Source organism: Embleya sp. NPDC050154 (assembly GCF_044460165.1).
In the GTDB taxonomy this organism is placed as follows: Bacteria; Actinomycetota; Actinomycetes; order Streptomycetales; family Streptomycetaceae; genus Embleya.
In genome coordinates this window covers 115343-173013 of the sequence record NZ_JBITJP010000007.1, presented here as the reverse complement: position 1 = coordinate 173013, position 57671 = coordinate 115343, and the positions used below count along the sequence as shown (strand labels likewise).

Annotated in this window: 50 protein-coding genes (2 of these 50 running past the window's edge); 28 read left to right on the top strand and 22 right to left on the bottom strand. The window is 70.9% G+C overall.

Annotation, left to right across the window (positions count from 1 at the left end; genetic code table 11):
• From ACIBSV_RS17280 to ligD (ACIBSV_RS17270), 3 genes are all read left to right on the top strand, one after another.
• Positions 1-2729 carry the 3' portion of a hypothetical protein gene (locus ACIBSV_RS17280; RefSeq protein WP_395863742.1) on the top strand. It extends 1900 nt beyond the left edge of the window, so only the last 2729 of its 4629 coding nucleotides appear in the window; its start codon lies off the left edge, out of view; its stop codon occupies positions 2727-2729.
• A gap of 331 nt (positions 2730-3060) precedes the next feature.
• Positions 3061-4251, top strand: a complete 1191-nt coding sequence (locus ACIBSV_RS17275) for a saccharopine dehydrogenase family protein (RefSeq protein ID WP_395863740.1) — start codon at positions 3061-3063, stop codon at positions 4249-4251.
• A 118-nt stretch (positions 4252-4369) separates the two neighbouring features.
• Positions 4370-5320 carry a non-homologous end-joining DNA ligase gene (gene ligD, locus ACIBSV_RS17270; RefSeq protein ID WP_395863738.1) on the top strand — a complete coding sequence of 317 codons (951 nt, stop codon included), beginning with the start codon at positions 4370-4372 and terminating at the stop codon, positions 5318-5320.
• A gap of 31 nt (positions 5321-5351) precedes the next feature.
• On the opposite strand, the gene ligD (ACIBSV_RS17265) is transcribed toward ligD (ACIBSV_RS17270), so the two are convergent.
• Positions 5352-6233, bottom strand: a complete 882-nt coding sequence (gene ligD, locus ACIBSV_RS17265; RefSeq protein ID WP_395863736.1) for a non-homologous end-joining DNA ligase — start codon at positions 6231-6233, stop codon at positions 5352-5354.
• Between the two features lie 59 nt (positions 6234-6292).
• Between ligD (ACIBSV_RS17265) and ACIBSV_RS17260 the strand changes: the two genes are divergently transcribed.
• Positions 6293-7249: a Ku protein gene (locus ACIBSV_RS17260; protein WP_395863734.1), complete on the top strand. Its 957-nt coding sequence runs from the start codon at positions 6293-6295 to the stop codon at positions 7247-7249.
• A 50-nt stretch (positions 7250-7299) separates the two neighbouring features.
• On the opposite strand, the gene ACIBSV_RS17255 is transcribed toward ACIBSV_RS17260, so the two are convergent.
• The 3 genes from ACIBSV_RS17255 to ACIBSV_RS17245 all read right to left on the bottom strand — a co-directional run bounded on the left by ACIBSV_RS17255 (position 7300) and on the right by ACIBSV_RS17245 (position 9535).
• The gene (locus tag ACIBSV_RS17255; RefSeq protein ID WP_395863732.1) at positions 7300-7578 is read right to left on the bottom strand and encodes a hypothetical protein; all 279 of its coding nucleotides are present in this window, start codon (positions 7576-7578) and stop codon (positions 7300-7302) included.
• 256 nt (positions 7579-7834) lie between these two features.
• A complete protein-coding gene (locus ACIBSV_RS17250; protein WP_355537031.1) occupies positions 7835-8005 on the bottom strand; it encodes a DUF5670 family protein in 171 nt (56 codons plus the stop codon).
• Positions 8006-8080: 75 nt separating this feature from the next.
• On the bottom strand, positions 8081-9535 hold the full coding sequence (locus ACIBSV_RS17245) for a pyridoxal phosphate-dependent decarboxylase family protein (protein WP_395863730.1): 1455 nt from the start codon (positions 9533-9535) through the stop codon (positions 8081-8083).
• A 152-nt stretch (positions 9536-9687) separates the two neighbouring features.
• Between ACIBSV_RS17245 and ACIBSV_RS17240 the strand changes: the two genes are divergently transcribed.
• Positions 9688-10233 (top strand): GNAT family N-acetyltransferase, encoded by a 546-nt coding sequence (locus tag ACIBSV_RS17240; protein ID WP_395863728.1) that lies wholly within the window; start codon positions 9688-9690, stop codon positions 10231-10233.
• A 124-nt stretch (positions 10234-10357) separates the two neighbouring features.
• Entirely contained in the window at positions 10358-10789 is a 432-nt protein-coding gene (locus ACIBSV_RS17235; RefSeq protein WP_395863726.1) for a nuclear transport factor 2 family protein, read from the top strand.
• A gap of 130 nt (positions 10790-10919) precedes the next feature.
• On the opposite strand, the gene ACIBSV_RS17230 is transcribed toward ACIBSV_RS17235, so the two are convergent.
• Positions 10920-11390, bottom strand: coding sequence for a MarR family winged helix-turn-helix transcriptional regulator (locus ACIBSV_RS17230; protein ID WP_395863724.1), 471 nt, complete (start codon positions 11388-11390; stop codon positions 10920-10922).
• A 122-nt stretch (positions 11391-11512) separates the two neighbouring features.
• Here ACIBSV_RS17230 and ACIBSV_RS17225 point away from each other — a divergent pair, with 122 nt between their 5' ends.
• The 5 genes from ACIBSV_RS17225 to ACIBSV_RS17205 all read left to right on the top strand — a co-directional run bounded on the left by ACIBSV_RS17225 (position 11513) and on the right by ACIBSV_RS17205 (position 16812).
• Complete coding sequence (locus ACIBSV_RS17225; RefSeq protein WP_395863722.1) at positions 11513-12238, top strand: YitT family protein; 726 nt, start codon at positions 11513-11515, stop codon at positions 12236-12238.
• On the top strand, positions 12124-12537 hold the full coding sequence (locus tag ACIBSV_RS17220; protein WP_395863720.1) for a PPOX class F420-dependent oxidoreductase: 414 nt from the start codon (positions 12124-12126) through the stop codon (positions 12535-12537). The genes ACIBSV_RS17225 and ACIBSV_RS17220 overlap by 115 nt, the downstream gene beginning before the upstream one ends.
• A gap of 249 nt (positions 12538-12786) precedes the next feature.
• A complete protein-coding gene (locus ACIBSV_RS17215) occupies positions 12787-14256 on the top strand; it encodes an SDR family NAD(P)-dependent oxidoreductase (protein WP_395863718.1) in 1470 nt (489 codons plus the stop codon).
• Positions 14257-14486: 230 nt separating this feature from the next.
• Complete coding sequence (locus ACIBSV_RS17210; RefSeq protein ID WP_395863716.1) at positions 14487-15104, top strand: hypothetical protein; 618 nt, start codon at positions 14487-14489, stop codon at positions 15102-15104.
• 235 nt (positions 15105-15339) lie between these two features.
• Complete coding sequence (locus ACIBSV_RS17205) at positions 15340-16812, top strand: CHRD domain-containing protein (protein WP_395863715.1); 1473 nt, start codon at positions 15340-15342, stop codon at positions 16810-16812.
• A 114-nt stretch (positions 16813-16926) separates the two neighbouring features.
• On the opposite strand, the gene ACIBSV_RS17200 is transcribed toward ACIBSV_RS17205, so the two are convergent.
• A complete protein-coding gene (locus ACIBSV_RS17200; RefSeq protein ID WP_395863713.1) occupies positions 16927-17946 on the bottom strand; it encodes an NADP-dependent oxidoreductase in 1020 nt (339 codons plus the stop codon).
• A 96-nt stretch (positions 17947-18042) separates the two neighbouring features.
• Positions 18043-19551 carry an MFS transporter gene (locus tag ACIBSV_RS17195; RefSeq protein ID WP_395863711.1) on the bottom strand — a complete coding sequence of 503 codons (1509 nt, stop codon included), beginning with the start codon at positions 19549-19551 and terminating at the stop codon, positions 18043-18045.
• Positions 19552-19729: 178 nt separating this feature from the next.
• On the opposite strand from ACIBSV_RS17195, the gene ACIBSV_RS17190 reads away from it, so the two are divergent.
• The 3 genes from ACIBSV_RS17190 to ACIBSV_RS17180 all read left to right on the top strand — a co-directional run bounded on the left by ACIBSV_RS17190 (position 19730) and on the right by ACIBSV_RS17180 (position 21249).
• Positions 19730-20188, top strand: a complete 459-nt coding sequence (locus ACIBSV_RS17190) for a MarR family winged helix-turn-helix transcriptional regulator (RefSeq protein WP_395863709.1) — start codon at positions 19730-19732, stop codon at positions 20186-20188.
• Positions 20189-20251: 63 nt separating this feature from the next.
• Positions 20252-20668 carry a hypothetical protein gene (locus ACIBSV_RS17185; RefSeq protein WP_395863707.1) on the top strand — a complete coding sequence of 139 codons (417 nt, stop codon included), beginning with the start codon at positions 20252-20254 and terminating at the stop codon, positions 20666-20668.
• Positions 20665-21249: a hypothetical protein gene (locus tag ACIBSV_RS17180; protein WP_395863705.1), complete on the top strand. Its 585-nt coding sequence runs from the start codon at positions 20665-20667 to the stop codon at positions 21247-21249. The genes ACIBSV_RS17185 and ACIBSV_RS17180 overlap by 4 nt, the downstream gene beginning before the upstream one ends.
• Positions 21250-21749: 500 nt before the next feature.
• On the opposite strand, the gene ACIBSV_RS17175 is transcribed toward ACIBSV_RS17180, so the two are convergent.
• The gene (locus ACIBSV_RS17175; protein ID WP_395863703.1) at positions 21750-22400 is read right to left on the bottom strand and encodes a TetR/AcrR family transcriptional regulator; all 651 of its coding nucleotides are present in this window, start codon (positions 22398-22400) and stop codon (positions 21750-21752) included.
• Positions 22401-22517: 117 nt separating this feature from the next.
• Between ACIBSV_RS17175 and ACIBSV_RS17170 the strand changes: the two genes are divergently transcribed.
• Complete coding sequence (locus tag ACIBSV_RS17170; RefSeq protein WP_395863701.1) at positions 22518-24314, top strand: CDGSH iron-sulfur domain-containing protein; 1797 nt, start codon at positions 22518-22520, stop codon at positions 24312-24314.
• A gap of 200 nt (positions 24315-24514) precedes the next feature.
• Positions 24515-25402, top strand: coding sequence for an SAM-dependent methyltransferase (locus ACIBSV_RS17165; RefSeq protein ID WP_395863699.1), 888 nt, complete (start codon positions 24515-24517; stop codon positions 25400-25402).
• 86 nt (positions 25403-25488) lie between these two features.
• Here ACIBSV_RS17165 and ACIBSV_RS17160 read toward each other — a convergent pair whose 3' ends face one another.
• A complete protein-coding gene (locus ACIBSV_RS17160) occupies positions 25489-26838 on the bottom strand; it encodes a lysine N(6)-hydroxylase/L-ornithine N(5)-oxygenase family protein (RefSeq protein ID WP_395863697.1) in 1350 nt (449 codons plus the stop codon).
• A 376-nt stretch (positions 26839-27214) separates the two neighbouring features.
• Between ACIBSV_RS17160 and ACIBSV_RS17155 the strand changes: the two genes are divergently transcribed.
• Entirely contained in the window at positions 27215-27859 is a 645-nt protein-coding gene (locus ACIBSV_RS17155; RefSeq protein ID WP_395863695.1) for an FMN-binding negative transcriptional regulator, read from the top strand.
• A gap of 182 nt (positions 27860-28041) precedes the next feature.
• Here ACIBSV_RS17155 and ACIBSV_RS17150 read toward each other — a convergent pair whose 3' ends face one another.
• The gene (locus ACIBSV_RS17150) at positions 28042-28599 is read right to left on the bottom strand and encodes an LmbU family transcriptional regulator (protein ID WP_395863693.1); all 558 of its coding nucleotides are present in this window, start codon (positions 28597-28599) and stop codon (positions 28042-28044) included.
• Positions 28600-30302: 1703 nt separating this feature from the next.
• On the opposite strand from ACIBSV_RS17150, the gene ddaH reads away from it, so the two are divergent.
• From ddaH to ACIBSV_RS17135, 3 genes are all read left to right on the top strand, one after another.
• Complete coding sequence (gene ddaH, locus ACIBSV_RS17145) at positions 30303-31148, top strand: dimethylargininase (RefSeq protein WP_395863691.1); 846 nt, start codon at positions 30303-30305, stop codon at positions 31146-31148.
• Positions 31149-32146: 998 nt separating this feature from the next.
• Entirely contained in the window at positions 32147-32707 is a 561-nt protein-coding gene (locus ACIBSV_RS17140; RefSeq protein ID WP_395863689.1) for a sigma-70 family RNA polymerase sigma factor, read from the top strand.
• On the top strand, positions 32704-33579 hold the full coding sequence (locus tag ACIBSV_RS17135) for an anti-sigma factor family protein (protein ID WP_395863687.1): 876 nt from the start codon (positions 32704-32706) through the stop codon (positions 33577-33579). Before ACIBSV_RS17140 ends, ACIBSV_RS17135 begins: the two co-directional genes overlap by 4 nt.
• A 136-nt stretch (positions 33580-33715) precedes the next feature.
• On the opposite strand, the gene ACIBSV_RS17130 is transcribed toward ACIBSV_RS17135, so the two are convergent.
• Positions 33716-34324, bottom strand: a complete 609-nt coding sequence (locus ACIBSV_RS17130; protein WP_395863685.1) for a hypothetical protein — start codon at positions 34322-34324, stop codon at positions 33716-33718.
• A 270-nt stretch (positions 34325-34594) separates the two neighbouring features.
• A complete protein-coding gene (locus tag ACIBSV_RS17125) occupies positions 34595-35329 on the bottom strand; it encodes a helix-turn-helix domain-containing protein (RefSeq protein WP_395863683.1) in 735 nt (244 codons plus the stop codon).
• Positions 35330-35505: 176 nt separating this feature from the next.
• On the opposite strand from ACIBSV_RS17125, the gene ACIBSV_RS17120 reads away from it, so the two are divergent.
• The 4 genes from ACIBSV_RS17120 (at position 35506) to ACIBSV_RS17105 (ending at position 41448) form a co-directional block, all read left to right on the top strand.
• Positions 35506-36816 carry a zinc-binding dehydrogenase gene (locus ACIBSV_RS17120; protein WP_395863681.1) on the top strand — a complete coding sequence of 437 codons (1311 nt, stop codon included), beginning with the start codon at positions 35506-35508 and terminating at the stop codon, positions 36814-36816.
• A 57-nt stretch (positions 36817-36873) separates the two neighbouring features.
• Positions 36874-38331 (top strand): APC family permease, encoded by a 1458-nt coding sequence (locus ACIBSV_RS17115; protein WP_395863679.1) that lies wholly within the window; start codon positions 36874-36876, stop codon positions 38329-38331.
• 338 nt (positions 38332-38669) lie between these two features.
• Entirely contained in the window at positions 38670-40394 is a 1725-nt protein-coding gene (locus tag ACIBSV_RS17110; protein ID WP_395863677.1) for a Cys-Gln thioester bond-forming surface protein, read from the top strand.
• A gap of 658 nt (positions 40395-41052) precedes the next feature.
• Positions 41053-41448: a RidA family protein gene (locus tag ACIBSV_RS17105; protein WP_395863675.1), complete on the top strand. Its 396-nt coding sequence runs from the start codon at positions 41053-41055 to the stop codon at positions 41446-41448.
• A gap of 135 nt (positions 41449-41583) precedes the next feature.
• Here the strand turns inward: ACIBSV_RS17105 and ACIBSV_RS17100 are convergent, their stop codons facing one another.
• The 10 genes from ACIBSV_RS17100 to ACIBSV_RS17055 all read right to left on the bottom strand — a co-directional run bounded on the left by ACIBSV_RS17100 (position 41584) and on the right by ACIBSV_RS17055 (position 53934).
• Positions 41584-42435: a fumarylacetoacetate hydrolase family protein gene (locus tag ACIBSV_RS17100; protein ID WP_395863673.1), complete on the bottom strand. Its 852-nt coding sequence runs from the start codon at positions 42433-42435 to the stop codon at positions 41584-41586.
• Positions 42436-42487: 52 nt separating this feature from the next.
• Positions 42488-43549: a hydroxyacid dehydrogenase gene (locus ACIBSV_RS17095; protein WP_395863671.1), complete on the bottom strand. Its 1062-nt coding sequence runs from the start codon at positions 43547-43549 to the stop codon at positions 42488-42490.
• Positions 43533-44552, bottom strand: a complete 1020-nt coding sequence (locus ACIBSV_RS17090; RefSeq protein WP_395864067.1) for a dihydrodipicolinate synthase family protein — start codon at positions 44550-44552, stop codon at positions 43533-43535. The genes ACIBSV_RS17095 and ACIBSV_RS17090 overlap by 17 nt, the downstream gene beginning before the upstream one ends.
• A gap of 123 nt (positions 44553-44675) precedes the next feature.
• The gene (locus tag ACIBSV_RS17085; protein ID WP_395863669.1) at positions 44676-45749 is read right to left on the bottom strand and encodes an NAD-dependent epimerase/dehydratase family protein; all 1074 of its coding nucleotides are present in this window, start codon (positions 45747-45749) and stop codon (positions 44676-44678) included.
• Positions 45750-45758: 9 nt separating this feature from the next.
• Positions 45759-46721 (bottom strand): carbohydrate ABC transporter permease, encoded by a 963-nt coding sequence (locus ACIBSV_RS17080; protein ID WP_395863667.1) that lies wholly within the window; start codon positions 46719-46721, stop codon positions 45759-45761.
• Between the two features lie 2 nt (positions 46722-46723).
• On the bottom strand, positions 46724-47629 hold the full coding sequence (locus tag ACIBSV_RS17075; protein ID WP_395863665.1) for a carbohydrate ABC transporter permease: 906 nt from the start codon (positions 47627-47629) through the stop codon (positions 46724-46726).
• 130 nt (positions 47630-47759) lie between these two features.
• Positions 47760-49019, bottom strand: coding sequence for an ABC transporter substrate-binding protein (locus ACIBSV_RS17070; RefSeq protein WP_395863663.1), 1260 nt, complete (start codon positions 49017-49019; stop codon positions 47760-47762).
• A gap of 156 nt (positions 49020-49175) precedes the next feature.
• Positions 49176-50468: a Gfo/Idh/MocA family protein gene (locus ACIBSV_RS17065; RefSeq protein WP_395863662.1), complete on the bottom strand. Its 1293-nt coding sequence runs from the start codon at positions 50466-50468 to the stop codon at positions 49176-49178.
• Positions 50469-50551: 83 nt separating this feature from the next.
• Positions 50552-52768: a peptidase C14 gene (locus ACIBSV_RS17060; RefSeq protein WP_395863660.1), complete on the bottom strand. Its 2217-nt coding sequence runs from the start codon at positions 52766-52768 to the stop codon at positions 50552-50554.
• A 332-nt stretch (positions 52769-53100) separates the two neighbouring features.
• Positions 53101-53934 (bottom strand): IclR family transcriptional regulator, encoded by an 834-nt coding sequence (locus ACIBSV_RS17055; RefSeq protein ID WP_395863658.1) that lies wholly within the window; start codon positions 53932-53934, stop codon positions 53101-53103.
• Positions 53935-54148: 214 nt separating this feature from the next.
• Here ACIBSV_RS17055 and ACIBSV_RS17050 point away from each other — a divergent pair, with 214 nt between their 5' ends.
• The 4 genes in view from ACIBSV_RS17050 to ACIBSV_RS17035 are tightly spaced (at most 38 nt apart) and all read left to right on the top strand, a layout consistent with a single transcriptional unit that may run on beyond the window.
• Positions 54149-55522: an aspartate aminotransferase family protein gene (locus tag ACIBSV_RS17050; protein WP_395863656.1), complete on the top strand. Its 1374-nt coding sequence runs from the start codon at positions 54149-54151 to the stop codon at positions 55520-55522.
• Entirely contained in the window at positions 55522-56712 is a 1191-nt protein-coding gene (locus tag ACIBSV_RS17045; RefSeq protein WP_395863654.1) for a mandelate racemase/muconate lactonizing enzyme family protein, read from the top strand. The genes ACIBSV_RS17050 and ACIBSV_RS17045 overlap by 1 nt, the downstream gene beginning before the upstream one ends.
• A complete protein-coding gene (locus ACIBSV_RS17040; RefSeq protein WP_395863652.1) occupies positions 56709-57569 on the top strand; it encodes an amidohydrolase family protein in 861 nt (286 codons plus the stop codon). The genes ACIBSV_RS17045 and ACIBSV_RS17040 overlap by 4 nt, the downstream gene beginning before the upstream one ends.
• 38 nt (positions 57570-57607) lie before the next feature.
• Positions 57608-57671, top strand: partial view of an SDR family NAD(P)-dependent oxidoreductase gene (locus tag ACIBSV_RS17035; protein ID WP_395864065.1) — the 5' portion only. It continues 758 nt past the right edge of the window; the window shows 64 of its 822 coding nt (coding positions 1-64); its start codon is at positions 57608-57610; its stop codon lies beyond the right edge, outside the window.

Genomic DNA, 57671 nt, shown 5'->3' with positions numbered 1-57671 from the left:
CGCACGACTTCGCGCTGTTGATGGCGGCCGAGCGGGAGGAGCCGTTCGCCTACGAGGCCGTCGACGATCTGATCCGCCACGAGGACGCCACCGACGAGGACCGCGCGCGGCTGCGCCTGGTGCTGATCAACGCGCAACGCAACTACGCGCGCCGGACGAACGACACCCTGCCGGAGGAATGGCTGCGCACCGAGCCGTTCGACGGGAACGAGAACTGGGTGAACGAGGCGGTGGAGTACGACCTGCTCGATCCCGCCCGCCTGATCGACGTGGCCCATCCGGCGCAGGCGGTGGTGACGGCCGCGCGCCGGGTGAACCCGACGACCGTGCTGGCCCCGATGCGGGCCCGGCTGGCCGAGCTGACCCGGGAGCATCTCGCGGGCCACACCGAGGCGTTGGCCATCGCGGTCGGTCTGATCGACGGCTTCAACGCGTCGCTCGCCGAGTTGGTCACCGTGGCCGGTCAGGCCGCCGGTCCGCGGCCGGGAGCCGAGGAGTTGGCCCGGGCGGACGCCGCCACGCTGGCCGCCGCGCGGCGCGACGCGGCCGAGACGGCGAACAGCACACCGGTGCCCGCCACCGCGCCGGCATCGACCACCAGGCGTGGCGGCACGATCCGGGCCGCCGATCCCGATCGCAGGTCCCGGCTGGTCGCGGCGCACTTCCTGCGCGACGTCGCGGCCGGTTTGGATCCCGTGCCCGTCCCGGTGCCGGTGCCGGAGGATCCGGCCGTGCTCGCGGCGCTGGCCTCGGTGTCGACGGTCGACGCGCCGGGCTACGAGTACCCGAGTTGGCTCTACGAGGCGTGTTTCGGCAGCGACTCGGTGCAACCGCGGGTGGCCCTGGGACGCCGGGTGTTCGACGAGTCGGTCGCCAACGACCTGATCGACCTCGGCGAGCCCGAGGTGCTGAAGTCGATGGCCGAGAACAAGGGCCTGGAGGAGCCGACGAAGGACCGCGTCACCGCGCTCCTGGCCGGTAACCCCGCCGAGCGCCCCGAGCAGTACCCGACCAGGGACACCTGGCCGGGCCCGACCAAGCCGAGTTCGTACCTGCGCTGGATCCGCGAGTACTACGACGAGACGCGTGGCGGCGGCGACTTCCTGGCCGAGGGCGCGTATCGGCACGGCATCGTCGGCCCCACCGACGTGCTCGGCGTGCTCCCCACCCAGGCCCTGACCCCGCTGCCCAGGAAGTGGCGCGCGCTGACCTTGGCCGGTCCGCTGAACCGGGCAATCGAGGCGCTGGTCGCCGAGCGACTGGGCGTGGACCCGGAGCGGTGGTTGCGCGCGCTCGTCGCGATGGACACCGCGGGGGATCTCCCGTTGCCCGAAGTCCTGGACGAGAAATCGGAGTCCGCTCCCGACGAGACGTTCGAGTGGGGGCGGCTCGAGTCGCCGATCACCGTCGAGTTCGACACGGTGCGTCGGAGCGCCCATCGGGTGCGCCGCGCTTGGCGGTGGCCGGCCGGCAACCTGCTCCTGCGCGCGTCCGCCGAGGCGCTCGCGGTGCTGCTGCCGCGGCTGGGCGAGCACGCCTACCCCACGCTGTGGGCCTACGCGGACTACGTCGAGCACCGCGCGCCCGCGCTCGACGAATACCCCTTCATCACCCAGGATCGAACCGCGCTGCGGATCCTGGCCACGCACAGTCGCGACAGCGCGATCCGGGCTCGGCTCACGCGCCTGGACGACCCGGTGCTGAACGCCGACCTGTACGGCTCACCGCTGGTCCGCGGCAACGTCGTGGTGCGCCGCGCGGTGCTCTCCCGCGTGCCGCAGGGGCGTTCGGCTGTCGGGTCGCCGGCTGTGCTGCCGCTGGATCCGGAGCTGCGCGAACGACTCCTGGCCGACGACAAGGCGACCGCGTCGGTGTTGCCGGCGCTGCGGTTGCGGGTCGAGGCGGCCGACCCCGAGGTGATCGAGCACACGCTGCGCCGACTGGGCAAGAAGGCCGCGCTGCTGGACCGACTCCTGGGCGTGCGGGGTCTGTTGCGGTACGGCGGCGCGAATCGTGTCGGCGAACTGGTCGAACAGGGCGTGCTCGGCGCGACCGCCGGCCGGATGGTGGCCAAGGCCCTGGCGGCGGCCGATCCCGACGCGGCGCTCACCGAGCGGATCGACCGCGAACGCGCCGGCGACAAGCTGGTCGCCAAGCTGCGCAGGTGCACGCGGGGCTCCGAGACGGACGAGGTGCTCGACCTGCCGTACCTGCGCGACTGGGATCTGATCGTGGCCGAGCACGAGCGGGAACCGTTCCCGGCGGACGTGCTGAACCGGCTCGTGATCCAACCGGACTCGCCCGCACGGCTGCTCGAACTCGGGCCCGTGCACTTCCGGATCGCCCGCACGGCCGCGACACTGGACGCGGAGCACGCGCGTGCCTCGGTCGCCTTCGGCCGGGAACTGCTCGGCGACACCGCGTGGCACATCCACCTGGACCTCCTGGTCACCACCGGCCTGCTGACCGGCCACGACCTGGTCCACCGCGCCCGCGGCGCGGCCTCCGTGCTGCGCTGGATCGCCGAGGCGGCCATCCGGATCGAGGCCGATCCCGCGCTCCGCGCCGCCGCCGACGAGGCCCGCACCGAGATCGCCGCCCTGATCGGGACCCACCTGGGCGGCGACACGACCAAGTGGTCCCGCGCCTTCGCCGCCCTCGCCGGCTGCGATCCCACCTGGAGCCCGGAGGCCCCCGGCTCGACGATCACGGCCCTGCTGACCCGCTGACCGGACGACGACGCACCCGAACGAGTCTCGGCCCGAAGCACCGGACGGACACCCACTCCGTCCCGACCGGCGCTCCGGGCCGGGGTTCGGAGCCGGGGCTCGGGTCCGCTCGGCGGCGACGGCGGGACCGAGCCGACCCCGCCGTCGCCGGGACGTGGGCCCGAACCGATCAGTCGGCCCGGACGGCCCCATCGCCCGATCGCCCGATCGGCCCGGTCCGCGCTCACGGCGGGCGAAAAGCCGCGTCGAGAACCCCCGAGACCCGCCCCGGGCGAGGCCGATCGGCCGGACCCGCTTGCGTGTCCTCGAACCCGTGCGCCAGCCTCGGGAGATGCCCTCGGATACCCGTGTCCACGACATCGTCCTGTTCGGCGCGACCGGGTTCACCGGCGAACTGACCGCCGCCTACCTGGCCCGCGCCGCCCCGCCCACGACCCGCTGGGCCCTGGCGGGCCGCGACGCGCGGAAGTTGCGCGCGCTCCGGGACCGCCTCGCCGTGATCGACCCGCGCCACGCCGACCTCCCCCTGCTGTGCGTGCGCGCCGACGACACCGCCGCCCTGGCCGAACTCGCCGCCTCGACCCGCGTGGTGGCCACCACCGTCGGGCCCTACCTCCGGCACGGCGGCCCGCTCGTCGCCGCGTGTGCGGCGGCCGGCACCGACTACGTCGACCTGTGCGGCGAGGCGGAGTTCGTCGACCGGGTCTACCTGGACCAGCACGCCACCGCGGTCGCGACCGGGGCGCGACTCGTGCACGCGTGCGGCTTCGACTCGATCCCGCACGACCTGGGCGTGCTGTACACCGTGGGCCTGCTGCCCCGGGACGTACCGATCCGGGTGGACGGCTTCGTCCGGGCGAGCGGCACCTTCTCCGGCGGCACCTTCCACTCCGCGATGAACGCGTTCACCCGACTCCGCGAGGCCGACCGCGCGCACCGGGCCCGCCGCGCCGCCGAGCCCGCGCCGCTCGGCCGCCGGGTCCGGATCGGCACCGGCCCGCCCCGGCTGGACCGCACCACCGGGATGTGGGCGATCCCGCTGCCCACGATCGACCCGCACGTGGTGGTCCGCTCCGCCGCCGCGCTGCCCGACTACGGCCCCGACTTCGGCTACCGGCACTACGCGGCCGTCAAGCACCTCCCGGTCGCGCTGGCCGGCGCCGTCGGCCTGGGCACCCTGGTCGGCCTGGCCCGGATCGGCCCGGTCCGCGAACGCCTGCTCGCCCGCCGCGCGGCCGGCACCGGCCCCTCCGCCGCCGCCCGCGACAGGTCCTGGTTCCGGGTGCTGTTCGTCGCCGACGCGGGCGACCGCCGGCTGATCACCGAGGTGGCCGGCGGCGACCCCGGCTACACCGAGACCGCCAAGATGTTGGCCGAGTCCGCGCTGTCCCTGGCCCACGACCGACTCCCGGAGACCGCGGGCCAGACGACGCCGGCCGCCGCCCTCGGCGACGCCCTGATCACCCGGCTGCGCTCCGCCGGCATCTCCTTCCGCGTGCTCCGCGACGAGAAGCGCCCCTGACCGGCGCCGCCCGCCCGCCGCCGATCGGTCGTGCCGCCGGCGGGCGGCACCGACACGCCCCTGGGCCGTCCGGGGGACCGTGTGTGTAGCCGACCGCCGTCGCGACCAGGCTCACCCCATGGCCGATCTGCCGGTGTATCCGCCCATGCTCGCCACCTCGGGATCGTTGCCGCCGGCCGTCGAGGACGATCGTTGGGCGTACGAGACGAAGCTGGACGGTCAGCGGTGTCTGGGCTATCTCCCGGGGGACGGCACGGTGCTGCTGCGGGCGCGTTCGGGGGCCGACATCACCGGCGCCTACCCGGAGCTGCGCGCGCTGCGCACCGCGTTGGGCACCCGGTCGGCGGTGCTGGACGGCGAGGTGGTCGCGCTGGACGAGCGTGGGCACAGCGACTTCGAACGCCTTCAGTCCCGGATGGGGTTGGCCGACCACCCCGCCGAGGCGGCCCGGATGCGCGATCGGGTGCCCGCCCGGCTGCTGCTGTTCGACGTGTTGCTGCTGTCCGGCCGACCACTGATCGATCGTCCCTACGCGGAGCGGCGTCGGGTGCTGGAGGGGCTCGAACTGAACGGGCCGCACTGGTCGACGCCGGCGGCGCTGATCGGGCACGGCGAGACCGCGCTCACGGCGACCCGCGCGGAGGGCCTGGAGGGGTTGGTCTGCAAGCGGCTGGACTCGGTGTACACCCCGGGCGAGCGCTCGCGGCACTGGGTGAAGATCCGGCACGTGCACACCCTGGACGTGATCGTGGGCGGCTGGGTGCCCGGTCGCGGCCGGCTCACCGGTCTGCCCGGCGCGCTGCTGGTCGGTGTGCGCGAGGGTGGTGTGCTGCGTTACGTCGGCGCGGTGGGCACCGGCTTCGGTGACCGGGACCGGGCCGTACTGGGCGAGTTGTTGCGGGTGTCCGCGATCGACGCGTGCCCGTTCACGCCGGAGCCGGAGGTGGCCGACGCGCGCTGGGTGCTGCCCCGGCTGATCGGCGAGGTCCGGTACGCGACACTCACTCGCGCGGGACTGTTGCGCCACCCGTCCTGGCATCGCCTGCGCCCGGATCTGGTCGAGGACTGATCCGGGCCGGCCGATGCCTACGGGGCGTGTCCTACGGCAGTCGGCCGGTGGTGCTCGCGGCCAGCAGTGGCGCGAAGACGTCGCCGTCGCGCGTCACCCGTTCGAGGACTTGGGCCGGGTCGAACACCAGCTCGGCGTCCGATTCGACCTCGGCCCAGGACACCGGCGTGGACACGGTCGGCTCGGGCTGCGCGCGCAGGGTGTACGGCGCGGCGGTGGTCTTGGCACTGGCGTTTTGGCTCCAGTCCACGAACACGTGTCCCGCCCGCAGATTCTTGGCCATCCGGTGCACGACCAGGTCGGGCCGATCCCGCTCCAGGCGCACCGCGAGCGCTTTGGCGTACGCCCCGACCGCGGCCTCCGGGGTCGGCTCCAGGGCCGCGTACAGGTGCAGCCCCTTGCTGCCCGAGGTCTTGGCCACGCAGGTCAACCCGTCCGCCGCGAGCAGGTCGCGGGCCAGCAGCGCGACTTCGCGGCATTCGGCCATGCCCGCCCCCGGCCCGGGGTCCAGGTCCAACACCAGCCGGTCGTGGCCGTCGGGGTCGGCGCCCCACTGCGGCACGTGCAGCTCGATCGCGGCCAGGTTGGCCGCCCACATCAGGGTGGCCAGCGAGTCGACGTCGACCTGCTGCCTGCTCTCGTCCCGGCCGACGACCTCGATCGTGCTCACCCAGTCGGGCGCACCCGGCGGCACATGCTTGTTGTAGAAGCGGCTCCCGCCGTCCACCCCGTGCGGAAAGCGGATGAACGTGGCCGGGCGCCCGGTCAGGTGCGGGAGCAGGACCGGGGCGATCTTGGCGTAGTAATCCAGTGCCTGGCCCTTGGTGTATCCGGTCTCGGGCCACCACACCTTGTCCAGGTGGGTGAGCGTCAGCGAACGTCCGTCGACTGTCGTGGCGATGCGGTCCGGCATACGGTAAAGGTCCCCTTGTGTCCAGATATCGATGCATAATCCGCGAAAGTGGAGAGCCGATGCGCAGCAGTTGGAAAGGTGCGATCACGTTCGGGCTGGTGAGCATCCCGGTCCAACTCTTCCCCGCCACCGAGGAACACAACGTGCCCCTGCATCAGGTGCACGAGAAGGACGGCGGCCGGATCCGCCTCAAGCGCTACTGCGAGTTGGAGGAGCGCGAGGTCCCGTACAAGGAGATCGCCAAGGCGTACGAAGCGCCCGACGGCCGGCAGGCGGTGCTCACCGATCAGGACATGGCGAAGTTGCCGCTGCCCAGCAAGAAGGTCATCGACGTGCTCGCGTTCGTGGACGTGGACGAGATCGATCCGCTGATGTTGTCCAAGGCGTACTACCTCCAGACCGCGACCCCCGCCGCCGCCAAGCCGTACGTACTGCTGCGCGAGGCGCTGAACAAGGCGGGCAAGTCCGCGGTCACCAAGATCACCCTGCGCACCCGGGAGAGCCTGGCCCTGCTGCGCGTGCACGACGACATCCTGATCCTGCAGACCATGCTCTGGCCGGACGAGGTGCGCACGTCCGAGGGGCTGGCCCCCGAGGGCCGGTTCGACATCCGGCCGCAGGAGTTGAAGATGGCCACGTCGTTGATGGACACGCTGAGCGAGGACTTCGACTTCCAGGCGCTGCACGACGACTACAAGGAGGCGCTCGACTCGCTGGTCGTCGCGCGCCTGGAGGGCACCGCCCCGGCCGCCGCCGAGGAAGAGCGGGCCGAGACGCCGGACAACGTGGTCGACCTGATGGCCGCGCTCACCGCGAGCGTCGAGGCGGCGAACAAGGGCCACGGCCGGGCCGCGTCGGGCCGGAAGAGTGCCGCGCGCAAGCCGGCGGCGAAGACCTCCGCGAAGACCTCGACGAAGGACTCGTCGGGGAGCAAGTCCTCGGCCGAGTCCTCGGCGAAGTCGAGCACGAAGAAGAGCGCGGCGAAGAAGACCACGCGCAAGCGCACCAGCGCCTGAGCACCGGGCCGGTCGCCGGAGGCCGGTCGGCGGCGGTCGGCCGCCGGCGGTCATTCGGTCGGGAAGGCCGCCACCCGCTGGTCCAGCGGCACCGGCTCCTCGGCGATACCGTCCGCCGAACCGCTCGCGAACCGCGCGCACACGCCGCGGCAGGCGAAGGTCTGCCGTTCCTCCACATGCCCGACCGGCACCGCGTCGTGCGCGGGTCGGTCCGCTGCGGCCCGCAGGTCGCGGCCGCACATCGTGCAGGCCAGGCCGTAGGTCATCTCGACCGTGGTCTCCGGTCGAGAGCTTCGGCGGTGTCCCGCGATCGAGTGCTGTGAGTACATGGGTTCGAATCCTCTGGTCGGTCTGGTGCGCGGATGTCCGGATCGCCGCAGACGACGCCGCCATGGGTGACGGCATACGAGGTGCCCTCGGTCTCCCCAAAGTACTCCTCCCGTTCCGCCGCCCAGACCCCCTCGCGGAATCGTTTCGACACCGGATCGCGTCGCTCGCACCGATCCTCGGCGACCGATCCCGGACATGGCCGCGGGGCCCGTCGCTTCGACAGGCCCCGCGTCCGGCGGTTCGACGACGTGTCGACTACCAGCGATACCAACGCCCACGACGGCCACCCGCACCGGCGCTGCGGAACACGAACCCGAGGGCCCAGAGCACCAGCACGATCACGGCTATCCACCAGAGGGCTTTCAGGGCGAATCCTGCACCGAACAGGATCAAAGCGAGCAAAAGCACGACAAGCAGCGGAATCATCTTGAACCACCTCCGCCCGACGTCTGCCCCGAATGATTCGCTTCACGCGGTGCGATCGCAGACTTGTTCGGAGATCTATGCCGGGGGCTCCGCGCGCAGGTCCGCGGCCACCCGCGCGCCGATCTCCCGGACCACGTCCGCGAGCAGTTCGACATCCGCCTCGGTGCTTCGCCAGTTCACGATCGCCGGGCGCAGTGCGACCCGGCCCCGGTAGACGGTGGTGCCCGCGTACACCCGACCGTCCTCGTTGAGTTCGGCGCCGAGTCGGCGGTTGAGCTCGTCCAGTTCGGCCTCCCCGGTCGGCCCGGTCGGGCGGTAGCGAAAGCACACGACGCACAGCCGCACCGGGGCCAGCAACTCCAGGTCGGGGGCCTGCTCGACCAGCGCGCCGAGGTGGTTCGCGAGGTCGTTGTGCCGCTCGATCATCGCCCGGTATCCGGAGCGGCCGTACGCGCGCAGCGTGGCCCAGATCGGCAGTGACCGGGCCCGGCGTGAGGATTCCGGCCCGAGCGAGCCGTAGTTGAGGTGGGTGTCGCCGGCGCCGGGCAGATACGGGGCGTTCCACGCGCCGAACGCCCTGCCCATCACCGCGGCGTCGCGGACGAACACGAATCCGCTCTCGTACGGCACGTTGAGCCATTTGTGCCCGTCGGACGCCACCGAGTGCGCGCGCTCGACGCCTTTGACCAGATGCCGCAACCGCGGCGAGACGCCGGCGAACAGGCCGAACGCGCCGTCCACGTGCAGCCACGCGCCGTAGCGTCGGGCCAGGTCGGCGAGCGCGTCGATCGGGTCGAAGTCACCGGTGTCCACCTCGCCGGCGGTGGCGATGAGTACGGCGGGCCCGTCGATCTCGATCAGCGCGCGCTCCATCGCGTCGATGTCCACCCGACCCGCGTCGTCGCGCGCGCACACCCGGAGCGTGTCCCGCCCGCAGCCCAGGATCTGCAGGGCCTTGCGATTGCTGGGATGCACGTAGCCGCTGGTGAGCACCGGCATGGTCGGCAGTCCGGCCAGCCCGTCGGCGGTGACGTCCACGCCGTGTTGCGCGGCCCACCAGTACCGCGCGCAGGTGAGCGCCGTGAGATTGGCGAACGTCGCACTCGGCGTGAGCACCGCGCCGTACGAGTCGGGCAGCCCGAACAGGTCCTTGAGCCAACCGAGCACCACCGTCTCGGTCTCGGTCGCCAGCGGCGACGCGGCCCACAGTCCGGCCACCTGGTCGAGCAGCCCGGTGATCCAGTCGCCGGCCTGGGCGGCCGGGGTGGCTCCGCCGACGACGAAGTGGAAGAACCGGGGACCCGAGGACTGCGTCGCGGCGCGGGTGCCCACGTCGAGCAGTTCCTCGATGCTGGCCAACGTGCCGTCGCCACGCTCGGGCAGCGGTCCGCCCAGCCGGTCGAAGAGCACGTCGGCGGCCGGGATCCGCACCGGCAGCCCGGGCAGCGCCTCCAGGTAGGGCCCGGCGGCCTTGGCCACCAGGTCGAGGGCGGGCCGGGCGAGGTCACGTTCGTGGAGGGGGTCAGCCATCCTTGCAGGGGACCACGCGAAGCCCGGCCGCGTCGAGTATTTCCGTGTCACGCAAGGCTGTTGACGGATCATCAGACCCGCCGCGCGTGGGCCGAGGCGGGAGTGGGGAGGATCCCGTGCCGGGGGGCCGATGACCTCGACCTGGAGGAAGCGTGGCAACCGACATCGCGCGGACCCATCACCGGGGCGGTGACCTCGACGAGATCGGGCGGGTGCTGCTCGACATCTACGCCGAGGTCTACGCGGCGGATCTGGACCGACCCTTCCACTCGGTGCCGACCTTCGCGGAGCGGTTGGCGCGTTACGCCGCGGCGCCCGGCTTCGAGTGCGTCGTGGGGTGGAGCCGCGACATCCCGGTCGGCTACGCCTTCGGGTACACGCTCCAGGCCGGCGCGCGCTGGTGGACCGGACTCACCGAGCCGGTGCCGGCGGCGGACATCGAGGAGGACGGACGGCGTACGTTCGCGCTCAACGAGCTGATGGTCCGCGAACCGTGGCGCGGTTCCGGCGCGGCCCGCACCATCCACGACACGCTCCTCGCGGCCCGCACCGAACAGCGGGTGACCCTGCTGGTGGATCCGACCCACCCCAGGGTCCTCGCGCTGTATCTGCGCTGGGGCTATCGCGTGCTCGGCGACCTGCGTCCGGCCTGGCCGGACGCGCCGCTGCTCACCGCGCTGCTCCTGGATCGCACCTGACCGGCGTCGGTCGCCTGCGGGCCGCTCGGGTCGTGGTTGGCGGACCTGAGCGCCCGACCGGGCCATCCCCCGCCGAGAAGCTTGCCTCTGTTTAGTTTCGGCGCGCGTGCGTAGGGTGCGCGCCATGAGTGACGCGACCGCGAACAAGCGGCTGATCGAGCAGTTCTGGCAGGACCTGTACGCCCGCGACTTCGCCAAGGTCGCGGCCTACTTCGCCGCCGACGGCCACTACACGGACGTCGCCGCGCCCGGGCCCGGCGCGACCGGACCGGCGGCCGTGGAGGCCCGGCTGCGGCTGGGCCTGGAGATGCTCTCCGGCTACATCCACCACCACAAGAGCACCGTCGCCGAGGGCGACCTGGTGGTGACCGAGCACGCCGAGGAGTGGCACTGGGAGAGCGGCGAGCAGGTGGTGCTGCCGTTCGTGTCGATCCACGAGTTCCGCGCCGGCGAGATCGTGCGCTGGCACGACTACTGGGACTTCGGCACGTTGATGAACGCCGCACCGCAGTGGTGGTTGGAGCACGTCGCCAAGGGCTACGCGCAGGACGCCTGACCGGCCGACCGCTCGACGCCGGGTGCTCCGGCCGACCGCCCACGACTTCGGCCGTGGGCGGTTCTCGGGTCGGCGGGAGTATCCGCCCGCCCCGGAGCGGGCGCTTCCCCGGGGCACCCGATCGGGACGGTCAGCTGCGCGGTTCGATGCGTTCGACCACCGTGTCCGCGATCTGCGCCAGCATCGCGATCTGTTCCTCGGTGAGCAGGTCGATCAGGTTCCGCCGGACCGAGGCGACGTGGTGCGGCGCGGCCTCCTCGATCACCCGCAGCCCCTCGGCGGTCAGCACGACCTCGGCGCCGCGGCCGTCGCCCGCGCACTCCTCGCGTCGGACCAGGCCGCGCTGCTGCATACGTTTGACGTGGTGCGACATCCGGCTCTGCGACCACAACATGCGCTCGGCCAACTCGCCCAGTCGGCGGCGATGGCCGGTCGCCTCGGACAGCTCGGACAACACGTCGTAGTCGGGGTCCGACAGCCCCGAGTCGACGGCCAGATCACGGGCCACCCGGGTATCCACGAGCAGTCGCAACCGCCGATACCCCCGCCACGCGCGCTGCTGCCCGGGGTCCAGCCAGGGCGTCTCCTCGATGCGGGCCATGGCCACCAATCTAGCAGCTACTTGACATGTCATGTACTTGATCGGGACGATCTACATGACACATCAACTACTTCGCCGACCCCGACGAGCGCCGGGCGTGCGGCCAGGAAGGCGGATGCCTCGTGAGCACCCCCGTTCGCCTGCCGAATCGGCTGATCCGCCTGTTCCTCGGCCTGGCCCTGTTCGGCGTCGGCATCGCGCTGATGGTGCGCGCCCGACTCGGCCTGGACGCGTGGAACGTGCTGCACGAGGGCGTCGCGGAGCGGACCGGGCTGCCGTTCGGGCAGGTCGTGATCGGCACCGCCGTCCTGGTCCTGCTGCTGTGGATCCCGCTGCGGCAGCGCCCCGGGTTCGGCACGATCGCCAACGTCGTGGTCGTCGGCCTGGTCGTGGACGGCGTGTTGTGGCTGCTGCCCGCACCGGAGAACCTGCCGCTGCGGGCGGCGCTGTTGGCCGCCGCGATCGTGCTCACCGCGCTCGCCACCGGCTTGTACATCGGCGCCGGACTCGGCCCGGGCCCGCGCGACGGGCTGATGACCGGTTGGGCCACTCGCGGTCACTCGATCCGGCTGGGCCGCACCGTGATCGAGGTGACCGTCCTGGGCACGGGCGTCCTGCTCGGCGGCACGGTCGGCGTCGGCACGATCGTCTTCACCCTCGCCATCGGGCCACTGGCCCACTGGTTCCTGCCTCGACTGACACCGAAGCCCGCATCGAAAGCGAGTCGCCCACGATGGACACGAAACTCCTCGGCACCGACCGACGCGGCGTCCTCACCACGCTCAAGCGGGACGGCCGCCCCCAACTCTCCCCGGTCTCCTACCTGTGGGAGCCGGACCGCCGGTTGATCCGGATCTCGGCCACCGTCGACCGCGCCAAGACCCGCAACCTGGCCCGCGACCCGCGCGCGAGCTTCCTGGTCACCGCTCCCGACTACGACGCCTACCTGGTCGCCGAGGGCCACGCCGAGATCAGTGCCGCGTGCCAGTCGCCCGACGACCCGATCGCCGACGAACTCGTCGAGGTATACCGCCTGATCGTCGGCGAGCACCCGGACTGGGCCGAATACCGCGACGTGATGGCGACGGAACACCGCGTGGTCATCCGGATCACCGTCGAGCGCACCTACGGCTGGTCCCGCACCTGAGCGGACCGCCCCGAATACGTCGCGTTCCCGGGCCGCGGGGTTGCCCGGGAACGCGACCCGCCCTACCGCCCGCGCACCGGCGCCGGCCCCGACCGACGGCCGGGCCGACACCGCGGCCGTCCGTGATGTGCGCCGACCGTCCCGCGCCGCCCTCGGGCCGAGCACGCGAGAATTGGTCCAGGTCTCGGCACGACGTAGAGTTCCGCCGGGGTTTTGTGGCGGCGGCGAGCACAGGAAACGGCAACGGCGATGACAGCGAGTAGTGGGATTCAGGCGGACACGGGCGTGGCGGAGGGCATCGATCCCGCGCGTATGGAGTTGTGCCTGAGCGTGCTCGCCGAGGTCGAGGAACTGGACGTCGAGCACCCGGACGCGGTCCGGATCCGGCGGGCCACGGCCGGGATCTACAAGAGCGTCAAGGAGCGCCGCCGCAAGGAGCGCCGGGACCGGGTGATCGCCAACGACGAGGCGGTCACCGCCGCCACCGCGACCGGCGCGCCGGGCCGGATCGACGACGAGACCCTCGGCATCGCGCTGACCACGGTCACCACGACCGAGATCGCCGGCGTCCTGGAACGCGCCCGGGCCTGCTACATCTGCAAGAAGCGCTACCGCGAGGTGGACGCGTTCTACCACCAGCTCTGTCCCGAGTGCGCCGCCGAGAACCGGGCCCGCCGCGACCAGCGCACCGACCTGACCGGGCGCCGCGCCCTGCTCACCGGCGGCCGGGCCAAGATCGGCATGTACATCGCGCTGCGCCTGCTCCGCGACGGCGCGCACACCACGATCACCACTCGCTTCCCCAACGACGCGATCCGCCGCTTCGCCGCGATGCCGGACAGCGCGGACTGGCTGCACCGGCTCAAGATCGCCGGGATAGACCTGCGCGACCCGGCCCAGGTGGTCGCGCTGGCCGACTCGGTGGCCGAGGCCGGACCGCTGGACATCCTGATCAACAACGCCGCACAGACGGTGCGCCGGACCCCGCAGGCGTACGCGGCACTGGCCGCCGCCGAGGCCGCGCCGCTGCCGGCCGGCGAACTGCCGGAGATGGTCTCGTTCGGACACATCGGCGGCAGCGGCCACGTACTGCTGCCCGGGCAGTCCCGCGCGGAGGAGCAGGCGCTGACCCCGCAGGCACTCACCGCGCTCGCCCTGACCAGCGGTTCGGCCTCGCCCGCCCGGATCGAGACCGGCACCGCGATCGACGCGGGCGGCCTGGTCCCAGACCTGGATCCGGTCAACAGCTGGACGCAACGCGTGCACGAGGTGGACCCGGTCGAGTTGCTCGAAGTGCAACTGTGCAATGTGACCGCTCCGTTCGTCCTGGTCAGCCGACTGCGTCCGGCGATGGCCGCGGCCAAGGCCCGGCGCAAGTACGTGGTCAACGTGTCCGCGATGGAGGGCCAGTTCAGCCGCGGCTACAAGGGCCCCGGCCACCCGCACACGAACATGGCCAAGGCCGCGCTGAACATGCTGACCCGCACCAGTGCCGAGGAGATGCTCTCCGACGGCATTTTGATGACGGCCGTGGACACCGGCTGGATCACCGACGAGCGCCCGCACCCGCAGAAGATGCGGCTCGCCGACGAGGGCTTCCACGCGCCGCTCGACCTGGTCGACGGCGCGGCCCGGGTGTACGACCCGATCGTGCGCGGCGAGGCCGGCGAGGACCTGTACGGCTGCTTCCTCAAGGACTACGCGCCGGCCGCCTGGTAGGCCCCCGACCTGCGTGTTCCGGCCCCGGCGGAGGTTCCCGCCGGGGCCGGTTCGGGTTCGCCGAAAAAAACTTTCGCCGACGCTGAACCCTTTCCGACCCCTCCCCCGTACTGCTGGATGTCGACGCGCAACGACCGGCACGCGAACCGGTCGACTCGGGAACGGAACCCAAAATCCGTCTCCCGTACCGCCGTTCGGCAAAACCATCAATCACATTCCGGGGGTTCACCATGTCTGTTTTCAGCACCCGCAGCCTCGCCGCCGTCGCCATCGCCGGTGCGCTCGGTCTCGGACTGTCCGCGTGCGGCAGTGACTCGAAGGACGACGGCAAGGCCGCCGGCACCGCGACGCAGCCCACCGGGCAGCAGTCCCAGCCCGCGCCGAACACGCCCGGCACGCCCGCCGCGCCCGCTCAGAGTGCGAACGGTACGGCGGGCAAGGCCGTGTTGAAGGCGGGCACGGACGCCAAGCTCGGCCCGATCGTCGCCGACGGCGCCGGCTTCACGCTGTACCGCTTCGACAAGGACACCGCCAAGCCGTCCAAGTCGAACTGCGAGGGCGACTGCCTCGCGAAGTGGCCCGCCGTCACCACCACCGGCGGCGTCACCCTCAACGGCGTCGACCAGTCCGTCGTCGGCAGCGTGACCCGCGGCGACGGCAGCACCCAGGTCACCATCGGCGGCTGGCCGGTGTACCGGTTCGCGGCCGACACCAAGCCCGGCGAGACCAAGGGCCAGGGTGTGGGCGGCACTTGGTTCGCGGTGACCCCCGACGGCAAGAAGGCCGGCGTGACCGCGACCACGGCGCCGCCGAGCGACAAGCCCTCGACCGGCGGCTACGGCTACTGATCGCACCCGGCGCCGGCGCGGCCTCGGCTCGCCACCGCCGCCGGCCGACTCCCAAGCGGCACAAGCCGATTGGCCATCCACAGGCACCACGGCAACAACACGACGGCAACGACGCCGCGGTAACGACACCGCGGCGGTGACTCCGGCCCGCGCGCCCCCGCGCCACGCACGCGGACGAGGCCCGGCCGGACAACCCACGCGCATTCCACGACCCATGTCTTCGGGGAGACTCGTCATGTCCGCACGCAAGTACACGCTGCCCACCGTCGCCTTGTCCGCCACGCTCGCGCTCGCGGTCACCGGATGCTCGTCCTCGGACACCAAGTCCGCTGCTACGAAGAACGATTCGACCAACGTGTCCGCGGCCAAGGCGGGCAACGACCCCGGCTCGCCCGGTGGCGAACACGGCGGCGAACACGGCTCCGAACACGGCGGAGCGGTTCCCGCCTCCGACCGGACGACCACCGGCGCGGCCGAACCCGCGACCGGCGAGGAGACCTTCTTCGCCGCGGGCCTGTCCGGCGCGAACGAGGTCCCCGGCGGCAACGCGGCGGTGGGCGACAAGGACGGCAAGGGCACCGCGCTGGTCCGGATCAAGGGCGACCAGGTCAGCTTCGGGATCCGTTGGGAGGGCACCGGCGCGCCGACCGCGGCCCACCTGCACCTGGGCGGCAAGGGCAGGAACGGCGAGGTCAAGGTGCCGTTCTTCGCGACCGCGCTGCCCGACACCGCGAACGCGGTGACCGGAAGCGTCAAGGTCACCGACGCCGCGCTGCTGGAGAAGATCAAGAGCGACCCGGCGAGCCTGTACTTCAACATGCACACCGGCGAGTTCCCCGGCGGCGCGATCCGCGGCCAGTTGGTCGCGCTCGCCGGCCCGGTCGACATGAACAGCGTGCTCAAGAACGGCACGTTGCCCGCCGAGGCGACCGGGAAGCAGGAGGTGCAGAACGCCGAGGGCAAGAAGACCGGCGACCCGGACGGCCGTGCGGACACCTCGGTCCGCCCGTGGGGCAACTGCATCGACTGGTCGTTTTCCTGGACGGGTGTCGCCCCGCCCACGCTGGGCCACCTGCACAAGGCCGCGGCGGGCGCCAACGGTGACGTGGTCGCGCCGCTGTTCGACGCGAAGGGCGGACTGCCGCAGTCGGTGACCGGCCTGGCCGGCACCGTGGAGGGCATCGACCCGGCGGTCGTCGAGCGGATCAACGCGACGCCGGCGAACTACTACACCAACCTGCACACGGGCGAGTTCCCGGGCGGCGCGGTGCGCGGACAGCTCGACCGCAAGGTGGCCCCGAAGTCGCCGGCGCTGAACCTGTCGGTGCTCACCGGCAAGCAGATCTACCAGTGCACGACCAAGGACGGCGCGAGCTCCTTCACCCAGCTCGACGTGGCGGCCAAGCTCCAGGGCGACCTCAAGCACAGCTTCGTGAACCCGGCCGCCGGCCCGCCGCAGTGGATCGCCCCGGACGGCAGCGCGGTGACCGGCGCGGTGGCCACCAAGCTGCCGAACGGGGATGGCAACATCCCCGAGCTGGTGCTGAAGGCGACCCAGACCGGCAAGCCGGGCCTGCTGCTCTCCGCGACCACCCAGGTGCTGCGACTGAACACCCGGGGCGGTGTGGCTCCGGCCGGCACGTGCGACCCGGCGACCCGGCCCACCGCCGAAGTGCCGTACCAGGCCGACTACCTGTTCATCGGCTGACCGAAATCCCGCTCCCCCGAGCCGGATCGTCCCCGGAAAGACCCCGAAGGGCCGCGCGTCCAACCCCCACGCGCGGCCCTTCGGCATGTCCGCTCCCGCGACCGGGCCCGGGTCTCACTCCGGCAGGGCGACGACCATCTTCCCGGTGTTCTCCCCGCGCAACATGCCCAGCAGCGCGTCGAGGTTGTTCTCGATCCCCTCGACGACCGTCTCGCGGTACTTGAGCTTGCCCTCCTTGACCCAACCGCCGACCTCGGCGAGGAACTCGTCGCGCCTGCCGAAGTGGTCGATGACGATGAAGCCCTGGAGCCGCAGCCGCTTGCCGATCGACAACGCCAGGTTGCGCGGCGCCGGGGTCGGCTCGGTGGCGTTGTATTGCGCGATGGCGCCGCACATCGCGACCCGGCCGTGCGTGTGCAGCGCGCCGATCGCTGCCTCCAGGTGCTCGCCGCCGACGTTGTCGAAGTACACGTCGATACCGTCCGGAGCGGCCTTGGCGAGCTGCCCGGCCACCGGCCCGTCCTTGTAGTCGAACGCGGCGTCGAAGCCGTACTCGTCCACCAGCAGCTTGACCTTGTCCGCCGAGCCGGCACTGCCGATCACCCGCGAGGCGCCCTTGATCCGGGCGATCTGGCCGACCTGGCTGCCCACCGCGCCGGCCGCGCCGGAGACGAACACCGCGTCGCCGGGCTTGAAGGACGCGACGTCGAGCAGGCCCGCCCACGCGGTCATGCCCGGCATGCCCAGGACACCCAGGTAGGCGGACAGCGGCGCGAGGTCGGGGTCGACCTTGACGGCGCCGGCGCCCTTGCCGGCGACCACCGAGTACTCGCGCCAGCCGAGCCAGTGCTGCACCGCGTCGCCCACCTCGAAGCCGGCCGCCTTGGACGCGACGACCCGGCCGACCGCACCACCCTCCATGGCCTCGTTCAGCTTGAACGGCGGGGTGTACGACTTGACGTCGTTCATCCGACCGCGCATCGCGGGGTCGACCGACAGGAACAGGTTGCGGATCAGCATCTGCCCGTCGGCGAGCTCCGGGATCTCGACCTCGCGCAGGGCGAAGTCCTCCTCCTTGGGCCAGCCCTTGGGACGGGCCAGGAGGTGCCATTCGCGGCTGGTGGTGGGTGTCATCGGGCGTGGCCTTTCTCGGCGGTGCGGAGTGGGTCGGGAGACGGGGGTCGGTACGGGTGCCGGTCCGGCGACGCGTTCCGTGCGGTGGTTCGGCCGTCAGGCGTCCACGGACTCCTGGGTCCGCGGCACGGACACGGCGACCGGTTCGGCCCTTGCGGGTACCCGCTTGAGGCCGAGCAACGCCACCGCGACGACCAGCACGAGCATCACCCCGGCGATCACGAAGCTCAGCGTGAACCGGCTCTCGGCCGGAATCGGCGGGAAGCCCGCGGGCAGGCCGGCGACCGACTTGGAGGCGAGCAGCGAGGTGATCACGGCGCTGGCGATCGAGCTGCCGACGCTGCGCGAGATGGAGTTGATCCCGTTCGCGATGCCGGTCTGGTGGTGCGGCACGTTGGCCACGATCAGCGCGGGCATCGCCGCGTACCCGAACGAGATCGAGATGCCGGTGAGCATGCCCGCGAGGATCACCGACGCCGAGGCGCCGTGCCCGAACGCCAGCCACACGAAGCCGGCGATGCCCACCAGCGAGCCGATCACCAGGGTCATCCGGGCGCCGATCCTGCCGACCAGGAGGCCGCCCAGCGGTGCCGCGAGCAGCGAGATCAGCGCGCCCGGGAGCAGGTATTCGACCGAGGCCCGCAGCACCGACGCGGTGAATCCGTACCCGGCCACCCGCTCCGGCATCTGGACCAGGTAGGAGATCCCGATGAACTGGCTGAACGCGGCGAAGCCGACGAACAGGCCGGCCAGGTTGGTGAGCAGGACCGGACGGTGCACGAACATCCGCAGGTCCACCAGCGGGTCGGCGACCCGGCGCTCGACCTGGACCCACACACCCGCCATCAGCACGGCGCCGACGAACGAGCCGACCGTCCGGCCGGAGGCCCAGCCCCATTCGTGCCCCTGCGAGATGCCCAGGAGCAGCAGCACCAGGAACAGGCCGAGGGTCGCCGCGCCGAGCAGGTCGATCCGGCCGCCCGCCTTGCTACGGCCGGCCGGTACCCGGAGGATCACCGCGAGCAGGGCGACGGCGGACAGGATCGCGGAGAACCAGAAGACCAGGTGGTAGTTCGGGTCGTCACCGCGGGTGAGCAGTCCGGTGGCCACCAGCGAGAGTCCGCTGCCGAACGCGAGCGTTCCGCTGATCAGCGACATCGCGCCGGGCAGCTTCTCCACCGGCAGTTCCTCGCGGATGATCGACAGCGCGAGCGGGAAGATCGCGGTGGCCGCGCCCTGGAGCACCCGCCCCAGGATCAACAGCGGCAGCGAGGACGTCACCGCCGCCAGCACCGAGCCGGCGATCATCACGCCCAGTACGCCGATCAGCGTCGGCTTCTTGCCGTGCTGGTCACCGAAGCGGCCGAGCAGCGGGGTGAACACCGCCGCGGACAGCAGCGTCGCGGTGGTCACCCAGCCGACTCCGGCGGGCGTGGTGCCCAACTCCTGCTGGAGCAGTCCGAGGATCGGGATGACCTGGGTCTGCGCCATCGCGACGACCATGGCGGCCAGTCCGAGCGCGAGGATCAGCGGGGCACCGGATCCTCGCTTGTCGGCGGTGGCGGCAGCGGTGCCGGTGCCGGTGCCGGGCGGGGTGGGACTCACGGAGACGCTCTTTCTTCGGGGAGTCGGGTTCGGGACGTCTTTTCGGGACGCCGAGGCGAAGCTTTGCAGCCTCGATGGTTGAAGTCTTCAAGCAATAGAGCCGACCGTAGACACCCGCAAATTGCTACGTCAAGTTCAAAGGTTGAAGTCCTCAACCTTTTTGCGTTAACTTGGATCCATGAGCAGCGCCACGGACACCGACGTCGATCCCAGCACCCCGAGCACGGCCGAGATCATGGACGCCATGGCCGCCGTGGGCACCGCGTACTTCCACGACTTCGCCGCGGTGGTCAGCCGGCACGGCCTGACCTCGGTGCAGGCCAAGACGCTCTCCCTGCTCCGCCGCCCGCTGCCGATGCGCGGGCTCGCCGACCGCCTGGTGTGCGACGCCTCCAACGTCACCGGCATCGTGGACCGGCTCGAATCGCGCGGCCTGGTGCGCCGCGAGCCCAATCCCAACGACCGCCGGGTCAAGAACGTGGTGGCCACCGAAGAGGGCCACGCCACGATCCGCCGCATCCGCGGCGAGATGCACACCACCCGCGCGGCACTGGACGGCCTCACCACCGACGAGCGCCTCGCGCTGTACACCCTCCTGGGCCGGCTCCGCCCGGCCATGGAGACCGCGCACCCCTGACCCGGAACCCGAGTCGGCGCGGCCGATCCTGCCGAGATCGGCACCGCGGCCGGGAGCAACGGCATGATGCGCCGGCTCGGCGGCGTGTTCGGCATCGCCGTCGCCGTCGCGATCTCCGCCGGCGCGGGCAGCCCCGCCTCGCCGGCCACCTTCGCCGACGGCTTCGTCCCGGTCTCGGCGCTCGGCGCGAGCCTGTCCCGCGCGGGCGCGGCGACCGGCCTGCTCCTACCCGCGCGCCGCCGGCCGGGTCGCCGGGTACGCCCACCCGGACCGACGCGGCGTCGGTGGGGTGAGCCCGGGGCCGGCAACGGCCCGGCCACTGGGCGTGGTGGGGCGGCGCTCCGGGTGCGCGTGGGGCGGAATCGGTTGCCGAGGCGGGCGTGTGCCGCGCATGCTCGATCGGTGATCGACCTTCCCGCCGCAGCGACCGCAACCGAGTACCGGGCGATCGCCCGGGCGACAATGCGGCCCGCCGAATGACCCCGGATCCCGCCCCGGACGGCGGCGTCTTCGAGTCCGACTCCGGCTTCGAGCCGGTTTCGCTGGAATCGGGGGACCCCGCCTGGGTGTTCCCCGCCGTCGGCGGTGCCGAGGCCGAGGCCGAGGCCGTCCGGCGCGCTCTCGACGAGGCCGACGCGCACGTGCGCGCGCTCGGCGTGCACGTCGGCGTCTCGGCGTCCGTGCGCTACGAGTGCCAACGCCTGGCGGACGTGACCCTGGCGAGCGTGCAGGGCGTACTCGAACTCCCCGGCGGCGTCATCTTCCTCGCCGCGCTCTACTTCCCTCGCCGCTGCGGGTTCGACCTGCGCTGGGGCCCACCATGGGTCGTCGACGCCGACATCACCCGGTACTGCCCGGCACCGGCCGACTGCGCCGGCCACCCTGTCGCCGACTCGTCCAGCGAACACGACACCCCCCTCGCCGCCGCCCGGGCCTTCGCCGACATCACCCGATGGCTCCGCGACCGGGCACTCACCCGCACCCGACCCGAGTGGCTCTCCGCCACGCCGACACCCGCGTGTCCGCCCTTCCGGCCACCATCGGCGCCCGCCGCCGGCTGAGGTGCCGGCGGCGGGTCAGGGGCGGGGGTGTCGGCCAGGCCGCGGATGAAGACGTCCAGACCGAACTCGACGCGGTCCAACCCGTCCGCCGCTGGTCATGTGCCGCTTGAGCGCGGTCAGGGTCGGGAAGCGGTCCCGGGGCAACACGAGCCCGGTTCCGCGTCCGGCGTACTGAACGCCACCGGCAACTCGGCGCGACGCTGGGCGTGGCGATCCTCGGCACGCTGTTCGATGTCGCCGCCGATCCGGACGCCGCGCGTCGGGCGGGTGCGTACACCCGCGCGCTGGAGCGGACCCTGTGGGCGGTCGTGGCCGCACTCCGGTCCCCGCACTCGGATGTGCCGATCCGGAGGTCGCTCGGCGTGCCGTGCCGTGTCGAGCGTGCGCGCCGGCCTCACCCCCGCCACCGGCACCGCGTCCGCCGGGCCGGTCGACCCCGGTCGGCCCGGTCCGCCCGGTCAGCCCGGTCCGCCCGGTCGGCCCGGTCGGCCCGGTCGGCCCTACGCCGGATCCGTCGGCGAGTCCCGCTGGGGATTCGGGGGGGGCGGGGGTGCGGTTCCCGCCGGGATCGTGCCGCCGAGGGCGCGCCAGAGGAGGGACGCGGTGCGGTACGGCCAGTTCGGCGGGATCGGGGCGCCCGCGAGTTCGCGGGCGTACCAGGCGCCGGTGCACATGGTCAGCGCGATCTCCAGGTCCGCGTCGGCGGCGAGGTGGCCCTGTCGGCGGGCCGACTCCAGCGCGGACAACAGGCGGGCCCGCCGCGGCGCGATCACCCGGGCCCGGTAGCGGGCACGCAGGTCCGGGTCGGTGGTGTCCTGGAGCATCGTGCCGACCAGCGAGAGCCGGCCGGACTTCGAGACCCCCCGCTGGAAGTCGGTCAGCTCGGCCACCAGCGTGGTGAACGGATTGTCCGCGGCGACGTCGGTGCGGTCCTCCTCGGCCAGCGCGGCGACCACCGCCGCGGCTAGCTCGGCCTTGCCGGGCCAGCGGCGATACAGCGCCTGGCGGGTGGTACCCGCCTCCTGGGCGACGGCCGCGAGCGACATCCCGGCGTACCCGTCCCGGGCCAGATGGCGTCCCGCCACGGCCAGGATCCGGGCGTCGATCGCGCTGTCCCGGGCGCGACCGGAACCGCGACTGGCACTTTCCATTTCAATACACTCCTGTATTGTATTGAATCAGCACCGCACCGAGACAGGGGTAGCGAGCGTGACCATCGTGTTCAACCGTCCCATCATCCCGTCGGGCCGACGCATCGGTTGCACGCCGTGACCGGCGCGCCGACCCAGGCCCGGCTGCGGTCGCTGCTGATCCGGGCACGTGTCCTCGACCGCGAACTCACCCGGCGGATGACCGACGCCGACGCGGGCGACCCGCTGCGCGACACCGTGCTCCGGCCGATGACCGAGGCGCTGATCGAGATGGGCGGGGATACCGCCGGACCTCAGCCGAGCGAGCCGCGCGCCGCCGGCGCTCCCGCCGACACCGACTGGGATCCGGTCGGCCCGGTCCGGGAACTCGCCTCGGAAGTGACCCGGTTGCGCGCACAGATCAGCCCCGAACCGCCCACCGGCCTGGTCGAGGCCGCGGCGGCGCTGCAACACCTGGCCTGGCTGTTCACCGACGGTGACGCCGAACGGGCCGCCCTGGTCGCCGAGTTCGCCGAGATCCAGGGCGAACTGCCGACCCGCATCCAGGTCGCGCCGGACGGACCGTATCTGGTCACCAATGCGACCCACGTCACCGACCGGCTCGGCGAACCGATCCCGGTGCTGCCGCAGACCGCGCTGTGCCGCTGCGGCGAGTCGGCGACCAAGCCGCTGTGCGACGGCAGCCACGCCCGAATCGGCTTCAGCGGTGCCAAGGATCCGGGCCGGGTGCCCGACGAGCGCCGCACCCACCCGGGCAACCCGGTCGAAGTGACCGACAACCGGGGCCTGTGCGCGCACTCGGGCCTGTGCACCGACCGGCTCTCCTCGGTGTTCCGGCAGAAGGAGGAGCCGTTCGTGGCGCCGTCCGGCGGCCGGATGGACGAGATCGTGCGGACCGTCCGGGCCTGCCCGTCCGGCGCCCTGGACTACCTGCTCGACGGGCACGAACCGCCCTCGCAGCAGCGCGAACCGGCGATCGAGGTATCGCTGAACGGCCCGTACCGGGTCACCGGCGGCATCCCGTTGGTCGGCGCCGACGGCGAACCGGAGCCGCGCGGCCCGGGCGCGCCGACCGAGCGCTACAGCCTGTGCCGGTGCGGCCATTCGCGCAACAAGCCGTTCTGCAGCGGAATGCACTGGTACGTCGACTTCGCCGACCCGCCGCCCTCCGCCGAACCCACGCTCTACGAATGGGCCGGCGGGCTGCCCGCGCTGACCCGGATGACGCACATCTTCTACGACAAGTACGTCCCGCAAGACCCCCTGCTGGCACCGCTGTTCGCCCGGATGGCGCCGGATCACCCGGAACGGGTGGCGGCCTGGCTGGTCGAGACCTTCGGCGGTCCCAAGCTGTACAGCGAGCGCTACGGCGGCTACGACCACATGGTCGGCGAGCACGCCGGCAAGGCGCTCAAGGAGGAATGGCGAGCCCGCTGGGCGCAGTTGATCAGTCTCGCGGCGAACGACGCGGGCCTGCCCACCGACGCCGAGTTCCGCGCCGCGTTCGCCGGCTACGTCGAGTGGGGTTCGCGGATCGCGGTGGAGAACTCCCAACCCGGCGCCCGCCCGCCGGCCCACATGCCCGTACCGCGCTGGTGGTGGGTCTGCGGCGCCACCCCGGGCGCCCGGGTGTCGGCACTGGCACCACCCCCGAAACAGGAGACGACCGACATGTCCCTGCCGACCGCGGATCAACCGATCGGCTTCGACGAGCACATCAGGCCCTTGTTCCGGGAGATGGACCGCAAGTCGATGAGTTTCATGTTCGACCTGTGGGCACACGCCGACGTCAGCACGCACGCCGAGGCGATCCTGGCCCGGCTGCGCCAGGGCACGATGCCGTGTGACGGCGCCTGGCCGGCGGAGCGGGTGGAGGCGTTCGCCCGCTGGGTCGCCGAGGGCAAGCCCGAGTAGTTCGGCGGACATCGGCCGGCGGTCCGCGTCACGGCGCGGACCGCCGGCACCGACCCGATTCCCGGTACGAGCCGGTCGGTTGTCCGACGACTTCGGATGTGTACCGATTCCTCGACAGCCCTACGTCGCCGGCCCAAACCACGAATGCCCCCAGTACAGTCGGCGAACGTAGGGAATCGGTACTGCGGAGGCAGGCGGACGTGACATCCATACCGGCGGGGAACGCGGGGGACGGCGACGAGAAGGCCTGGCGGTTGCCTCGACTCGACGAGGTGGAGAGTCGGCTGCCGGCTCGGATCGACACGAGCATCCCGCACACCGCCCGGATCTACGACTATCTGCTGGGCGGCAAGAACAACTTCGCGGTCGACCGCGCGACGGCGGACGCGATCGTCGCCGCGATCCCCGATCTGCCGGTCACCCTGCAACTCAACCGGCTCTTCCTGCGCCGCGCGGTGCGCTACGCGGCACGCCGCGGCATCCGCCAATTCCTGGACATCGGCACCGGCATCCCCACGGCCGGCAACACCCACGAGGCGGCCCACGAGATCGCCCCGGACGCCCGGGTCGCCTACGTGGACAACGATCCGATCGTGCTGGTGCACGGACGGGCGTTGATGACCGACGCCGGCCCGGGCCGGATCACCTTCACCCAGGCCGATCTGCGCGCGCCCGAGGACATCCTGACCGCGCCCGAGGTGCTGGAGGTGATCGACTTCGGCGAGCCGGTCGCGCTGATGCTGGTCGCCATCCTGCACTTCATCCGGGACGACGAGAAGCCGCACGAGATCGTCGCCCGGCTGCGCGACGCCCTGCCCGCCGGCAGCATGCTCCTGCTCTCGCACGCGTCCTTCGACGCCAACCCGAACCAGGGCCGCAAGGGCGCCGACGGGTGGAAGAACGCCTCCGCCGAGATGACCATGCGCCGATACGACGACATCCTGGCCATGTTCGCCGGGTTCGACCTGGTCGAACCCGGCCTGCGCACCCACTGGAACCCCGACGCCGAACCGGACCACCCCCTCGACACGGTCGAGAACGTCTGGGGCTACGGCGCGGTCGGCATCAAGCCCCAAGGCGTGTCCTAGCCGCCACCGTCCGACCGACCCGGGGCCGGCCCCGGGCACGAGCGGCCCGCCGGCGGTGCCGACGGGCCGCTCGTCGGGTGGAGGGGTCACCCGGTCTCCCCGGCGACCACCGACGGAAGTGGCGGTTCCGGTTCCGGCTCGGGGCGCCGGCTCATGATGGATTCGGCGATCTCACCGCTGCGGACCGCGATGTTCGACAGCAGTGACGACGTCAGCCCGTGGGTGTGTTCGGTGCCGCCCTGGAGGTAGATGCCACAGGCCAGTTCGGGCGTGGTGACCAGCCGGTAGTCCCGAGTCACCCGGTATCGGCCGGTCTCGTCGCGCAGGCAGTGCCGGTCCAGGTCGCCGAGCAGCGTGGTCGGCTCCATGGCGTCGTAGCCGGTGGCGAACACGATCGCGTCCACGTCCAGTTCCCGGGACTCGTCGGCCGGCAGCGACAGCAGCGACACCCGCGTCTCGTCACCGGCCCGCTTGACCTGGTCGACCCGGGTCAGGTTGAGGAAGTGCAACCGCCGGAGGCCACGCACCTCTTCGTCGTACGAACGCCGGTACAGGTCACGGATCACCTCGTCGTCGACCACCGAGTAGTTGGTGTTCCGGTGGTAGTGCCAGAACGCCTCTCTGGAGCGGTCCGTCCCGAAGTAGTAGGTGTCCACCGCGCCCGGGTCGAAGATCTGGTTCGCGAAGGGGGTGTCGTCCGCGACGCAGTAGCCGTAGGACGGGATGATCGAGAACACCTGCGCGTCCGGCAGCTCGTCGTAGAGGAACCGGGTGATCTCGGCCGCGCTCTGCCCCGCGCCGACCACCGCCACCGACCTCAGGTCGGACGGCTTCATCCGGCTGTACTTTTCCAGGAACTCCGAGCTGTGCCAGACCCGTTCGTCGCGCAGCACGCCCTTGGGCATGCGCGGTACCAGGCCGGTCGAGATGGCCACGTTGCGCGCGTCGACCACCCTGGTCGCGGAGCCGCTGCGGATCTCGAGTTGCACATGGTCGGCCGCGGCCCCGGCCTTCGCCGCCGCCGGCACCCGGATCCCGGTGACCTCCGAGCCGTAGCGAACCCGGTCGGTGAAGCCGGTCGCGGCCCATTCCAGGTACTGGTGGAACTCCTGGCGGGTCGGAAAGAAATCCTGATTGTTGACGAACTGTGCGAGCCGGTCCGAGGCGTGCAGATACGACACGAAGCTGAATCGCGACACCGGATTGCGGAAGGTCGCCAGATCCTTCATGAAGGAGATCTGCATGGTCGTCGCGGGCAACAGCATATTGCGGTGCCAGCCGAACGCGGGCTGTCGCTCGAAGAACATCGCCGCCGGCTCGGCCCGATCACCCGGTGCCTCGGCTCGATACTCGTCCAAGGCAATGGCCAGCGACAGATTGGACGGGCCGAATCCGATGCCCACCACGTCGTAGATTTCGCGTGCAAAAGTGCCCATAGAAAACTCTCCCGCTAGCGTGGCGGCGACAGGGACTTCCGTATCTTCGACGAGTCGTCACGGAACCGGTAGAAAACGCCGGTCGTGGATTCGGGATGGAATTCGTCGAACGTGCCCTATGATCCCATATCTCTCGACCGGCCGTCCGGGAGAAACGCATTCGGTATTGCGCCGGGGGGCACCGCAGCTTCAACTTAAGGGGGCCGGGCACGCCTTTCAAGGGCTCGGTCCGCAATACAGCCGGGTACGCCGTCCTGCCGACGGGACAACACTTCGGTCCGACCGTCGACGCGACCGTGCCCGCGCGCGCCCGGACCGCCGGCTTCCTCGCGTGGAGCCGTGCGCCGCACCAGGTCACCGAAAGGGTGAGTTCCGCATGTTCGTTCCCAAGCAGTATCGCGAACCGGACGGTTCGTGGATGGTCGAGCTGATCCGCAGAAATCCATTGGCACTCCTGGTGCTGAACGGCACCGCCACGGACGGCCCTTTCGCCACGCATCTGCCGATCATTCCCGACCCGGAGATGACCGACGAATGGACCGATGACCTGTCCGGCGCGACATTGCTGGGCCACATGAACCGGGCGAATCCGCATTGGGGCGCGCTGACCACCGGCGACACCGTGCTGCTGACCTTCACCGGCCCGCACGCGTACGTCTCGCCGACCGTGTACGAGACCACCCCGGCCGCGCCCACCTGGAATTTCACCTCCGTGCACGTCCGCGGCACGGTAGACAAGATCGATTCGCTGGAGGAGACCCTCGGCGTCGTGCAATCCACCGTGCGGGCCTTCGAGGACGAGTTCGGCAACGCGTGGGACATGTCCGAGTCGGTCGACTACTTCCGCAAGATCGTGCCCGCCGTGGGCGCGTTCCGGATCCGGGTCTCCCGGGCCGACGGCATGTTCAAGCTCAGCCAGGAGCAACCGGCCGAGATACGCGACCGGGTGCTGCGCTCGTTCGACGGGCGCGAGTGCACCCGGCATCGCGAGACGGCCGCGATGATGAGCCGGTTGCCCTGACCCGGGCGAAACCACGCCGATGGGCCCGCGCTCGGTCGTGAGCACGGGCCCCGAGGTCGCCACCGACCGAGTCGCCCCGAGCCACTCGGATCCTGCGATGTCGCCCTACCGCACGCCGATACCGGCGTACTCCCTACCGCCCTACCGCCTTGCCGCCTCACCGCTTCGGCACCGCCGAAGCGTCACACGCTCACACCGGCCTGCTCCTGGACGTCCTCCAGGACCCGCTCGGCGGCGTGGTCGAGCGTGGCGAGCACCCATTGCTCGAAGTCGATCCCCGATTGTTCCGCGGCCTTGTGCCACCAGCGGATGCGATCACCGGGCACCGCGAGCCGGCGCGTCACCTCGGTTTGACGACCGTCGCGCACTTCGTCCGCCCGCGCATCTCGGATAGCGTTGCGCAACTGCTTGGTGGTCCACTTCATCTGTTCGGCACGGTCCAGCCACAGTTCCTGTTCGGCAACGGGAAGCGAGGCCAACTCCGCATGATGCTGAAAACTCAGAGCCGACCGCCTGCGATCGAATTCGAATCGTCGCGATACCCACGCATAATTCCTTAGCGTCTGATAGCTTAATCCCGCGGCACGTATCCCTCGTTGATACAGGTCTGTGTAATGGTCCTTTCCATACACAAGCCAGTCGCCGAGCCACCACGAAGAGGAATCCAAGATTCCGGAAAGCTTGCGTCCGGCCTGCTCCCAGTCCTCGAAGGTGATATCTGCAGGTATCTGCAGACCCACTTTCGTCGTGAGCAGACGGCCGCAATGCGGATTCTCTCCGGCGACCCTTCGCGGTCGGGCCACAATCCCGGGACCCGAACGAAGTTGTGTATCCCTTGCACTTTCGTGACTTCTGGTTTGATTCGCCACCATGCCTCCATGTGAGTGCACGCTCGAACAAGCGAATTTTGCGCCATTCGCTGCTGCTACTGCGCAGCTCGTTGCCACGGGGGTATGCCAGACATATCCGATATGCATTCGATCGTCCACCGTGCCCGCACGGCCGACTCCGCCGATCTCCCTCGGATCACTCCCGGTCGGGCGATCGGCGACACGGACTTCGGAAGCGCGCGGCGATACCGCACGACCATCGCGGTCGCACAGCCGGACAAGGTCGACATATGTACGAATGTGCGCATCAACGACTCGCCCCGTTCGCCTCTTTACAGATCCCCGTTGGCGTTGCGGCTGTCGGCGTCACACCCTGCCGACACCTGAAGATCCACATTCAAAGTGGTTCTCTTCGAAGGCCTACCCGAGTAGATCCCAGCAACTGCCGGAAATCAAGGAATCGGCCGCTAATTGTTTCGGAGCGACACCGAGCGCAACCGCTCGGTAGTCGGCCCCGCCATTCCGACACCGGCGAGAAATAACCGTCCAACCATGTCGTGCCCTCGACCGGCCACGGAAAAGAGCCTACACACCGGGGGTGTCGGTCCCTGTTCCGGTCGGGGTTCGAGTCGGCCGGGTTTCACGGGGGCGGTCACTATAGAGGTATTCATCTGTTCCGGCTCGGCTACTCACGCGTCTTGACGCCGTCCTAACGGCATGGATAGCCGGAAGCCACCGCGCATTCATAGCGAAGCCGGGCTCGGAATACCTCCGGCCATCCGGATGGATTTCACCAGGACCCGCTCTGCACCCGGATCGGCAACCCGTCGCGGCGCGTCGAGCGCTGCGATTCGGCCACGCGGGATCGGGGTGGATGGGTGCTCCGGAGCAGGGTCGAGAGCCGGCGGTTCGATGCTGTGAGGTTGAGTCCGACTACGTTCCGGCATCCTTCTCGGCGGGTTCGGGGGCGGCGGGCGGTTCGTGCGGGTGGCCCGTTCGCCGGAGTCGCCCGGCCGCCGGCGGCGCGTGCGCCACGAGATCGAACATCCGATGCGCCGGCGCGGGCACCACCGAGCCGGGTCGATCCCGCGCAGCCTCGACTCCCCCGATCCCGGGGCCGGTTCGCGGGCTGCCCCGGCGACGGCCGCGGGCAGCACTCGAGCCGTCGCGGTCGGAGACCGGCGGCGGCGCGAGGCGATCGGCCGACGCGGGTACCTCCCCGCCCCTCCACCCCGGCGGCCGGCGCGAGCTCATACCTCGGGTCGTCGATTTGCCGCGTGGGTTCGATCCCGCGATGCTCGCCGGGCAATTGCATCCGCGCCGGGCATCGGAATCGTTGGCATTACGCGGGACCGGCGCACCGGAAATTGCGATTATCGATCGCCAGTGATGAATATCTATGGCGCTCTCGTGGCACCGGGAGGTCGGCGCTGCTGTCCCGTCGACGGGACGAGACGCGCCCACACCTCGTGCTAGCTTCGGTCGGCGGCAATCCCGCTCGTTGTCGGCCTGCGCGCATCATGCGCACGCCGTTTTTCACCCGGTGGAACGCACCGTTTCGCACCGGAATTGATTTCGCCCCGGACACAATCACGGAGAACAAGGGAATCAAGGTGGCCCAGACAAACGTTGAACAAATCTCGAACAACAACCGTACGGCTCGGTCGCGACGTTTCCTGATGTGCCGGCCGACCTATTTCGACGTCACCTATTCGATCAATCCGTGGATGGATCCGAGTGTGCCCACCTCGGCGGACACCGGCCTGGCCCAGTGGAAGCAGCTCCACGACGCCTACGTGGCACTCGGACACGACGTCGCGCTGATCGAGCCGGTGCCCGGACTGCCCGACATGGTGTTCGCGGCCAATGGCGCGACCGTCATCGACGGCAAGGTGCTCGTCGCGCGATTCCGCCACGCGCAGCGCGCCGACGAAGCCCCGGCATACCTCGACTGGTTCCGCACCGCCGGCTGGTCGCAGGTGCACCAGGCCGAGTACATCAACGAGGGCGAGGGCGACTTCCTGTACACCGGAAGCGAGCTCCTGGCCGGCTGCGGCTTCCGCAGCGACCTGCGCGCGCACGACGAGGCCCGCGAGTTCTTCGGCATCCCGGTGGTCGGCCTGACCCTGGTCGACCCGCGCTTCTACCACCTGGACACCGCGCTCGCGGTGCTCGGACCGGGCGAGATCATGTACTACCCCGAGGCGTTCGCCCCGGACAGCCAACGCCTGCTGGCCGAGCGATTCCCGGACGCGATCCAGGCCGACGAACCCACCGCCGCCGTCTTCGGGCTCAACGCGCTGTCCGACGGGCGACACGTACTCATGCCGGAGCGGGCCGTCGAGCTCGCCGGCTCGCAACTGCGCGAGCGCGGCTTCGTCCCGATCGGAATCGACCTCACCGAACTGCTCAAGGCCGGCGGCAACGCCAAGTGCTGCACGCTCGAACTGCGCGGCTGAGCAAACCGGCGGCGCGCGAGCGCGGTGCCGGTGCCGCGGGGTCGCCGCGCGGGAACTGCGCACGCCCGGCGGACGGTTCGTCCGGGTTGAGTCCCGTCGACGGGACACCCTTCGTCGGTGCCGGTACCGACGGGCCGCCCGGCCGGGCATCGTCGCGAAGGCACCTGTGCCCGGCTTTCCGCGATTCGCCGAATTCCCCGCGAGGAGGCGCACCCACGACGCCGGGCTCCCGTTCACCGTTCACCGTATTCCAGGCGGAGGGTATGCTCGGGCTCGGTCGAAAACGGCTACCCGGGACGCGGATCGAGAACTCGATCGGCGCCCGACCCGGCCCGATCCGCGCACGGGTCCACCGAATACCCGTATCGACGCCCGGGCGAAGCCGATCGCCGGTCCCCATCCATGGACCGCCACCGCAAGAATCCCGCACGCGCGTGCGTCCTCCCGGCTTCGGCGCGGAGAACCTCCGTCGAGGAAACGTCGGCATCGGGAAACCGAGCACTCCGGGAATCCCCGGAATGTCGCCCCCCGAATGTCGCGCACCGGAATCCTGGGACCCCCGGAATCCGAGGCTCACAGAATCCGACGGTGGTGGGATCCGCCACCCGGATCAACCACGCCGCACCGATACCCGACTTATGACGGGCACGGACGACCCTGGTCACGTCCGGCTGCCGCGCGTGATCGCCCTTGCCACTCTCCGCGGACCCTCGGCATCCGAGCGGCCCGCCACGCCAGGTGGGCTCACCGAACCGGCGGGCCCACCCAGGGCATGTCCCTCAGTCCCCACCGCATCCGAAATCTCATCCAACACGTTGGATGGGGGAATTGACTCCATCCTGTCCCCGCGAGCAGGCGAACAGTGCGAAATCGGTGCCGACCGGACCCACACCGACCACCCGGTCCCCGGTCCGGGCCGAACGAGCCACACGAGCCCCCTAGGGTGTTGCCTGTTTCGGGATACGGATCTCGTCTACGGGGTGAGGAGGCCGGTCGGGGTGTCCGATGTGGACGTACCGGGTTCGAGCCCGTCGGGTTCCGACCCGCCGGGCTCCGACGAGGAGACCAAGTTCGTCACGATGCTCTATCGCGAGTACTCGCGGCCGTTGCTCGCGGTCGTCTCGCGGCTGAACGGCGGCGATCGCCAGCGCGCCGAGGACAGTGTGCAGGAGGTGCTGGTCCGGGCCTGGCGCAACCGCGCGAAGCTGGATCCCGCCGCGCCGCTGCTGCCGTGGCTGGTCACCGTCGCCCGCCGACTCGTCATCGACGAACAGCGGGCCCGCGCGGCCCGACCGCCGGAGGTCGGCGACGAGCCGTTGGCCGCGCTGCCCACCGGCGACGAGGTCGATCGCCTGCTGCGTTCGGTGGTGGTCGGGGACGCGTTGGACGCCCTCTCCACATCGCACCGGGAAATTTTGATCGAAACGTTCTTCCGCGACCGTACTGTCAATCAGGCGGCCGACGTACTCGGCATCCCGGCGGGTACGGCGAAGTCGCGCGTGTACTACGCGCTGCGCGCCCTGCGGGTCGTCCTGGAGGAGAGGGGGGTGTCGGCATGAGCGTCCAACCCGAACACGCGGATATCGCCGCGTATGCCCTCGGCCTGCTGGAGCCGGCGGACCGGGACGCGTTCGAGGAGCACCTGGCCACGTGCGACCGGTGTCTCGACGAGCTGGCCGACTTCTCCGGCATGGCCACGCTGCTGACCGAGCTGCGCGACGAGGGTGTGTACGAACTACCGGAGCCGCGCGATCGGCCCGAACCGTCCGCGCCGGCCGCGGCCGCACCGCCGGCGCACGCCGCGCGGGCACCCGGACCGGTCCTGACGCCGGTTTCGGAACCGACCGGTAGTCCGGTGACGGCTCCGCCTGCGGCACCCACCGCCGCGCCGACCGTCGCTCCGGCCGCCGGGTCCGGCCCCGTGGACGAATTGGCCGCGCGTCGAGCCGCCCGGCGCGGACCCCGATGGTCCCTGCTGGTCGCCGCGTGCGTCGCCCTGCTCATGATCGGCCTGGGCGCGGGCGTGCTCACCGGGCGGACCTGGCTCAAGGACGACTCGTCCACCTCGGCACAGGAGCTGCCGTTCGACCCGATCAAGGCCATCACCAAGAACGGCACGAGCGTTCGGGCGAGCGATCCGACCACCGGCGCGGCCGCACAGGTCGCGCTGGAGGGCAAGGCCTGGGGCACCAACCTCGCGCTCGAACTGCGGAACGTGCGCGGTCCGCTGCGGTGTTCGCTGATCGCGGTGGACAAGAACGGCAAGGAGCAGCAGATCTCGAGCTGGAGCGTACCGGCCAAGGGCTACGGCGTGCCGGGCTCGGAGGCGCCGCTGGTGGTGCAGACCGGCACCTGGACGCCCAAGGAGCAACTCGCCCGTTTCGACGTGCGCACCTCGGACGGCGGGACGTTGGTCAGCGTGCCCGTGTAGTTCGGGCGGCACGTGCGGGACGTGCGGGAGCACAAGCGGTGGGCGCGCCCGGGTGACCGGGTGAGCCGGAACGAACCCCGGTCCTGATGCCTCGTCGAATCCGACGAGACATCAGGACCGTTCGGTTCGGGGCGGGTTACGCGAAGCGGCCTTGCAGCAGCCAGACCCCGGGGGCACCGGGGTCGGCGACCGGGTCGCCGAGCAGGCCCCAGAATCGCTCCACCACCGCGGCACGCGGCACGTCGGCCACGTCCATTCCTTCCGGGAAGACCGAGCTGAGCGCCTCGAGCACTTCGCCGATGCGTTTGCGGCGCATGCCGATCAGCCGGGTGATGTCCGGCAGTTGGGTCTTCCAGCGGCCCACCACGGCCTCGGCGAGCAGGGTCTCCAGTTCCGGGCCCACCCCGGACACCTCGGCGAGGTCGCGCATCGACAGGCCGAGCGCGCGGACCAGGAAGCCGGTCCGCTCCTCGTCGGCCCGCCACTTGTTCGCCCGTTCGAGTCGGGTGTAGCCGAGCTCCTTCATCCGGACCCGCTTGGCGAGCTCGGCGCGGGTGAGGCCGGCCGCGATCCGGTGGTCCTGGAGGTTGGTCGGTCGGCCGCCCATGAGTTGGCTCACGGGAACGACCAAGGACTTGGCGAGGGCGAGCAGTTCGGCTTCGTTCGGGCGCTCCGTACCGGCTTCCCACTGGGCCACGGTCGACGGCAGTACCCGCAGCTCGTACGAAGCCAATGTCGCGGCCACACGCTCGCAGGTTAGCGCCATCACCCCCCGGGCAGAGGCGGCTGCGGACGGCGAGAACGCCGGTCGGACATCGAGGTCATTGGGGTCGGTCACGCGGCAAGCATAGAAACCCCCGGCGGCGGCGTGACGCCGACGTCGATGTGGAATCGGGCGAAGTGGCCCACATCCGACGGACATCGGAGCCGCTCGCGGTCCCCACCGGTCGGACAGTCGGCCACACCGGGTCCGCACCCGATCGACACCGATCGGCAACCGGTCGGCAACCGGTGATTAACGGTGCGGTCGCAGCTTCGTCACGTGTCGCGGCAGCGCCGGCGCGATCGACCACAACACCTCGGCCTCGATCTCGCCCGGATTCGTCCATCCGTGTTCCAGCCGCGCGGAGAACGTGGTCGAGTCGCCCGCTCCCAGGTGTCGCACGGTGCCGTCGACGGTCAGTTCCAGGCTGCCGCGGACCATGTACGCGAACACCGTCTCGGCCTCCAGCGTGTACGCGCCGCCGGAACCGCCGCCAGGGCTCAGCACGGTACGCATCACCTGCACATGGGTCTCGTCCGCCGGGGTCAGCAGGAACTCCTCGATCCCGATGCCGCCCATCTCCAGCGGTGCACCGATGCCGCTGCGCACCACGTCCTGGTCGGGATAGTCGAACAGGGCGGCGATGCTCGTGCCGACCGCGTCGCAGATGCGCAGCAGGGTCGGTACCGACACCGATGCCTTGCCGCGCTCGGCCAGGCTCAGGAAGCCCTTGGTCACGCCGGCGGCGCCGGCCACCTGGACCAGGGTCAGCCCCTGTGCCAGGCGCAGTTCGCGCAGCCGCGGGCCGACCCGGGACATCCGGCTGGAGGTGTCCCTGCCGGTCTCCTTGGCGGTGTCACCGCCGGCATCGCCGGAAGTGTCCCCGGGTGTGGCCGGCGCGGGCTCGGCTTCGGGCTCGGAGCCGGGCGGGCGGCTCGGGTCTTCACCGCGATGTTCACCGGGCTCTTCTCCGGAATGTGCTGGCACGCGCGACACGCTACCCGCCCTCCCCCGCTTCCTCGCACCGATCGCGGCCCGCCGGGCGGTCCATAAAGGTTCGGATTCACCCCGCTCGGGGGTCTTTACGCCGAGAGTTTACTCCTGTAAAACCTTGACGAAAGTTTAGCGCCACTAAACGCGATCCCGTCCAGCCTGGAGCAGTCATGCGCACCATCCCCTCGCCGGCACCCGCCGACCGCGTCCGCGGCGTGGTCCTGCGCCCCGGCAACGACCTCACCATGACCGACCTCGTCCTGGCCCCGCCCGGCTCGGGCGAGGTCGAGGTCGCGGTGGTCGCGGCCGGCGTGTGCCACTCGGATCTGCACGTGGTGCGCGGCGAGTGGGACGTGCCGATGCCGGTCGTGCTGGGTCACGAGGGTTCCGGTGTGGTGACCGCGCTCGGTCCGGACACCGAGGACTCGGGCCTGGCCGTCGGCGACCACGTGGTGCTGTCCTGGGTGCCCGCCTGCGGCGCCTGCCGGTACTGCCTCGCCGGTCGCCCCGCCGCGTGCTCCCTGGTCGCGGAAGTGGTCGCGCCCCGGGGCGTCCTGTACGACGGCACCAGTCGGCTGAGCTCGACCGACGGCGAAGAACTGCACCACTACCTCGGCGTGTCCTCGTTCGCCGATCGCGTGGTGGTCCCGGTCTCCGGCGCGATCAAGGTCCGCAAGGACGCGCCGCTGGACGCGCTGGCCCTGGTCGGCTGCGCCATCGCGACCGGCGTGGGCGCGGTCCGCAACACCGCGGGCGTCGAGGCCGGCGCGACGGTCGCGGTGATCGGCTGCGGCGGTGTGGGCCTGTCCTGCGTCCAGGGCGCCCGACTCTCCGGCGCGGGCCGGATCGTCGCGGTGGACGTGGTCGCGGACAAGCTCGACCTGGCCCGCAAGCTGGGCGCGACCGACACGATCGACGCGAGCGCGGTCGACCCGGTGGCGGCGCTGCGCGCGTTGGTCCCCGAGGGCTTGGACTACGTGTTCGACGCGATCGGCAAGATCGCCACCACCGAGCAGGCCATCGCCGCACTCGGCCAGGGCGGCGCGGCGGTGATCGTCGGCCTCCCGCCGACCGGCAGCACCGCCCGGTTCGACCCGCTCGCACTGGCCGAGGCCGATCAGCGCATCCTCGGCTCGAACTACGGCTCGGTGGTCCCCCATCGCGACATCCCGATCCTGGTCGACCTCGTGGTCGGCGGCTTTCTGGACGTCGAGTCGATGATCTCCGCGCGGCGCCCGCTGGAGGAGGCCGGGGACGCGCTCGCGGAGCTCAACGAGGGCCGCGCGCTTCGCCAACTGTTGCTCACCGGCCACCGACCGACGGCGTACGAACCGGGCGAACCGGGCGTAGCCGCCGTCGAATCGGCCGCCTACGACTCGGCCGCATACGACGCGTACACGGCGTACACCGCGCCCCGGTCCGTCTCCGGACCGGGCACCCACACCCCGTCCGCGTACGACCCCACCAAGCGCGAGGGCTGACCGATGACTACTCTCACCCCAGGCAATTCGGCCGGAAAGTCCGGAAAGGCGGCAAGCGTGCCCACATCCGCAGCCTCGTCCGGCGCCCCCTCCTCCGGTGCCGCGGCCCCCGGCGGGGCCGACAGCGGCCTGGCCCGACGCAGTGTGACCAGCTTCGAGGTGGGCGCGCAGAGCGTGGCCAACGTCGCGCCGAGCGCGGTCATCGCGTTCGCCCCCGCGAGCATGGCCGCGTCCGCCGGCAACGGCGCGTGGTTCTCGTTCTTCCTGGCCATGGCCGCGGTGCTGGCGATCGCGTACTGCATCTGCGTGTTCGCCCGCCGCCGGGCAGGCACCGGCTCGCTGTACGCGTTCACCCGGCTCTCGCTCGGACCGTCCGGCGCGTTCGTGACCGGCTGGGCGCTGTTGATCGGCGCGGTGTGCATCGGCTCCGGCTCGCTGGCCGGCGCCGGCTACTACACCGGTCGCGCGCTCGACGGGATCGGTGTGGGCGCGTTCACGGGTGTGGCCGGTCAGGTACTGCTGGACGTGCTCCTCGCCGCGATCGCGGTCCGGCTGACCATCGCGAGCGTGCGCACCGCCGCGCGCGTGGCGGCGACGCTGGAGGTGGTCTCGATCGTGCTGATCGTGGTCGTGCTCCTCGCGGTGTTCTTCAAGAGCGGCAACGACCTGTTCGACACCGACCAACTCACCCTGAGCGGCAGCACGCTCGACGGCGTGGTGTTCGCGGTGGTCCTGGGCGTGCTCGGCTTCGTCGGCTTCGAGGGCGCGGCCTCGCTGGGCGCGGAGGCGACCGACCCGTACAAGGCGATCCCACGCGCGGTGATGGGCAGCGCGCTGCTGGCCGGGCTGTTGTACATGTTCGCCACCTACGCCCAGGTGGTCGGCTTCGGCGGTCCGGACGGCCTGGTGGCCAGTGCCGACCCGATGGACGAACTGGCCGAACTCTCCGGGCTCGGCTTCCTGAAGTTCTTCCTGCACGCGGGCTTCGCGGCCTCGTTCCTGGCGGTGGTGATGGCCTGTGTCACGGTCGCGGCCCGGCTGCTGTTCGGCATGGCCAGGGAGGGTGTCGTCCCGGCGCGCCTGGGCCGGGCGCACCCGACCCACAAGACCCCGTCCGCCGCGATCCGGGTGGTCACGCCGTTCGTCGCGATCCCGACCGTGGCGGTGATCCTGGCCGGCACCGACGGCCTGGACGCGACCACCTACATCGACACGATCGGCGTCTTCGGCTACATGCTGTCGTACGTGCTGGTCTGCCTCGCCGCACCGCTGTTCGTCCGCAAGACCGGCGCCCGAGCCTTGGCGATCACCTGGGTCCTGGGCCTGATCGGCGCGGCGGCGATGGTCTACGTCTTCTACCGCAACCTGTGGCCGGTCCCGGAGTCCCCGCTCAACGTGCTGCCGTACGTCTTCGTCGGCGCGCTGGTGGTGGGCATCGCCGGCTACGCGATCCTGCGCCGGCGAGACCCGCAACGCGCCGCCCACGCAGGCACCTTCGCCGACGACGCGACCTGACCCCGCCCCAACCGCCCGCCGCCTCCCCGCACCGGGGAGTCGGCGGCTTCGCGTCTCTCGCGGCGCGCACCGGCCTCGGGTCGAGCCGGCGTCGCCCGCCGGAGTCGGCGTGCCACCGGCCGCCCTCATCCGGCATCGAATCCGGCAAATGGCGAGAAATGGTTTTTCGCGGTATCGCGGTGGGTCGGGTGAATTTCGATTTGTGGGCGGATTTCCCCGGACGTGAATTGACTAAACTTCGGGTTACCACGATTCTTGCGTTCGGCGGCCCAGGGGTGGGGACCCCGGTGACAGACCCGGGCAGCGGGGGCCGCCTTTCATGAGGAGTCGTTTCTTTCATGTTCAGGACCCAGCGGGGTATATCCCGCGTGGCTTCGGCGTTCGCCGCCACAGGTATGGCCGCAGTCGCGGTCGTCGGCCTGGCGCCTTCCGCGCACGCCGACACCGACAGCACCAAGCTCCGATTCCGGGGCCACGTGGACGACACGGAGGGCTCGGTGCGCCTGAAGGGCCACCCCTTCGGCGTGCAGACCGAGTTGATGATTCTCAGCCAGGAGCGCCGGGGGACGCCCGAGGTCCTGGTCTACTGCATCGACCTGGACACCACGGTCCGCGACGACGCCGAGTACCGCGAGGGCACCTGGGGGGAGTCCTGGCTCAACGACACGGCCAAGGTCGCGAAGATCAACTGGGTGCTGAACAACTCGTACCCGAAGACGTCCGACCTCAACGCGCTGGCCAAGACCGCGGGTCTGCCGCTGCACGAGCGCAAGGGCAAGAAGTTCTACGACCTCGACGCCGCGGAGGCCGTCGCGGCCACCCAGGCGGCGATCTGGCACTACAGCAACGGTGTCGACGCGAGCAGCAGCAACGGCGAGGACGTCAACGCGCTCTACGCGTACCTGACCGGCCCGGCCAACAAGGGTGAGTCCGCCGAGCCCGGTGCCTCGCTCGAGCTGTCGCCGACCACCAGGTCCGGCAACGACAGCGACACTCCGGGCGTCGGCCCGATCACCGTCAAGACGTCCGGGACCGACCCGGTCGCGGTCAAGCTCGACGGCACCGTCCCGGCCGGCGCCTCGCTGGTGGGCAAGGACGGCAAGCCGATCGACTCGGCCGCCAACGGCACCGAGCTCTACGTCAAGGCGCCCAAGACGCCGGGCGAGGCCAAGATCTCGGCAACCACCAAGGCCGGCATCAACATCGGCCGGGTCTTCCTGGGCAAGAACCGCAAGCACACCCAGACCCTGATCACCGCGGGCTCGCAGCCGTTCTCGGCCAGTGCCTCGGCCCAGGTCAAGTGGAGCCACAAGCCGGTTCCGGTCCCCTCGTCGACGTACAAGGAGGACTGCGTCCAGGGCGGCGTCACGGTCACGCTGAAGAACACCGGTGACGGACCGGCCGACTTCAAGGTCAACGGCACGACGGTGACCGTGCCGCCGAGCTCGACCAGGACGCAGTTCGTCAAGGTCGCCGAGGACACGGCCTACACGATCACGGTGTCCGGCCCGGGCAACTACGCGGCGACGTACACGGGCAAGCTCGACTGCGTCGAGACGCCGACCGTCCCGCCGACGACCGCGCCGCCGACGACCCTGCCGCCGGTCGCCACCACGACGCCGAGCACGCCCAAGCCGCCGACCTCGAGCGCGCCGGCGACGTCCGCCGCGCCGACCACCTCGGCGCCGGCGACCACGTCCGCCCCGCCGACGACTTCGGCGCCGGCCACCAGTTCGGCCCCGACCACCCCGTCCGCTCCCGCGAGCCCGTCCGCCCCCGCGACCACCTCGGCGCCCCCGGCCACCAGCGCGCAGCCGACCGGCAGTGCGCAGCCGACCGGCAGTGCGGGGCCGACCAAGCCGATCGTCGAGCCCGGCACCGACGACCCGGCGGTTGTCGTGCCCTGGCTCCCGGTCGCTCCCGCGGGCAATGGGAAGGACCTCGCCAAGACCGGTGGCGACGACTCCTACACCGGCATGATCGCCGGCGCGGCCGCCGCGCTGCTGCTGGCCGGCGGAGGTGCGATCTACTTCAACCGTCGCCGCGCTCGCCACGAGGTCTGACGCCGTCGAGGCGGACCACCGCACGAACGCCGAACCGGGTGGGATCACCGAGTGATCCCACCCGACCACGAGGGCCCCGCCGCATGGCGGGGCCCTCGCCGTTTCCATCCGCGATTCCCGTGCGTATTTCCGCGAATGCAATCCGTGCTTTGTCGACAGCACGATTCATTTCCCTGACCGCACCGGGGCGGCCCGATAATCCGAGAGAACTCGACCGGTACACGCTGTGACGATTCCCTGTCGCCGTTGCCGTAATGCCCGGATATCGCCGGGCCGCCGGATCGCCCGGTCTGCGGCATGGGCAAAAGGCCGGGCCGCGAAACCCGGGTCGGCGGCCCGTCGCGAGGTTGGCACCGCCGGTGCGGTCGATCACCGTGCCGGTCATGAAGCCGTTGCCGACGAACAGCCGCATCACGGCCGCGACTTCGTCGCCCCGGCCGACTCGACCGACCGGCGTGGCGGCGCCGACGTCGGTGAAGAGCTCCGCGCCGGCCTCGCTCGGTATCGCCCCCCACCACGGGGTTGGGCCGTTCCCCGGACGCGGATGGGGAACATCCGGTTCGCGGCGCCGCACCGATGATCGAGACGTCCTTCGGGAATGATCAGCCGCGTCGACGACCTGTACTCGACGACCGTTCGCTTCGGAGGGACCCCGACCATGTCACACCGCATCATCAACCCCGACGGCCTGCACGACCCGGTGCACTTCGGCTACAGCCATGTGGCCGTGGCATCCGGGGAACTCGTCTTCGTCGCCGGGCAGTACGCGTCGGACGCCGACGGCCATGTGACCACCGACGACTTCGCCGAGCAGGTCGAGGAGTCGTTCGCCAATCTGCGCACGGCGCTGGCGGCCGTCGGCCTGGACCTGAGCCACATCGTCCAGCTGCGCACGCATATCGTCGACCACGATTCCGACAAGCTGGCCATTCTGGGCAAGGCGATCGGCGAGATCTGGGGCTCCGTCCCGCCGACCCAGACGCTCAGCGGCGTCGCCGCGCTGGCCCTGCCCGAGATGTTGTTCGAGGTCGACGCGGTCGCCGTACGCCCCTGACCGCCGCCACGCCCCGAGGCGCCGGCCGGGCGGACCCGACCCGGCCGGCGCGAGCGGCCCGCTCTCGGCGACCGCCGTCCGTCGGACCTGTGTCGTCTGCCGGACGTGCGCCGTCCGGCAGACCCGGGCCCTCCGTCAGGCCTGCACCAAATGCGACCGCTGCCGCCCCAGCCGGTCGATCTCCATCTCCATCACATCGCCCTCCGCCAGGTACGGGAAGCGCCCGGACAGCGCGACGCCCTGCGGCGTCCCGGTGTTGACGATGTCGCCCGGTTCCAGCACGAGGTACTGCGACAGGTGGTGGATCAGGTACGCGACGCCGAAGATCATGTCGGCCGTCGTCGAGTCCTGCCGGCTCTCGCCGCCGACCCACGAACGCAGTCCGAGCGTCTGCGGGTCGGGAACCTCGTCGGTGGTCACCAGCCACGGGCCGAGCGGGTTGAACGTCTCGCAGTTCTTGCCCTTGGACCACTGTCCGCCGGACTGCTCCAACTGGAAGGCGCGTTCGGACACGTCGTTGCTGATCGTGTAGCCCGCGACGTGCGCCAACGCGTCCTTCGGCGACGCGAGGTATCGCGCCTGCCGCCCGATCACGACGGCGAGTTCGACCTCCCAGTCGGTCTTGACCGCGCCGCGCGGGATCAACACGTCGTCGTAGGGCCCGGTCAGGGTGTGCGGCGTCTTGTAGAACAGGATCGGCGTGCTCGGCGGCTCGGCGCCGGATTCGGCCGCGTGTGCCGCGTAGTTCTGGCCGATGCACAGGATCGCGCCGGGGGCGGCCACCGGCGCGCCGACCCGCAGGCCCGCGACGTCGATCTCCGGCAGCGTGCCCGCCGCCGCGGCCTCACGGACCCGCTCGACGCCGTCGGAGGCGAAGAACGCCCCGTCGATGTCGACGGTCAGCCGGCTCAGGTCGAAGTGGCGGCCGTCGGCGGCGAACAGCACGGGGCGTTCGTTGCCGGGTTCGCCTACGCGCATCAGGCGCACGGTGATCTCTCCAGGTACGTGAAGGTGTCGATGGTGGAACTGCGAAGGAGGTTCAACCGACGCGGGTGAGCGCTTCGGGGCCGACCTCGTGGGCGAGCGGACGGCCCGTCAGATAGCGCTCCACCTCGTCGAGGACGATGTCGCCCTGGCGTCGGCGACACTCGACCGTACCGGCGGCCCGATGCGGCGTCAGCAGCACATTGGGCAGCGCCCGGAACGCGTGGTCCACGGGCAGCGGCTCCGCGTCGTAGACGTCCAGCGCGGCCTCGATCCGGCCGGTGCGCAACTCCGCGAGCAGGGCCCGCTCGTCGACCAGCCACGAGCGCGCGGTGTTCACCAGGCCCGCACCGTCCGCGAGCAGGGCCAACTCGCGGGCCCCGATCAGGTGCCGCGTCGCCGGCAGCGACGGGGCGTGCAGCGCGACGATGCGACTGGTGGTCAGGAGCCGGTCCAGCTCGACGAGTTCGACTCCCAGATCGGCCGCGTCGGCGGCGCTCAGGGTGGGGTCGGCGACCTGGACCCGGGCGCCGAGCGCCCGAGTCACCTCGATGTACGCGCGACCGGTCCGGGACGCGCCGACCACGCCGATCCGGGCGCCGAGCACCTCGTGCCGGGCCGGTGCGATCGAGGCCGTCTCCCACTCGCGTCCACCGCGCAACGCGTGGTCGTAACGATGGGTTTGATGCAGCAGCGCGAGGGTGAAGGCCAGCGCCACCTCGGCCACGGACCGGGCCATGCCCTGGCCGGCCTGCGTCACCCGCACCCCGCGCGCGAACGCGTCCGCGCCCACCACCGGCGTGATCGCCGCGCCGGTGTGCGCCAACAGCCCGACCCGGGGCGCCGCCGCGAGCAACTCGCCGGTCAGTCGGGGCATTCCCCACGACGACACCACGACGTCGGCGATCCCGAAGGCCGCGCGCAGCGTCTCGACATCGGTGGGATCGTCCACCGGCACGAGGTCGGCCGGCGCCCGCAGCCGCTCGGCCGGCCCACCCGGACCGGCCGGGTCGGCCGTGCCGAAGAACTCCGCGCGCAGCCCGGGCGGCACGGCCAGCGCGACCACGGCGCGATCGGGCCGCACACCGGCCGGGCCCGGACTAGGCGAGCCAGGCATCGAGGTGCTCCGCCACGAACGCGTCGTCGGTCAGCCACGGATAGGCATTCGACACCCGCTCGATCTCCTCCGCCTGTCCCGGCGACAGCGCCTCCGCCGGATCCAGGCACCACGTGCCGGCCAACAGGCCCTGGCGCCGGAGCACCTCGTGCACACCCGCGATGCAGCCGCGGAAGCCGCCGCGCACGTCGAACACCGCCGAGTTCGCGTCGGTCAACTCCGGTGCCTGACCCAGAAGTTCGACCATCAATCGGTGATCGCCCGCGCGGGCGCGGCGGACCCGGTCGAGCAGCGTGACCGCGGTCGACGTCCAGACCGCCCACTGGCCGAGCAGGCCACCGGCGAACCAGCGCGGCCGGTCGCCGGCCCGATACGGGGTGAGCAGGTCGGTGATGATCGCGTCGTCGTTGCCGGTGTACAGCGCGACCTCGCCCACCCGGTCGGCGTCGGCCACCGCCGAGAGCACGTCCGAGGTGCGGTAGCGGTCGAACGGCGCGATCTTGATCGCGGCCACACTCGGGATGTCCGCGAACGCGCGCCAGAACCCGGGGGTCAGGAACCGCCCGCCCACCGCGTCCTGGAGGTAGAACCCGATCACCGGCAGCACCTCGCCGACCGCGCGGGCCCGGTCCAGCAGCCCCTGTTCGTCCGCACCGGGTACGGCGGGGCTGAGCAGCACCGCGTCGTAGCCGAGCGACGCGGCGAGTTCGGCCTCGGCCACCGCCTGCGCGGTGTACCCACAGGCTCCGGCCACCCGTACCACCGGGCGGCCCGCCTCGCGCGCGACCGTCTCGGCGGCCAGTTCCAACACCGGCCGCAGCAGCCCGACCTCGGGCCTGCGGATCTCGAACTGCGTGGTGTGCACGCCGACCGCGATCCCGCCCGCACCGGAGCCGAGGTAGTACCGGGTCAGCGCCCGCTGCCGGCGCTCGTCGAACCGTCCCTCGGCGTCCAGCGCGAGCGGATGCGCGGGGATCACGGTGCCTTCGAGCAACAACTCGATCGGTGAGAGCGGCGATCCGGCCGAACCGGTCGCGCCGGCCGAATCGATCGAACCGGCCGGGTCGACCGGATCCACCGCGCCGATCGAACCCGGGTAATCCGTTGCGGAGTTGATCACGATGCCTCAGAACTTTCCGTCGCGGACCTGGAACTTGGTGGCCTTGCCGGACAGCGGATACCCGCGCCGGATCCAGTCCGCCTGCCAGGCCACGAGTGTGCGCAGGGGGACCTCGGGATAGCCGAACAACTCGTGGCACAGACTCGCGTCGGACAACAGCGCGCTGCCCGACTCGGCGCCGGTCACGATCGCCTCCCGACCGAACTCGGCACCGAACAGCGTCGCCAGGCGCCGTACGGACGCGGTCTCGGGACCGGTCAGGTTCACCGTGAACGGCGTCGCCGCGTGCCCGAGCGAACGCAACGCGACCTCGTTGGCGTAACCCTGCCACACCACGTTGGCCTGACCCGTCGTCACATCCACCGGCTCGCCCGCGTACACCGCCGCCGCGATGTCGGCGAGCACGCCATAGCGCAGGTCCACCGCGTAGTTGAGCCGGATGAGCGCGACCCGGGTGCCGCGCGTGGTCGCGGCGTGGGTGAACACCCGCTCGCGGCCCAGGCAGGACATCGCGTACTCGCCGACCGGCCCGACCGGGTCGCTCTCCACGCTGCCGCCGAAACCCGCGGCCACCAGCGGATACACATTGCCGGTGGAGAACGCGGCGATCCGCGCGGTCGGGTAGCGGCGCGCGATCCGGTCCGGCAGCGCGGCGTTGACCGCCCACGCGTGCTCGGGGGCGCCGGCCGAGCCGAACTTGGCGCCGACCATGAACACCACGTTGCCCGCGTCCGGCAGTTCGGCCGGGTCGCCGGTCATCAGGTCGAACGCGACGGTTCGCACACCGTCGGCCTCCAACGCCTCGGCCGCGGCGCGGTCCGACCAACGCGAGACCGCGTACACGCGCACCTCGCCGCGCCCGCCCGCGTCCAGCGCGCGGCGGGCCAACCGGCACAGGCTCGGGCCCATCTTGCCGCCCGCGCCGAGCACGACCAGGTCGCCCTCCAGATCGGCCAGGTCCGCGATCAGTGCCGCGGACGGGGTCGCGAGGAGTTCCTCCAACGCGGCCTCGCCGTCCGGGAACGCGAGCCCGGTGGGCGTGCCTTTCGCTTCGGCCACAGCTACAGCCACCTCATTCATGACGCGAGATCAGCCCTTGATTCCGGTTGCCGCCACGCCTTCGGTGACGTAGCGCTGGCCCACGAGGTAGGCCATGAAGATGGGGACGAACGCGACCACGGAACCCGCGAGGACCACGTTCAGCGGCACGTTCTGTTGTTGCAGCGAGGCGATGCCGACGGTCAGCGTGCGCATGTCCGTGCTCTGACCGACGATCAACGGCCACAGGAAGTCGTTCCAGTGCCACAGGAAGACGAACGTGCCCAGGGTGGCCAGGATCGGCTTGATCAGCGGCAGCACGATCCGGACGAAGATCTGGAACTCCGAGGCGCCGTCGATCTTGGCCGCCTCGAACAGCTCGTCCGGCAGTCCCTGGATGAACTGCCTCATCAGGAACACCGCTTGCGCGTTGGCCAGCGAGGGCAGGATCAGACCCCAGTAGGTGTCGACGCCGTTCATCTTCGCGATCAGGACGAACGTCGGGATCATCGTCACGTGGTAGGGGACCATGACCATCGACAGGAACGACCAGAACATCGCCTCGCGGCCGGGGAATCGCTTCTTGGCGAACGCGTAGCCGGCCAGCGCGGACAGCAGCAGCGTGCCGAGCACGCCGACGATCGAGTAGATGAGCGTATTGATCAGCCACTGGGGGACGTCCTGCGAACCGAGGACGTCGCTGTACGCGCTGGTGGTCAGGTTCCACGGCAGCAGGCTGCCCGGGAACTCGACCGCGCCGGAGGGCTTCAGGGACAACACGACCATCGCGTAGAACGGGAAGATCGTGGCCAGCGCGACCACGCCGAGCAGCAGGCCGCGCAGCACCTTGCCGCGCCGGGTACCGCGCATCGCGTACGGCACGGTGTCCTGCTCGCGGCGGGGACCGGAGCGGTCGCGGCGGCGCAAACGCAGGCGGGCGCGCGCCGGTTCGCTCTTCGCCGCGGCGACCGGCGGCGGCGTGATCTCGGCGACCTCGTGGGTGTCGAGGGACATGGTCACTTCTCCTTCCCGATCACCAGGCGCTGGATGATCGCCACGATGAGCGTCAGCACGAACAGGGCCAGGCCGATCGCGCTGGCGTAGCCGAGATCGAAGTACTTGAAGCCGGCGTCGTAGAGCTGGAACACCAGCGTGTAGCTGGCGTTCGCCGGGCCGCCGCCGGTCATCACGTACACCGCGTCGAAGACCTGGAAGCTGGCGGTGGTCTCGATCACGGCGAGGAAGAACAGCGCGGGCTTCAGGCTCGGCGCGATGATGTAGCGGAAGCGCTGCCAGGGACCGGCGCCGTCGGTGAGCGCGGCCTCCTCCAGTTCGCGGGGCACGTTCTGCAGACTGGCCAGCAGGATCAGCATGCCGTAGCCGAACCGCGACCAGATGCCCACGATCGCCAGCGCCGGCACCACGAACACGTCGTCGGCCAGCCAGGATCCGGTGTGTCCGCCGATCCAACCCATCACCGTGGACCACGGTCCGTCGGTGGAGAAGATCCAGATGAAGACGGTGGAGGCGAGCACCAGGCTGGTGACCACCGGCAGGAAGAAGATCGAGCGGAACAGCTTCGACCCGCGGAACGCGCGCCGGGTCAGCAGCGCGAGCCCGAGCGCGGCGATGATCGTGCCGGGCACGGTGATCACCGTGTAGAGCACGGTCACCCTGAGCGAGGACCAGAAGACCGGGTCGTCCCACAGGCGGGTGAAGTTGTCCAGGCCGGTGAACTTCGGCGAGTCCATCAGCGAGTAGTCGGTGAAGCCGAGCAGCACGCCGGCGATGCTGGGGCCGAACCGGAACAGCACGAACAGCACGAAGGCGGGCAGGACGAACAGCAGCCCGATTCGGGCCTCGCGGCGGGCGTGCGGCCCGCGTCGGCGGAGCCTGCGGGGTTGTTCCGCGACTGCGGCCACGGGGACCTCCTTGGGCTGAGGAACGGATGAGGGAACGGATGGGAGCGGATCCAGCTCGGATGGCGGGAGGGAACAGGCGCGGGTGAAGGGGTGGGCGGCCCGGACGCGGGGCCGGGCCGCCCGGCCGGGGTCAGCGCGCGAGCAGCGCGTTCGCCGCCTTGGCCGCGTCGTTGAGCGCGTCCTTGGGGCTCTTGTTGCCGATCAGCGCGGCCTGGATCTCCGGCGCGAGCACGCCCATCACGTCCCGCGACTTCTCCTTGAGCGGGCCGGCGCTCATCACGTCGAGCGTCTTGGCCACGTCGGCCTGGAGCTTGTCCCCGGGGTAGGGATCGGCGGCCGAGGTGCGGGCCGGGAAGTAGCCGTTGGACTTGACCAGCGCGAGGCTGTTCTCCGGCTTGGCGACGAAGGAGATCCACTTGCCGGCGGCGTCCTTGTTGGCGCCCTTGAGCATCGCGAACGAGCCGACCGTGCCGTACCCGGCGGACTTGACGTCCTTGAGTGGCGGCAGCACGACCGTGTTCTCCTTGCCCCAGAACTTCTCCACGTCGGCCGGGGTGTTCTGCCACGTGCAGGCGACCTTGCCCTTGGCCACCGGGGTCTGCTCCAGCTTGGGCGTGGTGGTGACCTGGTCCTTGTCCGTATAGCCCTTGTCCACCAGGGTCTTGAGGAAGCTCAGCGCCTTGACGCCGGCCTCGGAGTTGAACGCGACCGACTTGCCGTCGGCGGCGAACACGTCACCGCCCGCCTGCCACAACATCGGGTACCAGGTCAGGTTCAGCGTCTGCTGGGTGTCGCCGCTGTAGCTGGTCGCCTGGTAGCCCTTGTCCTTGAGCTTCGGCGCCAGGTTGAGCAGGTCGTCCCAGGTGGCCGGGTAGTTCGTCTCGCCGACCGCGGCGAACACCCGCTTGTCGCAGATCAGCGGGTTGGCGCTGGTCAGCAGCGGGGTCGCCATCGGCTTGCCCTCCACGCTCACCGAATCCAGCGCGGTCTTGCGGTAGTCGGCCTTGTCGGCGGCGGGCATGTACTCGTCCGCGGGCACCAGGCTGCGCTGGTACTTGGGCAGTTGGTCGGGCACCAGGTAGACCACGTCCGGGCCCTTGTTCGCGGCGATCGCGGTGGCCAGCGCGGTGTCGCGGTTGGCCCACGGGTAGGTCTCGACCTTGACCTTGTAGCCGGGGTTGGCCTTGCTGAACGCGTCGCTGAGGCCGGCCCAGTACTCCTTGTTCTTCGCCTCGTCGGCGATCACCGGGTACATCCAGGTGGTGATCGACTTGCCGCCCGAGCCGGGGCCGGAGGAACCGCCGCACGCGGCGAGGCTCACGGTGAGGGCGGTGGCGAGCACCGGGAGGGCGATCGCGCGGACGGTACGCGGACGGATGCTTCTTCTCATGGGGGTCGCGTCTCCTGACAGCGGGGTTTGACGGGGTGTCAGTTCAAGGACCGAGGCGGTGGCCCGACCGCTCGCCCCCCGCCGGGAGGCGGCGGGGGCGGGACGGCTCGAGCGGCCGGACCGGCTCGGGGGTTGCTCAACCGAACGGGGCGTCGCTCAACTCGCGGGTACGGTCTCGGTGTTGCCGCCGTGTCGGGAGCGTTCGACGGCGAACGCGGCGAGGTGGCTGCCGAGCGAGTCGACGCCGTTGGAACGGATGTGGGCGTGGTCGCCGGTGGCCAGCGCGGTGACGAACGCGTCGATCAGCGCGGTGTCGCCGCCGCCGTGTCCGTCCGCCGCGTTCGACCCGGAGGCTCCCGCGTCGTGGGTGACCACCCGGTCGTCGGCGAAGGTGTGCACGGTGACCTGCTCGCCGTCGCCGCGCAACCAGCCGTGGCTGCCGAAGATCCGCACCTGGCGGTGCGTCTGCTCGGTGAACGCGGTCATCGTGAAGGTCGCGGTGATCCCGCCGGACAACTGCATCGCCACCACCTGGTGGTCCACCACGTCGTTGTCGCAGTGGTAGACGCAGCGCCCGTACGGGCCTTCGCGCAGCGCTCGGACCAACTCGGCCTGATCCCGCGGCCCGTGCGCGGCGTCGGTGACGTGGTTGATCGGCCACGCGTCGCCGGTCTTGCGCAGCGCCGGGAAGTAGAGCTTGGGCCCCGAGTACGGGCAGTCGGGTTCGACCGCGCAGTCCAGGCAGTTGCGGGCCGATCCGGCCGGAGCGTTCTCCGGCTTGAAGTGCGCGAGCCCGCCGAAGCTTGCCACCGTCTCGATCCGGGAGCCGGTGACGTACCCGATCCAGTCCAGGTCGTGCGAGGACTTGGCCAGGATCATCGGCGAGGAGTCCGCCTCCCGGCTCCACGGGCCGCGCACGTACGAGTGCGCGTAGTGCCACCAGCCGACCGGCTCCAGCAGGTCCAGGCTCACGATCGAGCCGAGCACACCGGAGTCCAGGACGCCCTTCACCAAGTCGGTGTAGGGCGTGTAGCGCAGCACGTGGCACACCGCGAACGGGACGCCGGCCGCGGCGACACCCTCGATGATCCGCCGGCAGTCCGCCTCGGTGGCGGCCATCGGCTTCTCGGTGAGGATCGCGTAGCCGGCCCCGGCCAGTGCCAGGATCGGCTCCACGTGTTCGCGGTCCTGGGTGGCCACGATCACCGCGTCCGCGATCCGTTCCTCGAGCAGTGCACGCCAGTCCTCGAACTGCACGCTCGCGCCGGAGGCTTCCCGGGCGGAGGCGCGCGGGTCGGCCACGGCGACCAGTTCGGCGCGGTCGGGGTGCCGATGGATCCAATCGGTGTAGGTCAGGCCTCGGTTGCCCGCACCGACCAGGGCGACCCGTACGGGTCGGTCGGTGATGGCCGGTCGGCCGGTGTTCATGGTCGAACTGGGGGAGGTCATGGTGCTTCCCGTGGTGCGAGGGTGTTGCGGATACGACGGTGGCCGCGCGTACGAGCGTGCCGCGGGCCCGGGGTGACGGCGGGTCAGAGGAGCTGGTTGCCGGCGGTGTGCGCGACGCGCGGGCCCTCGTCGGGCAGTGCGGTACGCGTGACGCCGTCCTCGACGCAGCCGCCGTGCAGCAGCGCGCTGTTGCCGCCGAAGGCCGCGCCGGCGAGTTCGAGCCGACCGCCGGTGAACGTGCTGCCCGCCGCGCGATAGCGGTTGGGTCCGTCGGTGACCAGCACGTGTGCGGTGGCCGGGTCGGCGGCGGTGGACACGCAGCCGTCCAACTGCCAGGAGACGGTGCGGGCACCGCCGGTGCGCGACAGCAGCGCGCGGGTCGCGTTGGTGCCGCCGAGCCGGGTCCGCGCCAGCGCCACACTCTGGTCTCCGGTGCCCGCGAACCGCAGGCCGCTGTCCCGCAGTTCGCCGCCGGACACGCTCAGCGCGGGGCCGGTCACCGTGGTCGGCGCGGCGGTCGGCGTGCCCACCAGCGTGCAGTCGGTGAGCACGAGCCGCCCGGCGTTCTTCAGGCTCGCGTTGTCCAGGCCCTTGAGGGTGACCCGGTGCAGGTGCAGTTCGCCGCTCACATTGGCCTGGGTGATCTCGGCGTCCTTGCCGAGCGTGAACGTCGAGTCGGCGATCACGTTGGCGCGCTGCGAACGGTTGGACGCCTGCGACACGATCAGCGGCCCGGAGGCGGTGCAGCCGCGGATCTGCACGCCGTCGGCGTTGACCCACAACATCCCGGAGCCGGCCAGCGCCGGTTTGCCGATCACCTGCATGTCCTCCAGGGTCAGGTCGGTGATCTTGACCCGGGCCACGAACCACGAGCACACGTGCTTGCGCACGGTGATGCGCTTGGCCACCGAGCCCCACGCGGCACCGGAGTTGGCGAAGGTCATCAGACCCGAGTTGCCGGTGTAGACGAGGTCGTGCTCGAACTGACCGTGCGTCACGAACGGGCCCTGGTCGTCGCCGTCGCCGTGACAGTTGGTCACGTAGCAGTAGGCGGACGCGGTCAGGTCGTTGAGGTGCCGGCTGTTCGCGACGTGGCAGTCCTCGACGTGCCCGTACAGGCAGTAGATCTGCTGGGTGAGGTAGCCCGCGCCGCCCCACGTGACGCTGGCCGGGTTCTTCAGCGAGCACGCCCGGGTGCGGTAGTGGGTGCACCAGCGGCGCATCACCACCGGCCAGAACGTGCCGACCGCGTCCACGTGTTCGACGTCGCAGTGGATCGTGTACTCGTAGGCGATCGGGTGCGACCCGGTGTACTGGTCGCCGTCCTGGATGCCCTGGAAGACCATGTTGCGCACGTGCGCGCGGTCCACCGGCTCGATCCGGGTCCAGGTGAAGGTACGGCCGGCGGCGAGGTCCCAGCCGATCTTGTAGCCGACCCGGATGTGCGTCGCGTCCACGAGCTGGGTGATCTCGACCAGGCGCTGCACCTCCTGCTCGTACTTGCCCTTGCCAGGCTCCGGGTCGATGGTGACCGCCCACCAGTCGCCGACCTTGAAGGCCGCGCTGTCCGGTACCTCGAAGACGTCCGCCAGGTCGGGCATCGGCTGGGACAGCTTGGCCTTGACCACCGTGTCGGTGACCTTGCCCTTGAAGTACAGGACCGCGCCGAACGGGTTGTCGTGGGTGTTCTTCTCGATGCCGGTGGTGCGGACGGTGTGTCCGCCGAAGTCCAGGACGATCCGGGAGCGGCCGAAGGTGTGCCGCTTGACGAAGAGCAGGTCGGTGTGGGCCTCGATCCGGTGGATGTACGGATCGTCGACCATCGCGTCCAGCGCGGCGTCGGCGGGGACCTTGTCGTCCAGGATGCCGAACCGGCGGAAGTCCATCACCCCGTCGTGCACCTGGATCCACCGACCCTCCCGCTTGGGCGAGGGGTTGGCCAATACGGTCCCGCCGTTGACCGGCAGGCTCGCGCGCGGGTCCCAGCGCACCACCATGCCGCCGCCGTCGCCCGCGGCGTGATACCCGGCCACCACCACGATGGTGTTCGGGGCCAGTCGGCGAGTCTCCAGGCGCAGCAATGCGGCGACGGTGGCGACACCGGTGGGGACGTTGCCGTCCTCGTGTCGATCGTCGGAGGACGAGGACGCCGACGAGGCGGCGGCGGCCGTACCCGTCGCGGCGGTGCCGGCCAGGAGCAGGCCGCCCAGGCCGCCCGCGGCGAGCAGACGGCGGCGGGAGGACGCGGGCGCGCCGGACGGGGTCGTGGCGGCGGTGGAAGTTTCGGGGGACGTGCTCATCGGGACCTCGGCCTTCGGCGGCAGGGGGGTGAGGACGCTTCCCGTGACACGTGCCGATGCGGCGTTCCCAACGGGTGGGAAACGCGCGGCGGATGGCTTGGGGTGGGCCGCCCGGGTCCGGTGACGGACCGTCGACCCCAGGGCCGGAAACCGGGCACGATTCGTGGCAGCGAACGTGCGGGCCCTGATGAGTCAAGGAACGTAGACCCGCCCGACGTTCCTGGTCAAGACCTCGTGGCGGACTTTCATCGTCCGTGATCGGGGGAACACGATGGGGTCGCAACGTATTGTCCCGTTGCGACCCCGTCGGTCCGATTGTTCACCGGCACATCTCAGCCGGCGTCCACCTCGCCCTCGCCACTCTCCGTGCTGCCCAACTCGCGGCTGACCCGCAGCGCGCCGGCCCGCACCTGGCGGCCGAGTTCCTGGAATCGCCAGCCCGGCAGGTCGAGCTTGAGGCCGGTGATGCTGATCGCGCCCACGCACAGGTCCCGGTGGTCGCGGACCGGGCTGCCGATGCAGAAGATCCCGTCCGCGTCCTCCTCGTCGTCCAGCGCGTAGCCGGTCTGCCGGATGTCGCGCAGGTGTGCGAGCAGGGTCGCGGTGTCGGTGATCGTGTGCGACGTGCGCCGGGGCAGGCCCGAGCGCTCGATCACCGCGCGCGCCTCGGCCTCGGGCAGCGCGGAGAGGATGGCCTTGCCCAGTCCGGTGCAGTGCGGCAGTTCGCGCACCCCCATGCGCAGGTCCAGGCGTACCCGCTGCTCTATCCCGACCTGGTCCACGACCACCGCGAGCCCGCCCTCGGGCACCGCGAAGCGCGCGGCCATGCCGGTCTCCCTGGTCAGTTCGGCCAGCACCGGCCGGGCCACATCGCGCAGGGACACCTGCGACTGGGCCCGATCGCCGAGCCGGGCCAGGCCCATCCCGAGCCGGTAGCGCCGATTCATCCCTTCCCCGTCGTCCGAGACCAGGCCGTATCCGCGCAGGGTCTGGAGCAGTCCGAAGGTGGCGCTCTTGGAGATCCCGCAGGCCTGACCGACCTCGGTGACGCTCATGCCGTCCCCCGGACCACGTGTGGAGAGCACCTCGAGGATGTCCGCGGCCCGGGCGACGGACTTCACCCAGTACTTCGACTCCTCGACATTCTCGTTAACGCTGTTCGACATAGCAGAACACTTTACCGGTCCGGACCCCTTGACTGCCCCGTACATCCAAATGTAGGGTCTGGAACTGTTCGGTCCTGCCGAACAGTGTTCAGAAAACACGGTGTAGAGCAAGCGCAACACCTGCGACGCGTGCCGAAGGCGGATGGCGCCGGTGATCCAAGGCCTGGCAGGGCCGCGGATCCGAACGGTCACGAACGACGCAAGGAGCCCACCGATGAGTGTCGGCACAGCCGCCACCGACTCCCTTCCCGCCCGAGCCCTTCGGGTCATCCCGGGCGGGGTGAACAGCGGTCAGCGCCGGATCCCGGGCCTGACCGAGCTGGTCGTCACCAACACCAGCGGCGCGAACTTCACCGATGCCGAGGGTCGCGTCTTCACCGACTACCACTCCGCGTTCGGCCCGCCGCTGCTCGGCCACAACGACCCGGACGTGCGGCGCGCGGTGCACGAGGCGGCGGGCCGCCTGGACCTGACCGGCGTGGCCGTCACCGAGGGCGAGATCACTCTCGCCGAAACCCTGGTCGAACTGGTCCCCTCGGTGGAGAAGGTGCTGCTCACCAGCACCGGCAGCGAGGCCACCTTCCACGCGCTGCGGGTCGCCCGCGCGGTCACCGGCCGCCGCCTGGTCGTCAAGTTCCAGGGCTGCTACCACGGTTGGCACGACTCGGTGAGCCTGAACGTGATCTCCTCGCCCGACGCGGTCGGCGCACACGACCCGATCTCGACCGGCATCCTGCCCGAGGTGCTCGAGGCCACCCTGGTCCTGCCGTTCAACGACCCGGCCGCGGTGCGCACCGCGTTCGCCGAGCACGGCGCGGACATCGCCGCGGTGATCCTGGAGCCGATCCCGCACAACGTCGGCTGCCTGCTGCCCGACCCCGAGTTCCTCACCACGCTGCGCGAACAGTGCACCGCGCACGGCTCGGTGCTGGTCTTCGACGAGGTCATCACCGGCTTCCGGCACGACCTCGGCGGCTACCAGAAGATCGCCGGCGTCACCCCGGACCTCACCACCTTCGGCAAGGCCATCGCCAACGGCGCCCCGGTCGGCGCGCTCGGCGGCCGGGCCGACCTGATGGACCAGTTCAGCACCCTCCCCGGCGCTCCCGCGTTCTTCGCCGGCACCTACAACGGCCACCCGTGGGTGGTCGCCGCCGCCCTGGAGACGCTGCGCAAGCTGCGCGAGGAGCCGGTACACGAGCACGTGTTCCGCCTCGGCGAACGGGTTCGTACCGGCCTGGGCGAGATGTACACCCGGCTGGGCATCCCGGCTGTGGTCACCGGCTACGGCTCGGTGTTCGTCACCTACTTCATGTCCGGCGGCGTCCCGCGCAGCTACGACGACCTGCTCGCCAACGACGCCGGCCTGTTCATCGGCTACCGTCGCCGGCTGCTGGAGCACGGCGTGTTCGAGCTGCCGCTGAACCTCAAGCGCAGCCACATCTCGTACGCGCACACCGACGCGGACGTCGACCACCTGATCGCCGCGACCGAACTGGCCGTGCAGGACGCGATCAAGGACGGCGGAATCGGCGAGTTGGCCGGCACGTCCACAATGGGCGGCGCGATCGAAGGGACGGCACGCTGATGTTGGTCGTCGACCGCACCCGACCCACCGGCCCGGCCGGCCGGATCACCCACGTCGAGACGCTGCTCCTGGGCACCGCGTGGCGCGACTTCGGCTACGTGCGCGTGCACACCGACCAGGGCCTGTCCGGCGTCGGCGAGATCACCCACCCCTACCGGGTCGCCGAAACGGCCGCGCTGGCCCAGGCGCTGGCGAACCGGCACCTGATCGGCGCCGACCCGTTCGATACCGAGGAACTGTGGCTGCGGCTGTACCAGGGCGACTTCCTGCGCGGCGGAGACGTCGGCGGGATCGCGCTGTCCGGCTTCGACCAGGCCATGCACGACCTGATGGGCAAGGCGCTGGGTGTCCCGGTGTACCGGCTCACCGGCGGCGCCTGCCGCGATCGGGTCCGGGTGTACGCCAACGGTTGGTACAACGGCGAGCGCGAACCCGACGTATTCGCGGCCAAGGCCAAGGAGACCGTGGCCAAGGGCTACTCGGCGCTCAAGTTCGACCCGTTCGGGGCCGGCCTGCACGAGCTCTCGCGGGCCGAACTGCGGCAGTCGGTCGAGCTCGTCGGCGCGGTTCGCGAGGCGATCGGGCCGGATGTGGACCTGTTCATCGAGGGCCACGCGCGATTCGCGATGACCACCGCGTCCGCGCTGCTGCGGGCCCTGGAACCGTTCGACATCGGCTGGCTCGAGGAGCCGATGCCGTGGACGCACATCGAGCGCTACGCGGAACTGCGCGCCCGCGCGCCGTTCCCGATCTCCGGCGGCGAACACTTCCACAACCGCTACGAGTACAAGCAGTTGTTCGCCACGAACGCGGTGGACATCATCCAGCCCGACCTGTCCATGGCGGGCGGACTCACCGAGGTGCGCAAGATCGCCGCGATCGCCGACACGCACGGCGTCATGGTCGCCCCGCACAACTCCAACTCGCCGCTGTGCACCACGGTTTCCGTGCACGCCTCGCTCGGGATCACCAACTTCAAGATCCTGGAGACCTTCGACGGTCTGCTGGAGCCGTTCGTCTTCGACGCGGTCCGCGGCACGTTGCCGGTGACCGCCGACGGGCACGTGGAGATTCCGACCGCGCCGGGCTTCGGCGTCGAGCTGGACGACGACGTGTTCGCCGAACACCCGCCCACCCACCGCTTCTGGAACATGTTCTCGGACGGCTGGGAGAAGAGGAACCGCACATGAGCGCCGGCCGCTCGGGCATCGTCGACGTGCACTCCCATCTGTTCCGCCAGTGTTGCGACTTCGACGACGTGTTCAAGGCCGACTCGGCCCGCGCGCACGACGGTGAGGTCGACCTGACCGTGCGCTGGGCCGACTACGCGGCATCCAGCCCGGCGGACACCCGGACCGTCGTGGTCGGCGGCAAGGCCCGGCGCAGCGGCCTGTGGGTCGAGGACAAGGCGGTCGCCGAATACGTGGCCGAGCAGCCCGATCGACTGATCGGCTACCTGTCGATCGACCCGACCCAGACCGGCTGGCAGGACGAACTGCGATTCGGTCACCAGGAGTTGGGCCTGCGTGGGATCAAGCTGATGCCGATGTACGCGGGCTTCGACCCGGGGGATCCGCAATACGACCCGCTGTTCGCCTACGCCGAGAGCAACGGCCTGCCGATCCTGGTGCACACCGGGACCACGTTCGTCTCGGCGGCGCCGATCGCCTACGCGCAACCCCGGTTGCTGGATCCGGTCGCGATCCGCCATCCCGAACTGCGGATGGTGCTCGCGCACCTGGGTCATCCGTTCGAGGGCGAGTGCATCGCGGTGATCCGCAAGCACCCGCACCTGTACGCGGACGTCAGCGCACTGCACTACCGCCCGTTCCAGCTTTGGCACAGCCTGCGGGTGGCCCAGGACTACGGCGTGCTGCACAAGCTGCTGTTCGGCAGCGACTACCCGTTCACCACGGTGGACGCGTCGGTGGCGGGTCTGCGTGCGGTGGCCGCCGTGCCGGGCATCCCCGGTCTGCCACCGCTGGATCGAGACGCGGTCGAGCAGCTGATCTTCCGCGACGCGCTGCCCCTGCTGGGGCTGTCGTGACCGGCACCTCGGCACCCGGCGGGCCGGGCGTCGCGCCGATCGGCGGATCCGGCGCGAGCTTCGCGCTCACCGATCGCACCGCCCTGGTCACCGGCGCCGCCG

Bases quoted from the DNA above. Each gene is read 5' to 3' on its own strand.
- ACIBSV_RS17230 (WP_395863724.1), bottom strand. From the start codon at position 11,390: ATGGCCCGCATCGAGGAGACGCCCTGGCTGGACCCCGGGCAGCAGCGC.
- ACIBSV_RS17160 (WP_395863697.1), bottom strand. From the start codon at position 26,838: ATGGGCACTTTTGCACGCGAAATCTACGACGTGGTGGGCATCGGATTC.
- ACIBSV_RS17120 (WP_395863681.1), top strand. From the start codon at position 35,506: ATGCGCACCATCCCCTCGCCGGCACCCGCCGACCGCGTCCGCGGCGTG.
- ACIBSV_RS17095 (WP_395863671.1), bottom strand. From the start codon at position 43,549: ATGCCTGGCTCGCCTAGTCCGGGCCCGGCCGGTGTGCGGCCCGATCGC.
- ACIBSV_RS17235 (WP_395863726.1), top strand. From the start codon at position 10,358: ATGAGTGACGCGACCGCGAACAAGCGGCTGATCGAGCAGTTCTGGCAG.
- ACIBSV_RS17040 (WP_395863652.1), top strand. From the start codon at position 56,709: ATGAGCGCCGGCCGCTCGGGCATCGTCGACGTGCACTCCCATCTGTTC.
- ACIBSV_RS17245 (WP_395863730.1), bottom strand. From the start codon at position 9,535: ATGGCTGACCCCCTCCACGAACGTGACCTCGCCCGGCCCGCCCTCGAC.
- ACIBSV_RS17190 (WP_395863709.1), top strand. From the start codon at position 19,730: ATGAGCAGCGCCACGGACACCGACGTCGATCCCAGCACCCCGAGCACG.
- ACIBSV_RS17260 (WP_395863734.1), top strand. From the start codon at position 6,293: ATGCGCAGCAGTTGGAAAGGTGCGATCACGTTCGGGCTGGTGAGCATC.
- ACIBSV_RS17185 (WP_395863707.1), top strand. From the start codon at position 20,252: ATGATGCGCCGGCTCGGCGGCGTGTTCGGCATCGCCGTCGCCGTCGCG.
- ACIBSV_RS17275 (WP_395863740.1), top strand. From the start codon at position 3,061: ATGCCCTCGGATACCCGTGTCCACGACATCGTCCTGTTCGGCGCGACC.
- ACIBSV_RS17110 (WP_395863677.1), top strand. From the start codon at position 38,670: ATGTTCAGGACCCAGCGGGGTATATCCCGCGTGGCTTCGGCGTTCGCC.
- ligD (WP_395863738.1), top strand. From the start codon at position 4,370: ATGGCCGATCTGCCGGTGTATCCGCCCATGCTCGCCACCTCGGGATCG.
- ACIBSV_RS17080 (WP_395863667.1), bottom strand. From the start codon at position 46,721: ATGTCCCTCGACACCCACGAGGTCGCCGAGATCACGCCGCCGCCGGTC.
- ACIBSV_RS17060 (WP_395863660.1), bottom strand. From the start codon at position 52,768: ATGAGCACGTCCCCCGAAACTTCCACCGCCGCCACGACCCCGTCCGGC.
- ACIBSV_RS17050 (WP_395863656.1), top strand. From the start codon at position 54,149: ATGAGTGTCGGCACAGCCGCCACCGACTCCCTTCCCGCCCGAGCCCTT.
- ACIBSV_RS17045 (WP_395863654.1), top strand. From the start codon at position 55,522: ATGTTGGTCGTCGACCGCACCCGACCCACCGGCCCGGCCGGCCGGATC.
- ACIBSV_RS17220 (WP_395863720.1), top strand. From the start codon at position 12,124: ATGGACACGAAACTCCTCGGCACCGACCGACGCGGCGTCCTCACCACG.
- ACIBSV_RS17055 (WP_395863658.1), bottom strand. From the start codon at position 53,934: ATGTCGAACAGCGTTAACGAGAATGTCGAGGAGTCGAAGTACTGGGTG.
- ACIBSV_RS17105 (WP_395863675.1), top strand. From the start codon at position 41,053: ATGTCACACCGCATCATCAACCCCGACGGCCTGCACGACCCGGTGCAC.
- ACIBSV_RS17065 (WP_395863662.1), bottom strand. From the start codon at position 50,468: ATGACCTCCCCCAGTTCGACCATGAACACCGGCCGACCGGCCATCACC.
- ACIBSV_RS17135 (WP_395863687.1), top strand. From the start codon at position 32,704: ATGAGCGTCCAACCCGAACACGCGGATATCGCCGCGTATGCCCTCGGC.
- ACIBSV_RS17215 (WP_395863718.1), top strand. From the start codon at position 12,787: ATGACAGCGAGTAGTGGGATTCAGGCGGACACGGGCGTGGCGGAGGGC.
- ACIBSV_RS17205 (WP_395863715.1), top strand. From the start codon at position 15,340: ATGTCCGCACGCAAGTACACGCTGCCCACCGTCGCCTTGTCCGCCACG.
- ACIBSV_RS17200 (WP_395863713.1), bottom strand. From the start codon at position 17,946: ATGACACCCACCACCAGCCGCGAATGGCACCTCCTGGCCCGTCCCAAG.
- ACIBSV_RS17085 (WP_395863669.1), bottom strand. From the start codon at position 45,749: ATGAATGAGGTGGCTGTAGCTGTGGCCGAAGCGAAAGGCACGCCCACC.
- ligD (WP_395863736.1), bottom strand. From the start codon at position 6,233: ATGCCGGACCGCATCGCCACGACAGTCGACGGACGTTCGCTGACGCTC.
- ACIBSV_RS17255 (WP_395863732.1), bottom strand. From the start codon at position 7,578: ATGTACTCACAGCACTCGATCGCGGGACACCGCCGAAGCTCTCGACCG.
- ACIBSV_RS17180 (WP_395863705.1), top strand. From the start codon at position 20,665: ATGACCCCGGATCCCGCCCCGGACGGCGGCGTCTTCGAGTCCGACTCC.
- ACIBSV_RS17210 (WP_395863716.1), top strand. From the start codon at position 14,487: ATGTCTGTTTTCAGCACCCGCAGCCTCGCCGCCGTCGCCATCGCCGGT.
- ACIBSV_RS17070 (WP_395863663.1), bottom strand. From the start codon at position 49,019: ATGAGAAGAAGCATCCGTCCGCGTACCGTCCGCGCGATCGCCCTCCCG.
- ACIBSV_RS17250 (WP_355537031.1), bottom strand. From the start codon at position 8,005: ATGATTCCGCTGCTTGTCGTGCTTTTGCTCGCTTTGATCCTGTTCGGT.
- ACIBSV_RS17155 (WP_395863695.1), top strand. From the start codon at position 27,215: ATGTTCGTTCCCAAGCAGTATCGCGAACCGGACGGTTCGTGGATGGTC.
- ACIBSV_RS17175 (WP_395863703.1), bottom strand. From the start codon at position 22,400: ATGGAAAGTGCCAGTCGCGGTTCCGGTCGCGCCCGGGACAGCGCGATC.